This window comes from Zestomonas carbonaria (genome assembly GCF_904061905.1).
GTDB classification, from domain to species: Bacteria; Pseudomonadota; Gammaproteobacteria; order Pseudomonadales; family Pseudomonadaceae; genus Aquipseudomonas; species Aquipseudomonas carbonaria.
In genome coordinates this window covers 56,548-114,218 of the sequence record NZ_CAJFCI010000012.1, presented here as the reverse complement: position 1 = coordinate 114,218, position 57,671 = coordinate 56,548, and the positions used below count along the sequence as shown (strand labels likewise).

Here is a 57,671-nt window from a genome sequence, read left to right as displayed (position 1 = left end):
GCAGGCCCGGCTCGGCGCCGAATGTGCCTTCCGGGAAGAACAGCAGCGACTCGCCGTCAGCCAGCGCATTGGCCAGGGCGGCGGCGTCCTCGGCGCTGCGTTGCAGCTCGAAGCGCTCGACGAAGCGGGCGCCGATCCGGCGCAGGAACAGTCCGGCGATCCATTGCCCGGCCAGCTCGCGCTTGGCGACGAAGGCGAAGCGCGGCGGCAGCGCCGCGCAGAGGATCACCCCATCGACATAGCTGGCGTGGTTGGCGGCCAGCACGCATTGCCCGCAGGCCGCCATCCGCTCCAGCCCCTCGACGTGCGGCGAGACCCCGGCCAGGCGCACGAACAGCCGCGCCGCGCCATGCACGAAGGCGCGGCACGGGCCTTGCCATGGCAACAGCGCGGCACCCAGCCAGGTCAGCGGCGCCATCAGCCAGAACAATAGCCAGATGTAGCCGCCGTACAGCGCGGCCCGGACGCTTCGCCAGGCGCTCGCCACCTGTGCCCACGCGCCCCGCAGGCCCAGGCGCAGCAGTTGCCGCCACACCGCCTGGCGCCCACCGACCAGCTCGCCGCTCTCGTACAGCTCGCGACAGGCGGAACGGCGGATCTTGCCGCTGGAGGTCTTCAGCACGCTGTGCGGCGGCGCCAGGACGATGTCGTCGGGCGGCACCCCGGCGAGTTCGACGACGATCCGGTTGATCTCCTGTTGCAGGCGCTGGCGCACGCCGGCGTCGTGCTCGTGGGTCTCCGCCAGCACCACCAGGCGCTCGGTGCCGCTGTCCGCCACGCGGCTGCCGAACACCGCGACGCAGCCCTTGCGCAGGCCGGGCACGTTGCCCACCGCCGTTTCCACGTCGTAGGGGTAGATGTTGCGCCCCGCGCGAATGATCAGGTCCTTGGCGCGGCCGGTCAGGTACAGCTCGCCGTCGGCCAGGTAGCCCAGGTCGAGGGAGTCCATCCACTCGCCGCGCTGCACCCGGCGGGTTTCCTCGGGGTTGTGGAAGTAGCCGCGACTGGTGGAAGGCCCGCTGAACTGCAGGTGCCCCTCGCGGCGTTCGGGCAGCTCGCGACCATTGTCGTCGACGATGCGGATGCGATGGCCGGGCAGCGACCTGCCACAGGAGACGAAGCGCAGGGTGTCGGCACTCCCCTCCTCGGCGGGCAGGGCCAGGCCACGGGTCTGGAACGCCTCGCGCTGTACCAGATCGATCAGCGGCCCGCGCTCCAGGGGCGGGAAGGCCACGCCGAGGGTGCCTTCGGCCAGCCCGTAGACCGGCGTCGGCGCGCTGGCGGGCAGCCCGTAGCGGGAGAAGCGCGCGACGAAGCGCCGCAAGGTGTCGGGATTGACCGGCTCGGCGCCGTTCAGCGCCAGGCGCCAGTGGCTCAGGTCCAGGCCCTCGATGTCGCTGTCGGCGATCCGGCTCAGGCACAGCTCGTAGGCGAAGTTGGGCGCCGCCGACAGGGTGCCGCCGTAGTGGTGGATCGCCCACAGCCAGCGCGCCGGCCGCGCCAGGAAGCTCAGCGGCGACATCAGCACCAGCGTGTAGGCGTAGTACAGGCTGCCCAGCCAGGCGCCGATCAGGCCCATGTCGTGGTACATCGGCAGCCAACTGACGAACACGTCGCGGGAACTGACCCGCACGCCCTCGCCCATCGCCCGCAGGTTGGCGAGCAGGTTGGCGTGGCTGACCATCACGCCCTTGGGCTGGCCGGTGCTGCCCGAGGTGTATTGCAGGAAGGCGATGTCCTCCGCCTTGCGCCGGACCGGCGTGAACTCGCCGCCGCTGTCCGCCAGTTCGGCGACGCTGGCGACCTCGCGCAGGCTCGGCACCTGTGGCTTGAGCAGGCGCGCGAGCAGCTTCGCCTCGGCCACGGTGATCAGCGCCACCGCCTCGGCGTTGGCGAGGATCGCGGCCTGCCGGCGCAGGTGCTCCTCGACCTGCGACAGGCGCATCGGCGGGTAGATGGGCACCGGCACGCCACCGGCCAACAGGGTACCGACGAAGGCGAACAGGAAGTCGCGCCCGGTGGGCAGCATCAACGCCACCGCCTGGCCGGCGCGCAGGCCCCGGCGCTGGAGGCCGCACGCCACGCCCAGGGAGCCCTGGTGCAGGGCGGCATAACTGAGGTCGTCGCAGTGCTCGTGCTCGTCGAGCAGGCGCACGTGGATACGCTCGGGCTGGTTGTGCAGGTGCCAGTCGAGCACGTCCATCAGCGTCCCGGCCACGGCCGGCGTGCTCGGCGCCGCCGGGGCGCTTTCGGGAACGGCGGAACGCGGCGACGGCAGCGGCGCCAGGCAGCCCTGTTCGCGCAGGGCGTGGAGGAGGTCTTGCGGGGTTTCCGCCCGGGAGAACAGGTCCTCGGGGAAACGCACACCGAACGCCTGCTCGAGACGCGCCCAGAGCTCCACCCGGGCCAGGCTGTCCAGGCCCAGGTCGCGGTCGAGGTCGCTGTGCAAGCCGACCTTCAGCCCTTCGGCCGCATAGGGGCGCAGCTCGATCACGGTCTGCCGGACGATGTCGAGCAGCTTTTCCGCCACCCCGTCGTCGCGGGGACTGGCGGGGGTCTTGCGGGACAGACGGGGCATAGGCCGTCCCTCGTGACAGTGCGCTCACCATTATGCGCCAGTTGTCGGGGACGGGAAGTCCCTGGCCGGACGTAGCCCGGATGCAATCCGGGAAGTGGAAGTGGTGCGGGAGGAAAGGTCGTGCCGGATCGAAAGTCCGTCCCTCACCCCAGCCCTGCCTGCGCGGCCCGCTCCGAAGGGAGAGGGAGCAGGACGTGCAAGCCGGAAACACCGTACTCCGCCCACATTCATCAACCCTTCGAACACGCCAGCTAGTCTCTAGGGACCCCACCCCAACGGAGCCCACCATGCCAAGCAGTCTTGCCCCCGGAGTGACCCGCCGCGAAATCTGGGCCTGGGCGATGTATGACTTCGCCAACTCCGGCTACACCACGGTGGTGATCACCGCGGTGTTCAACGCCTATTTCGTCGCCGTGGTGGCCGAGGGCAAGGATTGGGGCACCCTGGCCTGGACCAGCGCCATCGCCCTCTCCTATGCGCTGATCATCCTCAGCGCGCCGCTGGTCGGTGCCTACGCCGATGCCTTCGCCTGCAAGAAGCGCCTGCTGCTGCTCTGCACCATCGGCTGCGTGGCCTTCACCGCCGCGCTGGCCTGGGCCGGGCCGGGGACGCTGGTCATCGCCGTGTTGTTCGTGGTGCTCTCCAACTTCTTCTTCGGCAGCGGCGAGAACCTGATCGCCGCCTTCCTCCCCGAGCTCGCCCGCGAGGACGCCCTCGGCAGGGTTTCCGGCTGGGGCTGGGGATTCGGCTACATCGGCGGGCTGGTCAGCCTCGGCGCCTGCCTGGCCTACGTCGCTTGGGCGCAGGGCCAGGGGCACGAGGCGGCGCAGTTCGTGCCGGTGTGCATGCTGATCACCGCCGCGCTGTTCGCCGCCGCCTGCGTGCCGACCTTCCTGTTCCTGCGCGAACGCGCCAAGCCGCAACTGGAGGCCGGCGCGGCGCCGCTGGCCGCCTCGGTGTGGCACCGCTTCGCCCGCACCCTGAGCGAGGCGCGGCGCTACCGCGACCTGCTGCGCTTCCTGCTCTGCACCCTGTGCTACCAGGCCGGCATCTCGGCGGTGATCACCCTGGCCGCCATCTATGCCGACCAGGCGATGGGCTTCACGACCCAGGACACCCTGCTGCTGATCTTCGCGGTGAACATCACCGCCTCGATCGGCGCGATCCTGTTCGGCTGGTTGCAGGACCGCCTCGGCCACCGCCCGACCCTGACCCTCACCCTGCTCGGCTGGATCGTCATGGTCGGCCTGGCCTGGGCCGCCGAGGGCCCGGCGATGTTCTGGGTGGCGGCCAACATCGCCGGGCTGTGCATGGGCGCCAGCCAGTCGGCCGGGCGCGCCATCGTCGGCCTGCTGGCGCCGCCGACCCGACTGGCCGAGTTCTTCGGGCTGTGGGGCCAGGCGGTGAAGCTGTCGGCGATCCTCGGCCCGATGACCTACGGGCTGACCAGTTGGCTGAGCGGCGGCGACCATCGCCTGGCGATGCTGATCACCGGCAGCTATTTCGTCGCCGGCCTGCTGATCCTCGCCAGCGTCGATCTCCAGCGGGGGCGGCGCGCAGCCCTTGTCGAGCTGGCCTGAGAACCTGTTCAACCCACCAGCAACGCCGCCAGCGCCTCGCGCAGGGGCTCCGGGATCGGCACCGGGCGGTTGCTCCGCCGGTCCACGAACACGTGGACGAAACGCCCGGCGGCGCAGGCTTCGTCCTCGCCGGCCTTGAAGATCGCCAGTTCGTACTGCACCGAGCTGTTGCCCAGCTTGCCGACCCGCAGGCCGACCTCGATGCGTTCGGGGAAGGCGATGGAGGCGAAGTAGTCGCAGGCCGAGCTGACCACGAAGCCGACCACCTGGCCATCGTGGATATCCAGGCCGCCGCGCTCGATCAGGTAGGTGTTCACCGCGCTGTCGAAGAAGCCGTAGTAGACGACGTTGTTGACGTGGCCGTAGAGGTCGTTGTCGTGCCAGCGGGTGGTGATCGGCTGGAAATGCCTGTAGTCGTGACGCAGGTGTTGGGGTTGGGTCATGGGGTGTCCTTGGTGGTTCTTTTTACCCTCTCCCATCAATGGGAGAGGGAGCCGTCCGTGCACAGCCGGTCAGGCGCGAGTCACCCCTCTCCCCCCTTTCTTTTATGAAGAGGGGGAGAGGGGGCGGGGGAGAGGGATAGTTGATCAATACGCCGCGCGATAGATCGCCAGCGCGTCGGCCTCGCTCACTTCACGCGGATTATTCACCAGCAGGCGCTGTTGCAGCATGGCGTCGGCGGCCAGTTGCGGCAGCATGGCTTCCGGCACGCCGGCGTCGCGCAGGCGGGTCGGCAAGCCGCTGCGCTCGCTGAAGTCGGCCAGGGCGAAGATCAGTTGCTCGGTGAGATTCATCGCATCGCCGGGGCGCAGCCTGTGGCCGAGCACCAGCGACGCCAGCTCGGCGTAAAGCGGCGCGGCCACCTCGGCATTGAAGCCCAGCACATGGGGCAGCACCAGGGCGTTGGAGAGCCCATGGGGGATGTGGAAATGCCCGCCGAGCGGATAGGCCAGCGCGTGCACCGCCGCCACCGGCGCGTTGGCGAACGCCTGGCCGGCCAGGCAGGCGCCGAGCAGCATGGCCTGGCGCGCCTCGCGGTTGCCGCCGTCGTGCACCGCCGCGTCGAGGTTGGCGGCGAGCAGGCGCAGCGCCTCGCGGGCCAGCAGGTCGGACAGCGGGTTCTTCTTCAGCTTGCTGGTGTAGGCCTCGATGGCGTGGACCATGGCGTCGATGCCGGTGGCGGCGGTCACCGCCGCCGGCAGGCCGAGGGTCAGCTCGGCGTCGAGCAGCGCCAGGTCGGGCAGCAGCAGCGTCGAGACCACGCCTAGCTTGGTGGTCTCGCCGGTGGTGACGATGGCGATCGGCGTCACCTCCGAGCCGGTGCCGGCGGTGGTCGGCACCTGGATCAGCGGCAGGCGCCGGCCCCTGGCGTTGCCGACGCCGTAGATATCGGCCAGCGCCTGGGCACAGTCGGGATGGGCGAGCAGCGCGACCAGCTTGGCGACGTCCATGGAGCTGCCGCCGCCGAAGCCGACGATCAGTTCGGCGCGCTGCGCCCTGGCCTGCTCGACCGCCGCCAGCACCACGGCTTCCGGTGGATCGGCGAGCACCTGGTCGTACACCGCGACCGCCACGCCCTCGGCGGCGAAGCCGGGCAGCACGCCGTCGAGCAGGCCGAGCCGGGTGATGCCGGGGTCGGTGACGATCAGCACCGAACGCGCCTCGCGCTCCCGGCACAGCGTGGCCAGGCGTGAAGCGGCGCCGCTTTCGCAGAGGATTTGCGCGGTGGTGGCGAAGCTGAAGGGTTGCATGGCGGGTTCCTCTTTCTTGTTGTGGTCGCCTGTTCACGTAGGAGTTGCCGGTTGCCCAACTACCCTCTCCCCAGCCCTCTCCCATAAATGGGAGAGGGGGCAGTCCGTGCATGGCCGGTCAGGCGCGAGTCACCCCTCGCCCGTTTACGGGAGAGGGGCCGGGGGAGAGGGTGCTTTTCAAAACGCAAAACTCTCCTCATCCATCGCCATCAGACACCCCGCCCCGCCCAGCAGCGCCTCACGATGCGCGCTGGCCCGTGGCAGCACGCGGCGCACGTAGAAGTCGGCGCTGTGCAGCTTGGCCTGGTAGAAGGCCGCTTCGCCGCTGCCGGCTTCCAGGGCGTCCTGGGCGCGGGCGGCGGCTTGCAGCCAGAGCCCGGCCAATAGCACATAGGCCGAATACTGGAGGAAATCCATCGACATGGCGCCGATTTCCTGCGGGTCGCGCTGGCTGGCGGCGATCACCTCGGTGCCCAGCTCGCGCCATTCGCCGAGGCGCGTCTGCACCGCCTGGGCCAGCCAGGCCAGGGCCGGGCGCCGGGCCGCGTGGTCGGCCAGGTCGCTGAACTCGGCGAGCAGCGCGCCCAGTTCGGCGCCGCCGTCGCCGAGCAGCTTGCGGCGGATCAGGTCGAGCGCCTGGATGCCGTTGGTGCCTTCGTAGATCTGCGTGATGCGGCTGTCGCGCATCAGTTGCTCCATGCCCCATTCGCGGATGTAGCCGTGCCCGCCGTAGACCTGCACGCCGAGGCTGGCGACTTCCTGGCCGAGGTCGGTGAGGAACGCCTTGACGATGGGGATCAGCAGCGCGGCGCGCTTGCCAGCGGCCTTGCGTGCCTCGGCGTCGGGGTGGCCGTGTTCGAGGTCGAGCTGGCGCGCGCAGTAGGCGGCGAGCATGCGGCCGCCTTCGCTGAGGGTCTTCTGGGTGAGCAGCATGCGCCGCACGTCGGGGTGGACGATGATCGGGTCGGCCGGCCTGTCCGGCGCCGCCGGGCCGGTCAGGGCACGGGATTGCAGGCGTTCGCGGGCATAGCCCAGGGCGCCCTGGAAGGCCGCCTCGGCGATCCCCAGGCCCTGCAGGCCGACCTGGAAGCGCGCGTCGTTCATCATGGTGAACATGCAGGCCAGGCCCTGGTTGGGCGCGCCGACCAGCCAGCCGGTAGCGCCGTCGAAGTTCATCACGCAGGTGGAGGCGCCCTTGATGCCCATCTTGTGCTCGATGGCGCCGCAGCTCAGCGCGTTGCGCTCGCCGAGGGAACCGTCCTCGCGGGCGATGAACTTCGGCACTAGGAGCAGGCTGATGCCCTTCACCCCGGCCGGCGCGTCGGGCAGGCGGGCGAGCACCAGGTGGACGATGTTGTCGGTCAGGTCCTGCTCGCCGCCGCTGATGAAGATCTTGCTGCCGCTGACCTTGTAGCTGCCGTCCGCCTGCGGCTCGGCGCGGGTGCGCAGCAGCGCCAGGTCGGTGCCGGCCTGCGGTTCGGTGAGGCACATGGTGCCGGTCCATTCGCCGCTGACCATGCGGGGCAGGTAGAGCCGCTTCAGCTCTTCGCTGCCGTGGGTGTGCAGGGCCAGCACGGCGCCCTCGGTGAGCCCGGAGTAGGCGCGGAAGGACAGCGAGGCACCCATCAGCATCTCGTGGAAGCAGGCCGCGACCAGTTGCGGGAAGCCCTGGCCATCGAATTCCACCGGCCCGGTCATGCTCGCCCAGCCGTTGTCGACGTACTGCCGGTAGGCGTCGCGGAAGCCGTCCGGGGTGGTCACCTCGCCGTCGCGGAACTGGCAGCCCTGTTCGTCGCTGTTGCGGTTGAGCGGCGCCACCACTTCGCCGGCGTAGCGCGCGGCCTCTTCCAGCACGCCGTCGATGGTCTCGCGGTCCAGCCCGTTGCCGAGCAGTTCGCAATGACCGCCGACATCGAACAGTTCATGGAGGACGAAGCGCATGTCGCGCAGCGGGGCCCGGTAGCTCATATGCCACCCTCCCGCACGTCGGCGAAGCGCTTGCCGCTGGCGGCCAGTTGGCGGATCAGCTCGGCCGGCCGCCAGTGTTCGCCGAACAGCTCCTGCAAGCGCTCCAGGCGTCCCAGGATGGCGGACACGCCCTCGCCGTCGGCCCAAGCCATCGGCCCATCCTTGTCGGCCGGGAAACCGTAACCGTTGAGGTAGACCAGGTCGATGTCGTGGCTGTTGGCGGCGATGCTCTCTTCGAGAATCTTCGCCCCTTCGTTGACCAGCGCCAGCAGGCTGCGCTCGACGATTTCCTCGGCGCCGATCTCGCGGCGGCGGAAGCCGAGTCCTTCGGCCACCCGCTGGACCAAGGCGTCCACTTCGGGATCGTGCTCGGCCTGGCGGCTGCCCTCGGCGTAGCGGTAGTAGCCCATGCGCGCCTTCTGGCCGAAGCGGCCGAACTCGCACAGGGCGTTGTCGACCTGCACCAGCGGGTCGTCCATGCCGACCCCGGCGAGCTGGCGGGCGCGCCATTCGAGGTCGATGCCGACCACGTCGTACATGCGGAACGGTCCCATGGCGAAACCGAAGCCTTGCAGCGCGGCATCCACCTGGTGGGGCCAGGCGCCTTCCAGCAGCATCTTGCGCGCCTCGGCGACGTAGGTGGCGAGCATGCGGTTGCCGATGAAGCCGTGGCAGTTGCCGGCCACCACGCAGACCTTGCCGATGCGCTGGCCCAGCTCGCGGGCGGCGTCGAGCACCTCCGGGGCGGTCCGCGCGCCGCGCACGATTTCCAGCAGTTTCATGATGTGCGCCGGACTGAAGAAGTGCAGGCCGAGCACCTGCTGCGGGCGCGAGGTGACCGCGGCGATGGCGTCGATATCCAGCGCCGAGGTGTTGCTGGCGAGGATCGCCGAGGACTTCAGGGTGGCATCCAGGGTGCGGAAGATCTGCTGCTTGAGTTCGAGGTTCTCGTACACCGCCTCGATCACCAGGTCGACGCCGGCCAGCGCCGCGTAGTCGTTCACCGGGGTGACCCGCGCCAGGCGCGCGGCCGATTCCGCCGCGTCGATCCGCCCCAGGTGCAGGTTGTGGGCGTTGGTCTTGGCGACCGCGTCCATGGCCTGTTCGAGCATCTGCGGGTTGTTGTCCAGCCAGAGCACCGGGATGCCGGCGTTGGCCAGGCTCATGACGATGCCACGGCCCATGGTGCCGGCGCCGATCACGGCGGCCTGTCGAACGGAGAAGCGGGATGCGGTCATTGTTGTTGTCCTCGCGCAAAAAACCGGCAGACACCTTAGAAGAAGTCGCTACTATTTTTGAAATTTAGTCTTGTGATACGTCGTATTGATCCGATGAATACATCCAACTTCGACCTCAACCTGCTGCGCGTGCTCGATGCCCTGCTGCGCGAACGCAACGTGTCGCGCGCCGCCGAACGCCTGGCACTCAGCCAGCCGGCGGTGAGCAACGCACTGGGGCGCCTGCGCGAGCTGTTCGACGACCCGCTGCTGGTGCGCGCCGGCCGCGCCATGCAGCCGACGCCACGGGCGCTGGCCCTGGAGGCGCCGATCCGCGCCGCGTTGCAACAGATCGAGCAGAGCCTGAGCGGCGGCCAGCAGTTCGAGCCGGCGAGCAGCCGGCTGCGCTTCAGCGTCGCCATGACCGACTACGTGGAGCTGGTCTGCATGCCGCGCCTGCTGGCCCGGCTGGCCGACGAGGCGCCGGGCGTCACCCTGGCGGTCAGCCAGCTCAGCCCGCAGTTGCCGGCCGAGGCGCTGGACAAGGGCGACCTCGACCTGGCCCTGGGCCGCTTCGAGAACGTCCCCGCGCGCTTCGCCCGGCGCCGCTGGACGAGCGAGACGCTGCGCCTGGTGAGCCGCCGCGACCACCCGCTGCTCGCGCGGACGCCGGACCTGGAGACCTTCCTGCGCCTGCGCCACCTGTGGGTCCATGGCGGGCAGACCAAGGGCATGGTCGACCAGTGGCTGGGCGCGCACGGCCTGGCCCGCTCCATCCACTACACCACGCCGAACTACCTGCAAGCCGCGCACATCGTCGCCATCACCGACCTCGCGGTGGTCCTGCCGACGCGGCTGGCCGAGCACTTCGCCGCCCTGCTGCCGCTGCAGTTGCAACCGCTGCCCTTCGATGTCGGCGCCTTCCACCTGGACATGGTCTACCCCGCCCAGCGCGAACGGGACGCCGCGCTGCAATGGCTGATCGAGCGGATCGCCGAGGTCGGGCGGTAGGGTACTCCGTGCGCACCGCTTGCCCAGGTCCCATGTGCGGCGTTCCGCCGGGAACGAAAGGTGTCGCCCCCGGGTTGGTGCGCGCAGCGCACCCTACGGGAGCCGTCAGCCGAGCGCTTCCACCGCTTCGCGCTTGGCGCTGGCCTTCGGCGAGCTGAACTCCAGGTAGCCGTCCTCCACCTTGCCGTAGCGCAGCAGGGCCAGGTCGAGCAGGTAGTTCTGGTAGAGCTTCCAGGGCGCGCGGTCGCCCTGGCTGGGCAGTTTGTCGGCGACGCGCTGGATATAGCCGGAGTTGAGGTTGAGGAACGGCGCCGGCCTGACCTCGCCGTCACGGCTGCGCGGGGTGCACTGGCGCATGCCGATGGCGTCCATGTGGTTGATCAGGCGGCAGAAGTATTCGCTGGACAGGTCGGCCTTGAGCGTCCAACTGGCGTTGGTGTAGCCGAGCACCACCGCGGCGTTGGGCAGGTCGCGCAGCATGATGCCGCGATAGCCCATGCTCTTCGCCGCGTCGAACGGCTGGCCGTCCACCGCCACCTCGATACCGCCGAACAGCAGCAGGTCGAGCCCGGTGGCGGTGACGATCACGTCCGCTTCGAGCACCTGGCCGGATTTCAGGCGGATGCCGGTCTCGGTGAAAGTATCGATGTGGTCGGTGACCACCGAGGCCCTGCCCTGGCGCAGCACACGGAACAGGTCGCCGTCGGGCACCGCGCAGACCCGTTCGTCCCACGGCTTGTAGCGCGGGCTGAAGTGGCGCATGTCGAAATCCTTGCCGAGCTGGTGCCGGGCCATGCCGAGCAGCGCCTTGCGCACCAGGTTGGGGAAGGTCTTGGCCATGTTGAAGAAGACCATCTGCATGGTCACGTTGCGCGCGCGACCGAGGCGGTACACCCACTTGTCCGGCAGGAAGCGGCGCAGGAAATTGGAGATCGCGTCCTTGTGCGGCAGGGTGATCACGTAGCTCGGCGAGCGCTGCAGCATGGTCACGTGGCGGGCCTTGTCGGTCAGCGCCGGGACCAGGGTGACGGCGGTGGCGCCGCTGCCGATCACCACCACCTTCTTGCCGGAATAGTCGAAGTCTTCCGGCCACAGTTGCGGGTGGATGACCTCGCCCCGGAAGTGCTCGCGACCGGGAAACTCGGGGGTATAGCCGGCCTCGTAGCGGTAGTAGCCGGTGCACAGCAGCAGGTGCCGGCAGCTCAGCCTGAGCGGATTCGGCTCGTCGTCGCGCTGCACCTCCAGGTTCCAGGTGGCGGTCGCCGAGTTCCAGTCGGCCTTGAGCACCTTGTGGCGGTAGCGGATATTGCGGTCGATGCCGTTTTCCCGCGCGGTTTCCTCGATGTAGCGGCGGATCGACGGACCGTCGGCGATGGCCTGCGGGTCGTTCCACGGCTTGAAGTTGTAGCCGAGGGTGAACATGTCCGAGTCGGAACGGATGCCCGGGTAGCGGAACAGATCCCAGGTGCCGCCCATGGCCTCGCGGCCTTCGAGGATCGCGAAGGTCTTGCCGGGGCAGTGCTTCGTCAGGTGATAGGCGGCACCGACGCCGGACAGGCCGGCGCCGATGATCAGTACGTCGAGATGTTCGGTAGGCATGGGGACTCCTTGGTCGAGGGGTCTCATGGATTCAAGACCCAATACCCGGTGCCCGCCAGATTCGTGGTCGGGAACAGGTTTGTCCCCGACCGTAGGATGGGTTGGGCCGCCCGGGCCTACCCCTGCGCCACCCAGTCCCGCACCTCGGCGTAGGGATAATCCTCCAGCGCCGCGAAGCCGGGAACCTGCCGCGCCTTGAGCCTGGTGAACAACGGCGTGGTGATGCCGCACAGGAAGCGGGTCAGGCATTCCGCGCTGGGCTCGGCGCCTTTCTGTTCCCGATGACGCTGCTCGAAAGCCCCGCACAGCGCCGCGACATCCCGCCCGGCCAGCGGCGGCAATGCCGGCACCGGCGGCAGGTGGGCGACCTGGCCGTGGCACACCGAGCAGTGCCCGCAGCGCTCGGGCGCCTGCTCGTCGCCGAAGTAGACGGCCAGGCGCCGGCTCAGGCACTGGTCGCTGGCGAACAGCGCGAGCATGGCCTGGATGCGGGCGATCTCGCTGGCCTCGTGGCGCTTGAAGTAGGCGTGCAGCTCGTCGGCCAGGGCATCCGGGTCGAAGCGGGTATCGAGCAGCGCGTAGACCTCGGTCATCTGCTTGCTTTCCAGCTCGATCCAGCCCTTTTCCTGGAGCCAGTCAAGCGCCTTGACCACCCGGCCGCGCTCGGCGTGATGCTGGCGGTACAGCGCGTCGAAATCCACCGTGCACCAGGTCCGCGCCCGCTGCGAGGTGGCGACGATGGCGGCGATGAACTCGCGCCGCTCGCCCTCGAAACGCGCCACCAGCTCCTCGGGGTCGATCAGGTACTTGAAGCGATATTCGGCGAAATAGGCATAGCGCGGAGCGATGATGCCGCGAAGTTCGAGCTGCACCAGCAACGTCTTCAGCGGTAGCTGGCGGATGTTGCTGTGGTCCGCCAGCGCAGTGAGCATCAGTTCCCACTGGCCGTCCCGGACGCCGCCAAGCAGTTCGTCGAGGACCGCGCGGATGCCATCCCGCTCGGGCGTGTCGCCGTAGACGAAGTTCTCCAGCACGTTGAGGCCGTCGCGGTTGGCCAGCACCAGGCAGTCGGACGGCAGGCCGTCGCGCCCGGCGCGGCCGATCTCCTGGCTGTAGTTCTCGACGGATTTCGGCAGGTCGAAGTGCACCACGTTGCGGATGTCGGCCTTGTCGATGCCCATGCCGAAGGCGATGGTGGCGACGATGCAGCTCAGCCGTCCGTCCATGAAGCTGCGCTGGATCGCCTCGCGCTGCTCGTGGGCCATGCCGGCGTGGTAGGCGCTGGCGGGGATGCCGTTGCGTTCGAGGTGTTCGGCGACCTGCTCGGCGGTCTTCTGCTGGGTGACGTAGACGATGCTCGGCTGGCCCGGCCTGGCGCCCAGCCAGTCCACCAGGCGGCGCTGCTTGTCGCGGCCGGCGACCGGCTCCACCAGCAGGTTGAGGTTGGGCCGGTAGAAGCCGGTGGTGATCACGTCGGTTTCGGCGATGGCGAACTTCACGCGCATGTCGGCGATCACCTCCGGGGTCGCCGTGGCGGTGAGCAGCAGCACCTGGGGAATGCCGAACTGGCGCTGGTAGTCGGGCAGCTTCAGGTAGTCGGGGCGGAAGTTGTGGCCCCACTCGGAGATGCAGTGGGCCTCGTCCACCACCAGCAGGGAGATCGGCACCTGGGCGATGAAGTTGCGGAAACGCTCGTTCTTCAGGCGCTCCACCGAGATCATCAGGATCTTCAACTCGCCGGCCCTGGCGCGCGCCATCACCTCGGCGCCCTCCTCGCGGCTCTGCGCCGAATCGATGCTGGCGGCGGCGATGCCGTGGCGGGCGAGGAAGGCCAGTTGGTCCTGCATCAGCGCCAGCAGCGGCGAGACCACCAGGGTCAGGTGCGGCAGGTGCAGGGCCGGCAACTGGTAGCACAGCGACTTGCCCGAGCCGGTGGGAAAGATCGCCGCCGCCGAGCGCCCGGCCAGCACGGCGCCGACCGCCGCCTCCTGGCCGGGGCGGAACTGTCGGTAGCCGAAGACGCGTTCGAGGGTCGTGTGCATGTCAGTCACTCCGTTGACTGTGGTGGGAGTCGTGACCATAGCGTGATGGGGGGCGGTTTCGCAGGAACTGGTGCGCAGTGGGGTGGATGGGTGATGGGTTGGTACCCATCCTACCAAGCGGCCTTGTGCAATGTCGGGGTGAATGGTGTTCGCAGGTGAGGGGCGGAGTCGATCCCACCAACAAACAACCTCCACTTCCCCAAACGAAAAAGCCGCCCGAAGGCGGCTTTTCCCTACACGACGCGCCTTACAGTTGCGGACCCGCATCACGAATGGCGTCGCTCACCTCGAACTTCTCGAAGTTGTCGATGAACTTCTTGGCCAGGGCCTTGGCCGCTTCGTCGTAGGCGTTCTTGTCGGCCCAGGTGTTGCGCGGGTTGAGCAGCTCGGTTTCGACGCCCGGCACCGACTTCGGCACGCTCAGGTTGATGATCGGCAGGTGCTCGGTCTCGCTACCGACCAGTGCGCCGCTCTGGATCGCCGCGATCACGCCACGGGTGGTCGGGATGCTGAAGCGCTTGCCGACGCCGTAGCCGCCGCCGGTCCAGCCGGTGTTGACTAGGTAGACCTTGGAGCCGAAGGACTTGATGCGCTTGATCAGCAGCTCGGCGTAGACACCGGCCGGACGCGGGAAGAACGGCGCACCGAAGCAGGTGGAGAAGGTCGACTTGATGCCGCCGCCGGAACCCATCTCGGTGGAACCGACCAGCGCGGTGTAGCCGGACAGGAAGTGGTAGGCGGCCTGTTCCTCGTTGAGGATCGACACCGGCGGCAGCACGCCGGTCAGGTCGCAGGTCAGGAAGATCACCGCGTTCGGCTCGCCGCCGAGGTTTTCCTCGGAGCGCTTCTCGACGAACTCCAGCGGGTAGGCGGCGCGGCTGTTCTGGGTCAGGCTGTCGTCGGCGTAGTCCGGCACGCGGTTCTCGTCGAGCACCACGTTCTCCAGCACGGCGCCGAAGCGGATGGCTTTCCAGATCACCGGCTCGTTCTTCTCGGACAGGTCGATGCACTTGGCGTAGCAACCGCCCTCGATGTTGAACACCACGCCCTCGCCCCAGCCGTGCTCGTCGTCGCCGATCAGGTAGCGCGACTCATCGGCGGACAGGGTGGTCTTGCCGGTGCCGGACAGGCCGAAGAACAGGGTCACGTCGCCGTCTTCGCCGATGTTCGCGGCGCAGTGCATCGGCAGCACGTCCTTCTCCGGGAGCAGGAAGTTCTGCACCGAGAACATGGCCTTCTTCATCTCGCCGGCGTAGCGCATGCCGGCGATCAGCACCTTGCGCTGGGCGAAGTTGATGATCACGCAGCCGTCGGAGTTGGTGCCGTCACGCTCCGGCACGCACTCGAAGTTGGCGACGTTGAGCACCTGCCACTCGCCCTTGCCGGCCGGGTTGTAGGTTTCCGGGTTGATGAACAACTGACGGCCGAACAGGTTCTGCCAGGCGGTCTGGGTGGTCATCTTGACCGGCAGGTAGTGTTCGGCGGCCGAACCTACATGGACGTGGGAAACGAAGTGGTCCTGGGCATTGTTGAACGCCTCGACGCGGTCCCACAGGGCATCGAACTTGTCCGCAGGGAACTTGCGGTTGATCGGGCCCCAGCCGATGGCTTCGGTGGTGCTCGGCTCATCGACGATGAAACGGTCGGCCGGCGAACGACCGGTGCGATGGCCGGTGCGCACCACCAGCGAGCCATTGGCCGCCAGTTCGCCCTCGCCGCGACGGATCGCTTCTTCGACCAGTTGGGCAGCGCTGATATCGGTGTACACGGCGGTATTGGCTTGCGTCATGTGAGTCCCCATCGGCTCAGGGCCGAGCTTCCGAACGGTATGTAGTAGAAGCTACGGCACTACTACAGCGAGAAAAAAGTGCGCGCGATTATGCCAGAAAGGCCGCCACAGGTGCAGCCTCCGATCCGCGCGCAGGGCGATCATCGCCCTTTATCCGACAACACGACGGCAATGGCCGCCATCCTGAACGAACGTCCGACATCGACGAGCGTCCCCGGTTCAGTGCCGGGTGTCCGAGGCCGGCTGCACGCCGCCACCGGCGAACAGTTGGGCGACGTCGGCGGCATCGAAGGCGTAGCGCTGGTTGCAGAACTGGCAGTCGATCACCACGCTGCCGCCCTGCTCTTCGAGCAGCTTCTCGACGTCTTCCTGGCCCAGGCTGATCAGCGCCCGCGCCGACCGGTCGCGCGAGCAACTGCAGCGGAAATGCAGGGCGCGCGGGTCGAACAGGCGCACCGCCTCTTCGTGGTACAGGCGGTACAGCAGGGTTTCGTTGTCCAGGCCGAGCAGTTCCTCGGCATTCAGAGTGTCCGCCAGGGTCACCACATGCTGCCAGCTCGCTTCGCGTTCTTCAGCGCCTTTCTGACGGTCGGCCGGCAGTTGCTGGAGCAACAGGCCGCGCGCGCGGCGGCCGTCGGCGTTCAGCCAGAAGCGCGTGGGCAACTGCTCGGAGGTGGCGAAATAGGCGGACAGGCAGCTTGCCAGGTTGTCGCCGTCGAGGGCGACGATGCCCTGGTAGCGCTGGCCCTGGGCCGGGTCGATGGTGATCGCCAGCACGCCCTCGGGCATCAGTTCGCGCAGGCTGCCGGCGTCGCCGATCTGCGCGGCGTGGTAGCGGGCGATGCCGCGCAATTCGCCGTCGCTGGAGCACTCGACCATCAGCAGCGGCACGGCGCCGGAGGAGCGCGCCTGGAGCACCAGCAGGCCGTCGAACTTCAGGGTGCCGAGCAGCAGCGCGGCGGCGGCCAGCAGTTCGCCGAGCAGTTGCGCCACCGGCTCCGGATACGGGTGCTTGGCCAGCACGTGCCGGTAGCTGGCGTCGAGCGCGACCATCTCGCCGCGCACGTCGAAGTCGTCGAACAGGAAACGTTGGGAAAAGTCAGACATGCCGGAATCGTCGAGGTTGGCCAGGGTCGGCGATTTTAGGCGCAAAGGCAGTGGCGACCAAGGGCCTCCTGTCTATCGCCGGCGCGGCCGTTGTCTATCGATCAGGGCTGGTGGGCCGGAGTCGGCGCCTCATCGGTGCGCACGGCGCACCCTACGAGAGCTTTTTCGTTCAGCCTCCAGCGCTCTCGTCGGCTTTCATGGTGAGCTGAAGCCCACCCTACGGGTCACTGGTCGTGGCTTTCGCGGAAGCCGAACAACTGGCGGCGCTGCTTCTTGGTCGGCCGGCCGTCGGTCTGCATGCCCAGGGCGCCGGCCTTGCGCATGGCGGCGGCCTGTTCGCGGCGTGCGATGCTGTCGGCGGTCTCCTGGTACAGCGTCTGCGCCTCCGGCGCGCCACGGCGCACGGCGGACAGCGCCTGGATCACCACGGTGCGTTCGTCGAAGCCGGTGCGGATGGTCAGCTCATCGCCGATCCTCGGTTCCTTGCTCGGCTTGCAGCGCTCGCCCCGGCAATGCACCTTGCCGCCCTCGATGGCCGCCTTGGCCAGCGCGCGGGTCTTGAAGAAGCGCGCCGCCCACAGCCATTTGTCCAGGCGCACCTTGTCGTCGTCTTTGTCGCTCATGCAAAGCTCCGCAATCGTCCGGCCCCCATCGCAACATGATTCACGGCCGTGGTAAACCTCCCGCGAGCGCTGGTGCAGTTGTCACGGCGCCCGACTAGAATGCCGACATCATTCCTCTCCAGCCCGTTCTGGTAAGCCCATTTTGAAGACCTTCGACCAGCTCTCGGTGATCGGCCTGCGTGAATGGATCAATCTGCCCGAGCTGGGAATGGTCGGCCTGCGCGCCAAGATCGACACCGGCGCCAGCACCTCGACCCTGCACGCCAGCGACATCCAGCCGTTCAAGCGCGATGGCGGGGATTGGGTGCGCTTCACCGCCCACCTCGGCACCCTGGTGCAGCGGCGTCATCGCTGCGAGGCGCCGCTGGTCACGGTGAAGACCATCCGCAGTTCCAACGGCCAGGCGCAGAGCCGCTACGTGATCCGCACCCTGCTGACCCTCGGCGACCGCACCTGGCCGGTGGAATTCACCCTGGCCTGTCGCAAGACCATGCGCTATCGCGTGCTGCTGGGCTCCAAGGCGCTGATCAAGGGCCAGTTGGTGGTCAACCCGGCGCTGACCTACGTCCAGGACAAACCCGTACTCATTTCTCCCCCCACCACAGGTGCCGCATGAAGATCGCCGTGCTGTCGCGCAACCCGCGTCTGTACTCCACCCGCCGTCTGGTCGAGGCCGGCCAGCAACGGGGCCACGAGATGGTGGTGATCGATACCCTGCGCGCCTACATGAACATCGCCAGCCACAATCCGCAGATCCACTATCGCGGCAAACCGCTGGAAGGCTTCGACGCGGTGATCCCTAGGATCGGCGCCTCGGTGACCTTCTACGGCTGCGCGGTGCTGCGCCAGTTCGAGATGATGGGGGTGTTCCCGCTCAACGAGTCGGTGGCGATCAGCCGCTCGCGGGACAAGCTGCGCTCGCTGCAACTGCTGTCGCGCAAGGGCATCGGCCTGCCGATCACCGGTTTCGCCCACTCGCCGGACGACGTGCCCGACCTGATCCAGATGGTCGGCGGCGCACCGCTGGTGATCAAGGTGCTGGAAGGCACCCAGGGCATCGGCGTGGTGCTCTGCGAGACGCAGAAGGCCGCCGAATCGGTGATCGAGGCGTTCATGGGCCTCAAGCAGGACATCATGGTCCAGGAATACATCAGGGAGACCGGCGGCGCCGACATCCGCTGCTTCGTGGTCGGCGACAAGGTGATCGCCTCGATGAAGCGCCAGGCCAAGCCCGGCGAGTTCCGCTCCAACCTGCATCGCGGCGGCACCGCCAGCCTGATCAAGATCACCCCGGAAGAACGCATGACCGCCATCCGCGCCGCCCGGGTGATGGGCCTGGCGGTGGCCGGGGTGGACATCCTCCGCTCGCACCACGGCCCTCTGGTGATGGAAGTGAACTCCTCGCCGGGCCTGGAAGGCATCGAGACCACCACCGGCAAGGACGTCGCCGGGATCATCATCCAGCATATGGAGAAGAATGCCTGTCCGGGGCAGACGCGGACCAAGGGGAAGGGGTAGAGCCGAGGAAAGCGCTGGAAGGCTGGAGGGCTGGACGGGGGAGCGGTGCAAAGTCCACCTCCGCCCCTCACCCTATCCCGAGGGGAGGGGACTGATCGGAGTTGGGGTTACGCACGTAGCCAGAACCACGGAAACTCCCCCTCTCTCCGGGCGGGGCGCGCAGCCAGGGTTGGGGTGAGGGCGGCCTCGATCCCCCCACACAACTCTCCCTGGACACCCGCCCGAACACCCTCCCCTAAACGTGCGCCACCGCCTGCCTGTGGCGGTCCATCCAGGCGATGAAGGTCGTCTCGTCCATCGGTTCGCTGAAGTAGAACCCCTGTCCCAGCGAACAGCCATGGCTGCGCAGGCGGTCCACCTGGCCGAGGTTCTCGACGCCCTCGGCGACGCATTCCAGGCCGAGGTTGCTGGCGATCACCAGAATGGACTCCACCAGCACCAGGCCGCGGGCCTCGCCGTCGAGATCGCAGACGAAGCTGCGGTCGATCTTCAGGCGGTCCAGCGGCAGGCGCTTGAGGTAGGTGAGCGACGAGTAGCCGGTGCCGAAGTCGTCGATGGCGAAGCGCACGCCGAGGGCCTTGAGCGCCTGCATGGCGGAGATGCACTGTTCGACCTCCTCGAGCAGCACGCCCTCGGTGATCTCCAGTTCCAGCGCGGTGGCCGGCAGGTGGTGGCGTTGCAGGCACTCGCTGACCCGCGCCACCAGGCCCGGCTGGCGCAGCTCGCGCGGGCTGAGGTTGACCGCCAGGACCAGTTGCGGCCAGCGCGAGTGCCAGCGCTCCAGCACGGCGCAGGCGTTCTCCAGCACCCAGGCGCCGAGTTCCTGGATCAGGCCGGTGTCCTCGGCCAGCGGGATGAACTGGGTCGGCGGAATCTCGCCGCGCTCCGGGTGCACCCAGCGCAGCAGCACTTCGGCGCCGGCGACGCGTCCGCTGGACAGCGCCAGTTGCGGCTGGAACACCAGGTGCAACTGGCCGCGCGCCATGGCCTGGCGCAGTTCGCTCTGCAACAGCAGGCGCTGGTCGATCACCGCCTGCATTTCCGGGGCGAAGAAGTGCAGCGCGTTGCGCCCGCCCTGCTTGGCGCGGTACATCGCGGTGTCCGCCTGCTTGAGCACGTCGGCCGCGCCCTGGGTGCCGAGCGGGTGCAGGGCGATGCCGATACTGGCGCTGACCGACAGCTCGTGCTGTTCGATGAGGTAGCTGCCGAACAGGCTGGCGAGCAGTTTCTCGCCCACCTCGGCGGCGTGCTCGCCGGCTTCCTCGGGTGTGTCGCCGAGCGCTTCGAGGAGCACCACGAACTCGTCGCCGCCGAGCCGCGCCAGGGTGTCCTCGGCGCGCAGGCAGCCGGCCAGGCGCGCGGTGACCTCGCGCAGCAAGGCGTCGCCGACCGGGTGGCCGAGGCTGTCGTTGACCGTCTTGAAGTGGTCGAGGTCAATGAACAGCAACGCGCCGAAACAGCCTTCGCGCTGCTCGCGGATCATCGCGTGCTGCAGGCGGTCGAGCAGCAGCCGGCGGTTGGGCAGGCCGGTGAGCTCGTCGCTGAACGCCAGGCGCTCGATCTCCCGCTGGTAGCGCTGGCGTTCGGAGATGTCGGTGACGCTCAGGCGCACCAGCGGCCGTTCGCCGCCCGGCAGGCGCACCAGGCGCACTTCGCAGGGGCGCAGGCGACCGGCGGCATCGCGCATCAGCCATTCGAACACCGGCGTCTCGCCCGCCAGCGCCGCCCGCGCGTAGGCCTGGGCGACCTGCAACGAAGGGCGGCCGTCGGGCTGCAGCGGCGGGCTGAAACTGGTCGGCATGCGGCCGATCAGCTCTTCGCGCGGCAGGCCGAACAACAGCGCGGCGTTTTCGTTGGCCTCGACGATACCCAGCCCGGTGTCGAACATCAGGATCGCCTCCGGCGCATTCTCCACCAGGGTGCGGTAGCGCGCCTCGGCCTCGCGCCGCGCGGTGATGTCCTCGACCAGCACCAGGCAGGCCTCCAGCCGCCCCTGGGTGTCGCGCACCGCGCGCAGGCTGAGGCGGGCGTAGACCAGGCTGCCGTCGGGGCGCAGGAAGCGCTTGTCCAGCTCGTAGTCGTCGCGCTCGCCGTCGCACACCGCCTGGAACAGCGGCTCCTCGATGAGGACGTCCTCGTCGTGGGTGATCGACGTCCAGGTCAGCCCGCGCAGTTCGTCGCGACCGCGGCCGAGCACCTGGCAGAGCTTGCTGTTGACCTCCAGCCACAGGCGCTGCGGGCCGATCATCGCCATGCCGATCAACGGCGCCTCGAAGAACAGCCGCAGCCATTCGTCCCGCTCGTGCAACTGCTGCTCGGCGCGCTTGCGCTCGGTGAGGTCCTGCAAGGCGCCGTAGATGCGGATCACCTCGTTGCCGTCGCGCTCCACCAGCCCGCGTGCGCGCACGTAGCGCTGGTTGCCGCGGGCGGTGGTCAGGCGCAGCTCGATGTCGAACGGATCGCTGCGCTCCAGCGCCTGGCGCACGGCCTGTTCGGCCAGGTGGCGGCTGTCGGCGTCGAGGTAGGCGAAGGCCTGCTCCAGGCTCGGCGTGGCTCCCGAGGGATCCAGTTCGAACAGGCGGAAGCAGCCTTCGCTCCAGAACATGCTGAGGTCGGTCGGGTCGAGCACCCAGCCGCCGATATCGGCGATCGCCTCGGTCTGTGCCAGCAGGTGGGTCTGGCGCAGCAGCTCCTCGCGGCGCCGGGCCAGTTCGACGATCTGCTGCTCGCGGGCGCTGACGTCGTGCTGCAGGCCGACGAAATGGCTGATGCCCTGGGCGTCGCGCATCGGCGCCAGGGTGATCTCGTTCCAGAACAGGCTGCCGTTCTTGCGGTAGTTGCGCAGCACCACCTGGCAGGCCTCGCCGCGCCGCAGGGCGACACGCAGGCGCTGCAACTCGCTCTGGTGGCGGTCGTCCCCCTGCAGGAAGCGGCAGTTGCGGTTGAGGATCTCTTCGCGCGAATAGCCGCTCATCCGCTCGAACGCCGGGTTGCAGTAGATCAGCGGCAGGTCCGGCTGGCGCGCATCGGCGATGCACACGCCCATCGGGCTGGCGTCGATCGCCAGTTGGGTCAGTGCCAGTTGCTGCTGCATCTCCGCGCGCCGGCTCAGGGCCAGGCGCAGGTCGCTGAGGCTGCGCCCCACCAGCAGGGTGGCGAACAACAGCAGCAACAGGCTCAGGTGCAGTTCGTCGAGCTCCTCGCCGAGACGGGATTCACCGCCGCCGCTGCCGATCGGCAACGACAGCACCAGCAGGCCCAGGCTGCTCAGCAGCGCGCCGCACAATGCGCCGGGCAGCCCCCAGGAGAGGGCCAGGCCGAGCAGCACCAGCCCCATCAGCGGCAGGGCGAACAGCAGCGGCAGCAGGTCCATCGCCCAGGGCAGCCCGACCGCCAGCGCCAGCAGCAGCGGCCATGGCGGCACGCAGCGCAGCGGTTCGGCGAGCGGCGGCAGGCTGCAACCGGGCGGCGAGGCCACCCAGCCGCGCTGGCGCAGGGTCAGGGTGGCGTAGGTCAGCAAGGGGATGGCGAACACCATGCCGGTCATGCAGTCGGCCAGCCACTGGCCGAGGCTGGCCGCGGCCCAGGATGCCGGCTCCAGCTCGCCGCTCAGTGCCAGGCTGCCCTGCAGGCCCATCGACGACAGGGTCACCGGCACCAGCACGCCGAGCAGGATGAAACGCAGCAGGTGGCCGAGGTCCGGCAGAGCCGCGTCGAAGCCCGGCCGATGCAGCAACAGCCAGGCACAGCCGATGGCCAGGGTTTCCGGCAGCGCATGGAGCGGCGCCCACTGCCATTGCAGTCCTCCCCAGAGAGGCGCGCTGAGCAAGGCGTTCAGGTAGACCGCCAGCAATACGCGCGGCCCCCACCAGAGCACGAACACCAGGCCGAGAGGTAACGGCAGGTACCAGAAGGAGATGCCATCGCTCAGGCGAGTGCTGAGGGATAGCCAGGAGGCAAGGTGGAGCAGCGCCAGTGGGAGCCACCAAGTCCATGTGGGCTTTCGATCGGAAACGGCGTGCATGCTGACCTCGTGTCATTCCGCCGAGACAGCATAGTTGAACATGTTTCTAACGGCGCGCTCGTGGCGAACGCGACGAAATGACACGGGGGTGGATCGGCATTCGGTGCCATCCCGCACTCCGCCCCTCACCCCTGCCCTGGCTGCGCGCCCCGCTCCGAAGGGAGAGGGGGTCTACGGAGCTGGCTTTCGGCTCTGTCGTACAAACGCAGAGGTAGGGTGGGATTCAGCCCGCCAGGCGGCGGTTCGGAGCGTTCTCGGAGCATGTGCCCTCCCACAGTCCACCCCCGTAGGAGCGGGCCATGCCCGCGATTGGCGGTTGCGCCCGGACTCAGCTTCGTGGGCAGCGGCCTAGCGCACGCTCAACACGAAGCCGATCCGGCTGAGCCACTCGGCTTCCTGCTCGAAGTCGGCCTGGGTCAGCGGGTTGGCCTGCAGCCAGCCGTCCGGGAACACCACGTCGAGGCTTTTCGGGCCGGCCTGCAACTGCACGCGGGGCATTTCCTGGGTGCCGCGGATGTGGTGGAAGAGGATCGCGAAACGCAGCAGCACGCACAGGCGGATCAGTTGCACGCCCTCGTCGCCGAACTCTTCGAAGCGGTCCTTGGGAATGTTGCGGCGGTGACCGCGCACCAGCAGGGCCAGCATCTGCTGGTCCTGACGCGAGAAGCCGGACAGGTCCGAGTGCTCGATCAGGTAGGCGCCGTGCTTGTGGTAGTGGTAGTGGGCGATGTCCTGGCCGATCTCGTGGACCTTGGCCGCCCAGCTCAGCAGCTCGCGGTGCCAGTCGTCATCCAGTCCCCAGGCGTCGGCCACCTGCTCCAGCGCGGACAGCGCCTTGGCCTCGACCCGCGCCGCCTGCTCGGGGTCGGCGTGATAGCGCTCCATCAGCGCGCTGAGGGTGCGTTCGCGGACGTCCTCGTGATGGTGGCGGCCGAGCAGATCGTAGAGCACGCCCTCGCGCAGGGCGCCTTCGCAGTGGTCCATGCGTTGCAGTTCGAGGGCGTCGAAGACCGCCTCCATGATCGCCAGGCCGGCCGGGAAAATCGTCCGCCGGTCGGGCTTGATGCCGTCCATGTCGAGCTTCTCGACGTCGCCCAGCTTGAGGGTCTTGCGCTTCAGCCAGGCGATGCCTTCCGGGGTGATCTCACCGTTGCCGATACCGCCACCCTTGCTGGCCAGGCCAACCGCGCGGATGGTGCCGGAGGCGCCGACCGCTTCCTGCCAGCCGAGCCGGCGCAGGCTCTGCTCGATGCCCATCAGCTCCAGGCGCGCCGCGGTGTAGGCCTGGGCGTAGCGTGCCGGGGTAATCTTGCCATCCTTGAAATAGCGCTGGGTGTAGCTGACGCAGCCCATCTGCAGGCTCTCGCGCAGCAGCGGCTCGAAGCGCTGGCCGACGATGAACTCGGTGCTGCCGCCGCCGATGTCGACCACCAGCCGCTTGCCGGGGGCGGCGGCCAGGGTGTGCGAGACGCCGAGGTGGATCAACCGCGCCTCCTCGCGCCCGGAGATCACTTCCACCGGGTGGCCGAGCACCGCCTCGGCGCGGCGGATGAACTCGCTGCGGTTGCGCGCTTCGCGCAGCGCGTTGGTGCCCACCACCCGCACCGCGCCCTGCGGCAGGCCGGAGGTCAGTTGGGCGAAACGGCGCAGGCAGTCGAGGCCGCGCTGCATCGCTTCTTCGCTGAGCAGGCGCTCTTCGTCGATGCCCGCGGCCAATTGCACTTTCTCTCCGAGCCGCTCAAGGACGCGGATCTCACCATGGTCGGCCTTGGCCAGCACCATGTGGAAACTGTTCGAACCGAGATCGATGGCTGCGATGACGGGGAAGTTCTTGATGGCGCTTTGCGGCATGGTCTGGGTCTCGATGCGGAACCGCGACATCCTGCCATGATAGGCCAGCAACGCCAACGCGAAGCGTGGCACGGGCGTACTGAATGGCAGCAGGTATCTGCGCATGGGAGCGGGAGACCGGGCACGGGAAGGAGCTCCGGGAGATTCTGCCGACGCCCGCATGACAGTCTCGTGGCAACACTTGCCAGCGGCCTCGTTGGGCCCTATATGCATGGGAGCCATAGCCAGACTCAATCGCCTGCGCCTTTCGGGCTCCGCCAAGCCGGGCTATGATGGCGGCCACTTTTTTGCTTCCGGACCCCAACGGAGAGAATTCATGAGCGAACTCATCACCAACGTCAGCGATTCCAGCTTCGACCAGGAAGTGCTTCAGGCCAGTGGCCCGGTGCTGGTCGACTATTGGGCCGAGTGGTGCGGCCCGTGCAAGATGATCGCCCCGGTGCTGGACGAGATCGCCCAGACCTACCAAGGCAAGCTGAAGGTCTGCAAGCTGAACATCGACGAGAACCAGGAAACCCCGCCGAAGTACGGCGTGCGCGGCATCCCGACCCTGATGCTGTTCAAGGGCGGCAACGTCGAGGCCACCAAGGTCGGCGCGCTGTCCAAGTCGCAACTGGCGGCGTTCCTCGACGCGAACATCTGAGGACCGGCCCGGCGCCATGCGGCACTGAAAATGGCTTCGGGCTCGTCCGGTTCCGGCTTGCGAGTCTTCGCACTGGTTCCACGATCGTCGAAAGGCCCTGCGAAATGCAGGGCCTTTTTCGTGGAACGAGGCTAGACGCGCCCCGGTGGCGGTGCTAAATTCGGCCTCGCAACGGTTTCTCCGCTGCCCTCCATAAGCCGTCGTCGACGCATTCCCAATTAGAACTAGTTCGCGATCCTGTCGCTTTCTTCCCGCGACGCGGCCTGCCGAGCCCCTGGCTCATCCCTCCTTCTCTTCATCATTTACGTCATTCCTATGAATCTGACCGAACTCAAGCAAAAGCCGATTACCGAACTGCTGGAAATGGCCGAACAGATGGGCATCGAGAACATGGCCCGTTCGCGCAAGCAGGATGTGATCTTCGCCCTGCTCAAGAAGCACTCGAAAAGCGGCGAGGAAATCTCCGGTGACGGCGTGCTGGAGATCCTCCAGGACGGCTTCGGCTTCCTGCGCTCCGCAGACTCCTCCTACCTGGCCGGCCCGGACGACATCTACGTCTCGCCCAGCCAGATCCGCCGCTTCAACCTGCGTACCGGCGACACCATCATCGGCAAGATCCGCCCGCCGAAAGAAGGCGAGCGCTACTTCGCCCTGCTCAAGGTCGACTCGATCAACTTCGACCGCCCGGAAAACGCCAAGAACAAGGTGCTGTTCGAGAACCTCACGCCCCTGTTCCCCAACGAGCGCCTGAAGATGGAAGCCGGCAACGGCTCCACCGAGGACATCACCGGCAGGGTGATCGACCTCTGCGCGCCGATCGGCAAGGGCCAGCGCGGCCTGATCGTGGCGCCGCCGAAGGCCGGCAAGACCATCATGCTGCAGAACATCGCGGCGAACATCACCCGCAACAGCCCCGACTGCTACCTGATCGTCCTGCTGATCGACGAGCGTCCGGAAGAAGTGACCGAGATGCAGCGCACCGTGCGCGGCGAAGTGGTCGCCTCCACCTTCGACGAGCCGCCGACCCGCCACGTGCAGGTCGCCGAGATGGTCATCGAGAAGGCCAAGCGCCTGGTCGAGCACAAGAAGGACGTGGTCATCCTGCTCGACTCCATCACCCGCCTGGCGCGTGCCTACAACACCGTGATCCCGAGCTCCGGCAAGGTGCTCACCGGCGGTGTCGACGCCCACGCCCTGGAGAAGCCCAAGCGCTTCTTCGGCGCCGCGCGCAACATCGAGGAAGGCGGCTCGCTGACCATCCTCGCCACCGCGCTGATCGAGACCGGCTCGAAGATGGACGAGGTGATCTACGAGGAATTCAAGGGCACCGGCAACATGGAGCTGATCCTCGACCGCCGCATCTCCGAAAAACGCGTGTTCCCGGCCATCAACATCAACCGCTCCGGCACCCGCCGCGAAGAGTTGCTGACCGCCGAGGACGAGCTGCAGCGCATGTGGATCCTGCGCAAGCTGCTGCACCCGATGGACGAGATCGCCGCCATCGAGTTCCTCATCGACAAGCTGAAAGACACCAAGACCAACGACGAATTCTTCATGTCGATGAAGCGTAAGTGATCGACAGGCGGCGAGCCGCCCGGGGCTGAAGGCTGAAGGCTGAACGACGGGCTTTCCTTCGTTCGGCCTCCAGCCTCCAGCCTCCAGCGAACAGTGCGAGAGGCCATGCAATACCGCGATCTGAGAGACTTCATCCACTCCCTCGAACAACGTGGCGAGCTGAAACGCATCCAGACGCCGGTATCGCCGGTGCTGGAGATGACCGAAATCTGCGACCGCACCCTGCGCAAGGGTGGTCCGGCGCTGTTGTTCGAAAAACCCGCCGGCTTCGACATCCCGGTGCTCGGCAACCTGTTCGGCACGCCCGGGCGCGTGGCGCTGGGCATGGGCGCGGAAGAGGTTTCCGAACTGCGCGAGATCGGCAAGCTGCTGGCCTTCCTCAAGGAACCCGAGCCGCCGAAGGGGCTCAAGGACGCCTGGAGCAAGCTGCCGATCTTCAAGAAGGTCATCAGCATGGCGCCCAAGGTGCTCAAGGACGCGCCCTGCCAGGAAGTGATCGAGGAAGGCGACGACGTCGACCTGGGCAGGCTGCCGGTGCAGACCTGCTGGCCGGGCGACGTCGGCCCGCTGATCACCTGGGGCCTGACCATCACCAAGGGCCCCAACAAGGAACGCCAGAACCTCGGCATCTACCGCCAGCAGGTGATCGGCCGCAACAAGGTGATCATGCGCTGGCTCAGCCACCGTGGCGGCGCCCTGGATTTCCGCGAGTGGTGCCAGAAGTACCCGGACCGGCCCTATCCGGTCTGCGTGGCCCTCGGCGCCGACCCGGCGACCATCCTCGGCGCGGTCACCCCGGTGCCCGACACCCTCTCCGAATACGCCTTCGCCGGCCTGCTGCGCGGCCACAGGACCGAGCTGGTCAAGGCCGTCGGCAGCGAGTTGCAGGTGCCGGCCAGTGCCGAGATCGTCCTCGAAGGCGTGATCCACCCCGGCGAGATGGCCGACGAAGGCCCCTACGGCGACCACACAGGCTACTACAACGAGGTCGACCGCTTCCCGGTATTCACCGTCGAGCGCATCACCCGCCGCCGCGATCCCATCTACCACAGCACCTACACCGGGCGGCCGCCGGACGAGCCGGCGATCCTCGGCGTGGCGCTCAACGAAGTCTTCGTGCCGATCCTGCAGAAGCAGTTCCCCGAGATCACCGACTTCTACCTGCCGCCCGAAGGCTGCTCCTACCGCATGGCGGTAGTGACCATGAAGAAGCAGTACCCCGGCCACGCCAAGCGCGTGATGCTCGGTGTCTGGTCGTTTTTGCGACAGTTCATGTACACCAAGTTCGTCATAGTCACCGACGACGACATCAATGCACGGGACTGGAACGACGTGATCTGGGCCATCACCACACGCATGGACCCCAAGCGCGACACGGTGCTGATCGACAACACGCCGATCGACTACCTCGACTTCGCCTCGCCGATCTCCGGGCTAGGCTCGAAGATGGGCCTCGACGCCACCCACAAGTGGCCGGGCGAGACCAGCCGCGAGTGGGGCCGCGCCATCGTCAAGGACGAGGCGGTGACCCGTCGCGTCGACGAAATCTGGGCCAGCCTGGGGATCGACTGATGCTTACGGCCCTCCGCAGGAGCGAGCCTGCTCGCGACCCCGCGTGGCTACCCCTTCGCGAGCAAGCTCGCGCCTACAGGGAGGCGAAGCCATGCGTGTGACCCTGCAACCCTCCGGCTCCGTGCTCGACATCCTGCCCGGCGAACGCATCCTCGACGGCGCCCGCCGGCTCGGCTACGACTGCCCGCAAAGCTGCCGCAACGGCAATTGCCATATCTGCGCGGCGCTGCTGGTCGAGGGCCGGGTGCAGCAGGGCGGCGCCGAGCTGGACCACGGCGAGCTGTTCACCTGCCTGGCCGAGCCACTGGAAGACTGCGTGCTGCACTGGGACGGCGTGCTGGCGCCCGGCGAGCTGCCGGTGCGTACCCTGGCCTGCCAACTGGTCGATTGCACGGAGGTCGGCGGCGACGTCTGGCGCGTGCGCCTGCGTGCCCCGGCCGGCAAACCGCCGCGCTACCACGCCGGCCAGTACCTGATGATCGAGCGCGACGACGGCGAATGGGCAGCCTTCTCGCTGGCCTCGGCGCCGCACCAGGGGCGCGACCTGGAACTGCACATCCTCGGCCGCGAATCGAGCGCCCAGAAGCTGCTGGCGCAATTGCAGCGCACGCGCATGGCCCGCGTGCAGCTCCCGCTCGGCGACACCCACCTGGCCGAGCTGCCGGACGGCCCACTGGTGCTGATCGCCGCCGGTACCGGCATGGCGCAGATGCACAGCCTGATCGAGCATTGCCGTTCGGCCGGTTTCAAGCACCCGGTGCACCTGTACTGGGGCGTGCGTCATCCGGAGGACTTCTACCACCTGGAGCACTGGCCCGACTGGCAACGCACGGACAACCTGTACCTGCACCGGGTGGTCAGCGAGCTGTGCGGCTGGGAAGGACGCTGCGGCATGCTGCACCAGGCCGTGTGCGAAGACTTCGCCGACCTGAAGGCCCTGCACGTCTACGCCAGCGGCTCGCCGGCGATGGTCTACGGCACCCTCGACGCGCTGGTCGAAGCCGGCATGGACGCCCACCAGATGCGCGCCGACGTGTTCGCCTACGCGCCGCGTTAGAAAACAGCCGGAAAAAGCGCCGGAGGCTGGAAGGCCGAACGGTAGGGTGAGCCGTGTGCACCGTTTACCCTGGAGACAGGCAAGGTGTTCACCGGAAACGTAGGAACAGGCTCCCATCGGTGCGCGTGGCGCACCCTACAAGAGCCTCTTCGTCCAGCCTCCAGCGATCTTATCGACTTTATCCGGCGGTTCCCACGCGGGAACCGATCCGGGAGGGCTTGTCGCTTGCAGCTTGAAGCTTGCCGCTGCCTTCAGCGCACCTGCACCACCACCTTGCCGACCGCCTTGCGCTGGCCGAGGTGGTTGATCGCATCGGCGGCGCGCTCCAGCGGGTAGGTCTGCGAGACCAGCGGCTTGAGCTTGCCCTCGGCGTGCCATTTGAACAGTTGCTGGAAGTTGGCCAGGTTGTCCTGCGGCTGGCGCGCGGCGAAGGCGCCCCAGAACACGCCGACCAGCGAGGCGCCCTTGAGCAGCGTCAGGTTGGCCGGCAGCGAGGGAATGGTGCCGCTGGCGAAGCCGACCACCAGCAGGCGGCCGTTCCAGGCGATGCTGCGGAAGGCCAGCTCCAGCAGGTCGCCGCCGACCGGGTCGTAGACCACGTCGACGCCTTTATCGCCGGTGATCTCCTTGAGGCGGTCGCGCAGGTTCTCTTCGCTGTAGTTGATCAGTTCGTCGGCTCCGGAGGCCTTGGCCACCGCCAGCTTCTCGGCGCTGCTCGCCGCGGCGATCACCCGGGCGCCCATCGCCTTGCCGATCTCCACCGCCGCCAGGCCGACGCCGCCGGAAGCGCCGAGCACCAGCAGGGTCTCGCCCGGTTGCAGGTTGGCGCGCTGCTTGAGGGCGTGCATCGAGGTGCCGTAGGTCATGCCGAAGGCGGCGGCGGAAGTGAAGTCGAGATCGGCGGGAATCGGCATCACCTTGTCGCCGCCCACCGCGACCTGCTCGGCGAAGCTGCCCCAGCCGGTCAGCGCCATCACCCGATCGCCCAGCTTCACGTGGCCGACCTTCTCGCCGACCGCGACCACCACGCCGGCCGCCTCGCCACCCGGGGAGAACGGGAACGGCGGCTTGAACTGGTACTTGCCCTCGATGATCAGCGTGTCGGGGAAGTTCACCCCGGCGGCATGCACGTCGAGGAGCACTTCGAACTTTTTCGGCTCGGGGCTGGGGACTTCCTCCAGCACCAGGGTTTCGGCGGGGCCGAAGGCTTTGCACAGCACGGCTTTCATGGGGGGATTCCCTCTGTTTGTAGTGGCTTCTGAGTGTAGAGAGGGGACGGGGTGGGTCAACGAGCATGGCCTGTCCTGATGGCGCTGCATAAGCGCCGGGCTTGGGGCGCGGCGCGGCGCCGGCTATGCTAGGCCGCCCAACCTTGCCGAGGAGCCGCCCTTGAAAGCCTGGATCACCCTGTTGCTGGCCCTGAGCCTGCCGCTCTCCGCGCTGGCCAAAGAAGAAAGCAAGGAAGATGCGGCGGGCCAGGTGGCCTACATCAGCCTGGCGCCGGCGCTGGTCGGCAACTTCGGCTCCGGACCGCGGCTGAAGTACTTCAAGGCCGATATCGCCCTGCGCGTCACCGGCAGCGAGGCCAAGACCAAGGTCGAGCACCACGAGCCGCTGGTCCGCAACCAGTTGGTGATGCTGTTCTCGCAGCAGACCGAAACCAGCCTGGGCAGCCCGGAGGCCAAGGAGCAGTTGCGCCAGGAAGCGCTCAAGCAGGTCCAGCAGGTGCTGACCGAAGAGGAAGGCAAGCCGCTGGTGGACGACCTGCTGTTCAACAACCTGATCATCCAGTAGCGAGCGCACGCCGCGCGATCCGGGAGGCGGAGCCGCCAGTTTCCACGCGTCACCCAGCCAGGCGACCACGCCAGCTTTCGGTAGTCTTGTAGAACGCCCGGTCCACCCCCATATTGGGGCGACCGACGCGTGAAGGAACATCATCTTGAGCGAGCTTCTGCAACGCCGCCTGGCCCTGCTCGGCGCCTCCGAACACCTGCCCCTGCTCGGCCAGAACCTGCACGGCATCGAACGCGAATGCCTGCGCGTCGACGCCGACGGCCAACTGGCGCTGACCCCGCACCCGCGTGCGCTCGGCTCGACGCTGACCCACCCGCAGATCACCACCGATTACTCGGAGTCGCTGCTGGAGTTCATCACCCCGACCGAGCCCGACCCGGCGGACACCCTCGCCGATCTCGAACGCATCCATCGCTTCACCTACGCCAAGCTCGCCGGCGAGCGGCTGTGGAGCGCGTCGATGCCCTGCCCGCTGCCGGACGAGGACACCATCCCCATCGCCGACTACGGCAGTTCCAACATCGGCCGGCTCAAGTACGTCTACCGCAAGGGCCTGGCGCTGCGCTACGGCAAGACCATGCAGTGCATCGCCGGCATCCACTACAACTTCTCCCTGGCCGAAGCGCTCTGGCCGCTGCTGCAACGCGCCGAAGGCGACCCGCGCAGCGCGCGCGACTTCCAGTCGGAAAGCTACATCGGCCTGATCCGCAACTTCCGCCGCTATAGCTGGCTGCTGATGTACCTGTTCGGCGCCTCGCCGGCGCTGGACGCCGGCTTCATGCGCGGCCGCCCGCACCAGCTCAAGCACCTGGACGAAAACACCCTCTACCTGCCCTGGGCCACCAGCCTGCGGATGAGCGACCTGGGCTACCAGAGCAGCGCACAGAGCGGCCTGACGCCCTGCTACAACGACCTGCCCAGCTACACCGACAGCCTGCGCCAGGCGGTGTCCACGCCCTACCCGCCCTACGCCGAGTTCGGCACCAAGAAAGACGGCGAGTGGCAGCAGCTCAACACCAACGTCATCCAGATCGAGAACGAGTACTACTCGAGCATCCGCCCGAAACGCGTCACCTACAGCGGCGAGCGGCCGATCCAGGCGCTGATGGCGCGCGGCGTGCAGTACATCGAAGTGCGCTGCCTGGACATCAACCCCTTCCTGCCGCTGGGCATCGACCTCGCCGAGGCGCGCTTCCTCGACCTGTTCCTGCTCTACTGCGCGCTGGAAGACAGCCCGCTGCTGGCCGACGGCGAATGCCGCACCTGCACCGACAACTTCCTCAAGACGGTCAAGGAAGGCCGCCGCCCCGGCCTGCACCTGCAACGCCGTGGCGAGCAGGTCGCCCTGCGCGACTGGGGCCAGCAACTGATCGACGCCTTCGCGCCGATCGCCGAACTGCTCGACCGCCAGCACGGCGGCGACGGCCATGCCCAGGCCCTGGCGGCGCAACGCGCCAAGCTCGAAGACCCGTCGCTCACGCCCTCCGCGCAGGTGCTCGCCGAGATGCAGGCGCACGGCGAAAGCTTCGCCCAGTTCGCCCTGCGCCAGAGCCAGGCCCACGAGGAATACTTCCGCGCCACGCCGCTGAACGGCGGCCAGCAGGCCGCCTTCGAAGCCATGGCCGCGCAATCGCTGGCCGAGCAGGCGGAACTGGAAGCGCAACCACGCGGCGACTTCGACGCCTTCGTCGCCGCCTACCAGGCGAGCATCATCGGCCTGGCGGTCTGAGCGTCGAGGCCGTCACAAAACGAACAAGTGGAGCGAAAGGCGGGATCGGCGGCACGGTCCGCCCTTTCCGGCGCCGCTAGGATGAAAGGCATCCCTTCATTCGAGCCCGCGCCACATGGAGCCCAGCGAAGACGACCGGCAATGGAGCCTGGAAAGCCTCGAGAAGGCCTACCAGCAAGGCTACATGGCCGGACTCACCGGCCAGCCCCGCGACCGCCAGCCCTACACCGCCGAAGTCCCCGCCGCCGCCTGGGAAGCCGGCTGGGACGATGGCCACGAGCAATACCGGCTGGCACAGAAGAGCGCCTGAGCCCTCCCCCTCGTGGTTTCTCGTAGGGTGGGCGACAGCCCACCAAGCAGAGGCTCGGGGCAGGCTCAGGCCATATGCCCCGCTAGATAGTCCGCCCCTCTCCCTAACCCTCTCCCGGAGGGAGAGGGGACTGGTCGGAGTTGTGTTTGAACTCAGGAGTTGAGGCCTGGCTCCGTATAGCTCCCTCTGGGAGAGGGCTGGGGTGAGGGACGGAGCCAAGCAACGAACGCCGAAGCCCAAGCCCCCTCGTCCAGCCTCAAGCCTCCAGCGCTCTTCTCGGCTTTTACTTGCAGCTTGCCGCTTGAAGCTCGTAGCTGCCCTATAGCGCCTTCTCGAAAATCTTCGAATTCCGCTGGTAGTTGTACAGCGAGGCGCGGGCCGCTGGCAGGCGGTCCACGCCGCTGGGGACGAAGCCGCGTTCGCGGAACCAGTGGGCGGTGCGTGTGGTGAGCACGAACAGGGTCTTCAGGCCCTGGGCGCGGGCGCGTTCTTCGATGCGTTCGAGCAGTTCGTCGCCGCGGCCGCCGTGGCGATAATCCGGGTTCACCGCCAGGCAGGCCAGTTCGCCGCAGTCCGAGTCGGCGATCGGGTAGAGCGCCGCGCAGGCGATGATCAGGCCATCGCGCTCGACGATGCTGAACTGCTCGATCTCGCGCTCCAGCACGTCGCGCGAGCGGCGCACCAGGATGCCTTGTTCTTCCAGCGGGGTGATCAGGTCGATCAGGCCGCCAACGTCCTCGATGGTCGCTTCGCGCAGCGATTCGAACAGTTCCTGGGTGACCAGGGTGCCGCCGCCGTCGCGGGTGAACAGTTCGGTGAGCAGCGAGCCGTCCTCGGCGTAGCTGACGATGTGGCTGCGCGCCACGCCGCCGCGACAGGCCTCGGCGGCCGCGTCGAGCAGTTCGGCCTGGTAGCTGCTGCCGAGCCGCGCCATGTGCGCCGGCACTTGTTGAGGGCGCAGTTCGCGCACCAGTTTGCCGCTCTCGTCGAGCAGGCCGGCCTCGGCGCCGAACAGCAGCAGCTTCTCGGCGCCCAGGTCGATGGCGGCGCGGGTCGCCACATCCTCGCAGGCGAGGTTGAAGATTTCCCCGGTGGGCGAGTAGCCGAGCGGCGACAGCAGCACGATGGTGCGCTCGTCGAGCAGGCGGCCGATGCCCTTGCGGTCGATGCGCCGCACTTCGCCGGTGTGGTGGTAATCGATGCCGTCGACCACGCCGATCGGCCGCGCAGTGACGAAGTTGCCGCTGGCCACGCGCAGCCGCGAGCCGTGCATCGGCGAGGCGGCCATGTCCATCGACAGGCGCGCCTCGATGGCGATGCGCAGTTGGCCGACCGCGTCGATCACGCATTCCAGGGTCGGGCCGTCGGTGATCCGCAGGTCGCGGTGGAAGTGCGGGGTCAGCCCGCAGGCGGCGAGGCGTGCCTCGATCTGCGGGCGCGAGCCGTGTACCAGTACCAGGCGCACACCGAGGCTGTGCAGCAGCACCAGGTCGTGGACGATGTTGCCGAAATTCGGATGGGCGACGCCTTCGCCGGGCAGCATGACCACGAAGGTACAGTCCCGGTGGGCGTTGATGTAGGGCGATGCGTGGCGGAGCCAGTTGACGGATTCGGGCATGGAAAAACCTAGGAGACAAATCCAATGGATGCCTTTCGCTGTTGCAGGGAGCGATGGCGCACTTTCAGGGTGGATTTCCTATCGTCGTCGCAGGCCCATCAAGCCCTCTCTTTCCGGGGGTTCAGGCAGTAATGCCGAATCAGTTGGCGCAGCAGTTCCACAGTGGGCTGCAAGCGTGACAGTTCCAGGTACTCGTCCGGCTGGTGCGCGCAGGCGATGTCGCCGGGGCCGAGCACGATGGTCTCGCAGCCGAGCTGCTGAAGATAAGGCGCTTCGGTGCCGAATGCCACCGACTCTGCGGTATGTCCGGTCACGCGCTCGGCCAGGCGCACCAGTTCGCTGTCGGCCGGCTGCTCGAACGGCGGCACGGCGGGGAACAGCGGCGCGTAGTCGATCTTCACCTGGTGCCGCTCGGCGACCGGCCGCAGCTTGCCGCGAATCGCCGCGCGCAACTGCTCCGGGTCCATGCCCGGCAGCGGGCGCAGGTCGAACTCCAGGGCGCACTGGCCGCAGATGCGGTTGGGGTTGTCGCCGCCGTGGATGCAGCCGAGGTTGAGGGTCGGCTGCGGCACGCCGAACTGCGGGTTGTTGAATTCCGCCTGCCACTGCGCGCGCAGCACCTTGAGCTCGCCGATGGCGTCGTGCATCGCCTCCAGCGCGCTGTGGCCGAGGCTGGGGTCGGAGGAATGGCCGCTCTGCCCGAGGATGTCGATGCGCTCCATCATCACCCCCTTGTGCAGGCGGATCGGCTTGAGGCCGGTCGGCTCGCCGATCACCGCCGCGCGTCCCAGCGACCGGCCGGCGTCGGCCAGGGCGCGGGCGCCGGCCATCGAGCTTTCCTCGTCGCAGGTGGCGAGGATCAGCAGCGGCTGCTTGAACGGCTGGTCGAGCAGCGGCAGCAAGGCTTCGATGATCAGCGGGAAGAAGCCTTTCATGTCGCACACGCCGAGGCCGACCCAGCGGTCGCCGCTCTCCGTCAGCCGCAGCGGGTCGCTGCGCCACAGCGCCGGGTCGTAGGGCACCGTGTCGCTGTGCCCGGCCAGCACCAGGCCACCGGGGCCGCTACCGAGGCTGGCCAGCAGGTTGAACTTGCCGGGCGAGATCTCCTGGGTCTCGCAACTCAGGCCGAGATCGCCCAGCCAGCCGGCGAGCAGTTCGATCACCGCGCGGTTGGACTGGTCCAGCGCGGGCTGGGTGCAGCTCACCGAGGGGGCGGCGATCAGCGCGGCGAATTGCTCTTTCAGGGATGGCAGGGGCATCGGCGTTCTCCAACGGACGAGTTTCATCATAGAGGCAATGCATGCCCGGACGCACCCGCCGGGCTCCTGTAGACTTGCTCGTTCCCGCGGCCGTTCCGCGCTGCCCCCGAATTCCGTTGCCCGTCATGAACAAAGAAACCGAGATCAAACTGCGCGCCAGCCGCGCCACCCTCGCCGCCCTGCGCGACCATCCGCTGCTGAAGAAGCGCAACAAGTCCGGCTGGCAGCAGCGCGAGCTGTACAACCAGTACTACGACACCGCCGGGCGCGACCTGGCCGGCGCCAAGGTCGCCCTGCGCGTGCGCCGCGACGGCGAGACCTACATCCAGACCCTGAAGAGCCGGGGCCAGAGCGTCGCCGGGCTGTCCGAGCGCAACGAGTGGGAGTGGTACCTGGAGACGCCCGAGCTGGACCTCGGCAAGCTCGGCGACGACTGCTGGCCGGCCGCCCTGGCCGATCTCGACAAAAGCCTGATCCAGCCGGCGTTCACCACCGACTTCGTCCGCGAATACACGGAGATCGCCTGGGGTCGCGGCAAGGCCAAGGTGGTGATCGAGGCCGCCCTGGACCTCGGCAAGGTGCTCGCCGGCGAGCACGAGGAAGAGATCTGCGAACTGGAGCTGGAGCTTCGCCAGGGCGACCCCGAGGCCCTGCTGGAGCTGGCCGAGGCGCTGACCGCCGACCTGCCGCTGATGCCCTGCGACATCAGCAAGGCCGAGCGCGGCTACCGGCTGTTCGACGCGGACAGCTACCAGGTACGCCTGGCCGTGCCGGAACTCTCCGCCGAACAGCCGCTGGACGACGCCTTCGCCGCGCTCGCCTGGCACCTGCTGGGCAGCAGCCAGCGCCTGGCCGAGCAGTACCGCTTCAACGGCCACTGGCGACTGCTGGCCGACTGGCTGGCCCAGTTGATCGACCTGCGCGCCCTGCTCGGCAGCCTCGGCCAGGCCGCGCCGCGCGCCACCAGCCACGACCTGCGCGCCGCCCTCGACGCGCTGCTGGAGGACTGGCGCCCGCGCATCCTCGCCGGCCAGCACGACGAAGCCGCGCGCCAGGCCGCCGCCGGCCAGTTCGCCGAGGAGCTGGACGCCACCCGCTGGGGCCACTTCTCGCTGAGCGCCTCGAACTGGCTGCTGCGCCGCACCTGGACCAGCCAGCGCAGCCATCGCGGCGAACGCCAGGGCGCGGCTGCGCTGGGCAACTGGCTGACCCACCAGTTGAGCGACGAAGCCGGCGCGCTGAACCTGGCCCGCTACCAGCAGCAGCCGGCAGACCTGGGCGAGCAACTGCCGCGCCTGGAGCGCATGCTGGTCTGGCTGCGCCTGGCCCGCCCGGCGCTGGAACTGCCGGAGGTCGACCGCCTGTACGGCGAACTGGCCAAGCTGGCCGAACTGGCGACCACCGCGCCGGATGCCGAGCACCTGGCCGCCCGCACCGCCCAGGCCCATACTGTGGCAACGCTCAAGGCCTGGAAGGCGCTGACGAAGTAAGCTGCAAGCTGCAAGCTGCAAGCTGCAAGCTGCAAGCTGCAAAGTCAGGGTGGAGGTCAATCCTCTCGCCCCATCAAGCTTTTTCTTGCAGCTTGCCGCTTGAGACTGGTAGCTGCGACCAACGGGAGCCCCGATGTCCGCCTTCACCGCCACCGCCGACCGCCTCCTCGACCTCGCCGACCTGCTCAAGGAGCTGGTCGCCCAGGGCCGTATCGGCCAGGACGACGCCGAGCAGTGCCTGGCGATCCGGCGCAGCGCGGTGAACAACCAGCAACACCCGCTGGAATTCCTCGCCAGCCAGCAGCTCGACGACCTCTCCCGGCCCGGCCGCGCCCTCGACCTGGAGACCCTCACCGTCTGGCTGGCGGAGTGGTCCGGGCAGCCCTACCTGCGCATCGACCCGCTGAAGATCGACGTCGCCGCGGTCACGCCGCTGATGTCCTACGCCTTCGCCCAGCGCCACAAGATCCTCGCCGTGGCGGTCGACCGCGAGGCGGTGACCATCGCCAGCGCGCAGCCTTTCGTGCAGCGCTGGGAGGCGGACCTGGCCCACGTGCTGCAGCGGCCGATCAAGCGCGTGGTGGCCAACCCGGCGGACATCCACCGCTTCACCGTGGAGTTCTACCGGCTGGCCAAGTCGGTCAGCGGCGCCTCGGCCAACGACATGAAGGTCAGCGGCGTCGGCAACTTCGAACAACTGCTCAACCTCGGCGCCCAGGACCAGGAGCCGGACGCCAACGACGCGCACATCGTCAACATCGTCGACTGGCTGTTCCAGTACGCCTACCAGCAGCGCGCCAGCGACATCCACATCGAGCCACGCCGCGAGATGGGCACGGTGCGTTTCCGCATCGACGGCGTGCTGCACAACGTCTACCAGTTCCCGCCGCAGGTCACCATGGCGGTGGTCAGCCGGCTGAAGAGCCTCGGGCGGATGAACGTCGCCGAGAAGCGCAAGCCGCAGGACGGCCGGATCAAGACCAAGACCCCGGACGGCGGCGAGGTGGAGCTGCGCCTGTCGACCCTGCCCACCGCCTTCGGCGAGAAGATGGTGATGCGGATCTTCGACCCCGAGGTGCTGCTCAAGAGCTTCGACCAGCTCGGCTTCTCCGCCGACGACCTGCGCCGCTGGCAGACCATGACCCGCCAGCCCAACGGCATCATCCTGGTCACCGGGCCGACCGGCTCGGGCAAGACCACCACGCTGTACACCACGCTCAAGCAACTGGCCACCAGCGAGGTGAACGTCTGCACCATCGAGGACCCGATCGAGATGATCGAGGGCGCCTTCAACCAGATGCAGGTGCAGCACAACATCGACCTGACCTTCGCCAGCGGCGTGCGCGCGCTGATGCGCCAGGACCCGGACATCATCATGGTCGGCGAGATCCGCGACCTGGAGACCGCCGAGATGGCCATCCAGGCGGCGCTCACCGGCCACCTGGTGCTCTCCACCCTGCACACCAACGACGCGCCTTCGGCGATCACCCGCCTGCTCGAACTCGGCGTGCCCTACTACCTGCTGCGCGCCACCCTGCTCGGCGTCATGGCCCAGCGCCTGGTGCGCACCCTGTGCCCGCACTGCAAGGCGCCGGTGCAGCTCGACGAAGGCGACTGGCAGGCGCTGACCAAGCCCTGGAGCGCACCGCTGCCGACCCACGCGCACCGCGCCGTCGGCTGCCTGGAATGCCGCGACACCGGCTACCGGGGCCGCGCTGGGGTGTACGAGATCATGCTGCTCAACGACACCGTCAAGCCACTGATCAACGCCGACACCGACCTCGTCGCCCTGCGCCGCGCGGCGTTCAAGGACGGCATGCGCAGCCTGCGCCTGTCCGGCGCCCAGAAGGTCGCCGCCGGGCTGACCACCATCGAGGAAGTGCTGCGGGTCACGCCACAGAGCGAGCAGAAGTAGGGGGTTCGGGGTTCGGGGAAAAGGGAAAGACCGCCCCTCACCCCAGCCCTCTCCCGGAGGGAGAGGGGGCAGTTCGTGCGCGAACGAACGTACGAGGTCAAGGGCTGGCATGGCAAAACCTCCTCTCCCCCTGAGAGAGGGGACGGCTTCGTGCTTGAGCGCACGCACGGGGGCAGGAGCTGGCACGGCAAAACTCCCTCTCCCGGAGGGAGAGGGCTGGGGTGAGGGAAGGCGGTCCAACCCATCGCAAGGGATCACCCTTCACCACTGAGGCCCTTACATCGGCGGCCACCGGGCCTGTGGTAAGGTGCCGGAGAACGTTTTCCGGGCTGGACCTGCGATGTACGCGATCCGTCTTTCCCTGCTCTGCGGCGTCCTGCTGGCCCTGGTTGCCGGCGACGTTCTCGCGGTCATCCTGCCAGCGCCGGTCGAGACGCCGCTGCGCCTGCTGCTCGACGACCTGGCGAATCGCTGCGCGCCGCTGCCGGCCAGCCTGGACGCCAGCGCCCGCGCGCAACTGGACACCTTCTACCGGCAACGCGACGACCAGCCAGCCTGGCGCGATGCCGCGCACCTCGATGCCCTGCGCGAACAGCTCGACCAGCTCGCCGACGACGGCCTGGCTCCCACCGACTACCCGCTACCCTCCAGCCTCGACCCCACCCCGGGCTGCGCCGACCTGCTGGCCAGCCACACCTACCTGCGCGCCTTGCAGCACCTGCATGGCGGCCGCCTGAACCAGGCCCGGCTGGAACCGCTGTGGCGCCCGGACGATGCGCCGCGTCCCGATCCGCGACTACTGGTGCTGTCGATCGCCCTGCGCGACCTCGACGAGCCGGCCCGCGCCTTCGCCGCCGCCCGCCCGGCCCTGCCCCAGTACCAGACGCTGCGCACGCTGTACGCCAGCCTGCGCCAGCGGCCGCTGGCGAACTGGGGCACGCTGCCCGACGGCCCGCTGCTGCGTCCCGGCCGCAACGACCCGCGAGTGCCGACGCTGCGCCAGCGCCTGGCCGCCGAAGGCTACCTGCAGGGCGAGCCGGCCAGCCGCCAGGACACCCGCTTCGATCCCGAGCTGGTCGCCGCGCTGGAGGAGTTCCAGCGCAGCCACGCGCTCAAGCCCGACGGCATCCTCGGCCCGGCCAGCCTGGCCGAGCTGAACGTCGATGCGCTGACCCGCCGCGACCAGTTGCGGGTCAACCTGGAACGCCTGCGCTGGCTGGCCGGGGACCTGGCCACCGCACGCCTGGCGATCAACGTCGCCGCCGCCGAGCTGCTGGTGTTCGAGAACGGCCGCGAGGTCTGGCGCACCCGCACCCAGGTCGGCCGGCCGACCCGGCAGACCCCGCTGCTCGCCTCGCAGATCGACCGCCTGACCCTCAACCCGCGCTGGATCGTGCCGCCGACCATCCTCCGCGAGGACAAGCTGCCGGAGATCCGTCGCGACCCCGGCTACCTCGACCGCCACCAGATGAGCGTCCAGGACCGCGCCGGCAACCGCCTCGACCCGGCGCAGGTGGACTGGGACAACCCCGGGCCGATCCGCCTCAGCCAGGCCGCCGGCCCGCAGAACCCGCTGGGCCGCCTGGCGCTGCGCTTCCCCAATCCCTTCGCGGTGTACCTGCACGACACCCCCAGCCAGTTGCTGTTCGAGAAATCACCGCGTTTCTTCAGCTCCGGCTGCGTACGCGTCGAGGCGGTGAACAGCCTGCTCGCCTATTTCCTGAGCCCCGAGGAGCTGGCCGACGTCGAGCTGCGCCTCGCCAGCGGACGCACCCAGGAATACCGGGTGCGTCCGAAGGTGCCGCTGCTGATCGGCTACTGGACCGTGGAAGTCGACACCCAGGGCCGGCCGCGCTACGCGCCGGACATCTACGGCCACGACCCGTTGCTGCTCAAGGCGCTGCTCGGCATCAGGCCGTAGGGTGGACTGGTGGGCCGAAGCCCACCCTACTCCGCAGATGCGCGGGCCACCGCCACTGTGCTTAGATGCGCCCTGGCCATAAGGCCATCAACCACAAGGAGAGCGTTGTCATGGAAATCGGTGGCGTATTGCTGCTGTTCGTCGGCCTGGCCCTGGCCATCGTGTTCATGGGCTTCAAGGTGGTACCGCAGGGCTATGAATGGACGGTGGAGCGCTTCGGCCGCTACACCACCACGCTCAAGCCGGGCCTGAACATCATCGTGCCGGTGATGGACCGCATCGGCCGCAAGCTCAACGTCATGGAGAGCGTGCTGGACATCCCGCCGCAGGAAGCGATCAGCGCCGACAACGCCATCGTGCAGATCGACGCGGTGTGCTTCTTCCAGGTGATCAACACCGCCCAGGCGGCCTACGAGGTCAACCAGCTCGAGCACGCCATCCGCAACCTGGTGATGACCAACATCCGTACCGTGCTCGGCTCCATGGAGCTCGACCATATGCTCAGCCAGCGCGACGCGATCAACGAGCGGCTGCTCAAGACCGTCGACGAGGCCACCGCGCCCTGGGGCATCAAGGTCACCCGCATCGAGATCAAGGACATCAGCCCGCCGGCCGACCTGGTCGAGGCGATGGCCAGCCAGATGAAGGCCGAACGCCTCAAGCGCGCGCAGATTCTCGAAGCCGAAGGCTCGCGCTCGGCGGCCATCCTCACCGCCGAGGGCCACAAGCAGGCCGACATCCTCAAGGCCGAGGGCCAGCGCCAGGCCGCCTTCCTCGAGGCCGAGGCCCGCGAGCGGGCGGCCCAGGCGGAAGCCGAGGCGACGCGGATGGTTTCCGAGGCGATCGCCGCCGGCAACGTGCAGGCGATCAACTACTTCGTCGCCCAGAAATACGTCGACGCCCTCGGCCAACTGGCCGCCGCCGACAACAGCAAGGTGGTGCTGATGCCGCTGGAGGCCAGCCAGGTGATCGGCGCGGTGGGCGGTATCGGCGAGATCGTCCGCGCCACCTTCGACAAGAAGAACTGAGCCATGTGGGACTACCTGCAACACCTCTCCTACTGGGACTGGCTGGCCTTCGGCACCCTGCTGCTGATCCTCGAGGTGTTCGGTGCCGGCGGCTACCTGCTGTGGCTCGGCGTGGCCGCCGCCTGCGTCGGCGTGCTGACCTTCCTGTTCCCGGCGCTGCCGTGGACCTGGCAACTGCCGCTGTTCGGCGTGCTCTCGGTGCTCAGCGCGGTGCTCTGGTGGCAACGCCAGCGCCATGCGGCGAAACCTTCGGAGCAGCCGGGGCTGAACCGGCGCGGCCAGGAACTGCTCGGCCGCCAGTTCGTGCTGCACGAGGCGATCGACGGCGGGCGCGGCAAGATCAAGGCCGGCGACACCCTGTGGCTGGTCAGCGGCCCGGACCTGCCGGCCGGCACGCCGGTGCGGGTGGTCGGCCAGGATGGCGTGCTGCTCAAGGTCGAGGCCGTCTGAGCGGCCGGCTCAGAAGCCGCTCTCGCGGATCACCACCGCGGCCAGCCGGGTCAGCCCCTCGCCCAGCAGGCTGCGCCGCTCGCCTTCGATCTGCAGGCGGCCACGGGTCTCGCGCAGGGTCGGCGGCGGCTCGTCCAGCCTGACCCGCACGTGGAACAGCGGCGGGCTGGGCGTCAGGGTCTTTTCCTGGGCGGTGACGCCCAGCGGACCGCCGAAGCGCGACGCCAGCATGGCGTGCTCCAGTTGCGCAACGCGGGTACTGCCGATCGCCACCACGTTGCCGGACAGGCGCTGCAACCCGCCTTCGGGATAGAAGCTCACCGGGCTGCCCTCGCGCAGGCGGTGCACCTGGCCCTGTTCGACATAGGCGTCGATCTGCCAGCCCTGCGGGTCGACCAGCACGCCCAGCAGCACCTGGCTGCCGATCCACTGCCCCGCCTGCCATTCCGGATTGACGTCGAGCCAGCGGCCGGCGAACGGCGCGCGCAGGTGCAGGCGGGCCATTTCCGTGCGCGCGGCGCGGGCCTGTTCGAACTCCACGAGCAGGCGCCGGGCGGTGACCGCCTGTTCGCCCAGCCCGGCGGGATCGGCCAGCAGGCCGGACAGCCGCGCCTGGTAGCCACGGATGCCGGCCTCGGTGCCGCGCATGCGGGCGGCGATGTCCGGCTCGTCCATGATCGCCAGGGTGGTGCCCGCCGGCACGTCGCCCTGGGCCTGCACCTGCTGGAGCAGGGCCGGATATGGCGTGTACAGGCGCAGTTGCTGCTCCGCCCTGGCCACCCCGAAGGCGGTTATCTGGCTGCGCCAGGGCAGCGCCAGCAGGAGCAGCAGGACGACGAAGACGCCGAGGATCGCCTGGCGACGGCCCGGGCGGACCCGCGCACGCGCGCCCCACCAGTATTTCAGCTCGCGAACGACCGGCAGCAGGATGAACCAGGCGACCTCCACACAGAACAGCAGGATGCCGAGCAACTTGAAGAACAGCAGGTAGACCGCCACAGCGATACCGAGGAACAGCACCAGCCGGTACAGCCAGGTGGCGAACGCGAAGCCGATCAGCATGGCCCGGCGCGATGCCGGGAAGGGTTCCGGCCAGTCTTCGTCCAGGCCGAGCAGCGTGCGGCGCAGGAACACCCGCGCCAGCGCCGAGGAGCGCTCGTGCAGGTTGGGGAAGTCGAGCAGGTCGGAGAGGATGAAATAGCCGTCGAAGCGCATGAACGGGCTGGCGTTCAGCGCCACGGACAGCACCCAACTGGTGGTCGCCAGGTAGAGCAGAGCGTTGCGCAGCGCGCTCGGTTCGCTGAGTGCCCAGCCGAGGGTCGCCAGCCCGGCCAGCGCCAGTTCGGTGAGGATCCCCGCCGAGGCGATCGCCAGGCGCTGGCGCGAGCTGCGCAGCTTCCAGCTCTCGCCGGTGTCGGTGTAGAGCATCGGCCAGAGCACGATGAACGCCACGCCCATGTGCGCCACGCGCAGGCCCAGGCGGGTGGCGACCAGGGCGTGGCCGAGCTCGTGCAGGGCCTTGGCGACGATCAGCGCCAGCGCGAAGCTGAACAACCCTTCCAGGGAAAAGGACTCGACCACGTCATGGGTGAAGGTGTCCCACTGGTGCAGCACCAGCACGATGCCGAGCACGCCGAGCAGGATCACCAGCCAGCCGGTCGCCGGTCGGAACAGCCAGTCGAGGTGGCGGGCCAGGCGTTTCAGGTGCCGTTGCGGGCGCACCAGCGGGATGCGCACGAACAGGTAGTTGTGCAGCCACCAGCGCCAGGACAGCCATTTGCGCCCTTCCCCGCTGGCCTGCATGCGTTCCACCGCCGCCGCGTCCGGCTGGACCAGTTGGTGCCGTTCGAGGAACTGGCGGAAGCCCAGGACCTGTTCCACGTCCGGGTCGAGGGCGGTCTGCGCGGCGATCTGTTCGCAGATCTGCCGTGGGCTCTGGCCCCAGCGCAGCAGGCATTCCAGTTCGAACCAGCCGATGCGGTAGAAGCGGTTGGTCACCGTGTCCTGGATCACCCAGGCCGGCTCGCCGCTGGCGCCGGGGGCGACCTCGTCGAGACGCAGGTCCTGGCGCAGCGGCGGGGTGGGCAGGTCGGCCGCCTGTTCCATCACCACCCCGTCCAGGCACGCAGCGTCGACAGCGGCCGGCGCAGCAGGTAGTAGCCGAGCACCACCCGCCCGCCGTACAGCTTCGCCGTGCCTTGCAGGCCCAGGCGCGCCTGCTCGGGCTGGCCCTCGATGCTGGCCAGCAGTTGGTAGGAGGCGACCCCTTCGTCACTGGGCCTGGCCTGGTAGCTGGTCTCCAGCACCTCGCCGTGCAGCGGCACCAGCGGATGGGCGGTGAGGAACAGGGTCACCTGCGCCCCCGGCTCCAGGCCGATGGCGTCGGCGACCGGCAACTGGATGCGCATGGCCGGCTGCGTCGGGTCGGCGACCAGCAGGATGCGCTCGCCGGTCACCACCGGTTTGCCGATCCAGTCGTTGGGGTCGCTGAACACCGCCACCCCGGCCCGTGGCGCGGTGACCAGGGCGCGCTTGAGCTGCGCCTGCACCGCCGCCAGCTCGGCGCGGCGCTGCTGGGCACGGCTGCTGAGCAGGGTCAGCTCGTTCTTGCTCTGCGGGTTGTCGAAGGCACGCTGGCTGGCGGCGACCAGCTCGGCGTCGGCCACCGCCACTTCCTTGCCGAGCACTTCGGCGCGGCTGCGCAGGCTGGTTTCGTCCAGGGCGAACAGCGGCGTGCCGACCTCCACCGGTTGGTTGGGGCGCACCAGCATGCGCTCGATCACGCCGTCGATGGGCGAACTGATCACCTGCGCCCGGTGCGAGACGATTTCCGCCGGCGCCAGGGCGGTCTGCCGCACCGGCAGGAACAGCAGCGCCGCGCAGGCGCCGAGGACCACCAGCACCTGGCGCCGGCTCGGCCGCCAGCCGACCACCCGACGCCGGCCGGCGAGCGCCGCCCAGCAGTACGCCCAGGTCTGCCAGAGCCCCTTGAGGGCGGCGGCCTGGGGCTCCGTGGGCGGGGCGTCGAGGAGGAACAGCAACAGCCCCAGCGGCTGGTCGTCGCGGTCGGCGATGGGCACGCAGAACACCCCGGCCGGCCACCATTCGGCCCAGCCGTCGTCGATTTCCGGCGGCGGTTGCAGTTCCTCGCGGGCCAGCCAGCGCGGCGCGTCGTCGGGCAGCCGGGCCGACAGCCAGGGGCAGGTGCGGCGCAGCCAGATCAGGTAGGGCGAGTCCTCGGCCGGCTTGGCCAGGCCGGAGATGGCCAGCAGCTCGAAGCGCTTGTCGCGGCGCGCCAGCACCACGGCCTGGCGGTAGTGCAACAGCGGATAGAGGTCGTTGGCCATCGCGAACGCGAGGGCATTCAGCGAGTCGGCCGCCAGCGCCTTGTCGCGCAGCGCCAGCAGGTCGAGCAGCAACGGCAGGCTGGGCAAGCGTTCATTCACTGACATCGGGAATCCGCGCGATGCCGCTCATGCCGGTGGTCAGCTCGGTATGTTCGGCATCCAGGCGCGCCTCCAGTTCGACGGTCTGCGCCACCGCGTCGACCCTGGCGTTGATGGCGCTGATGCGTGCCGGGTAGGTGTTGCCGGTCTCGTTGATGTAGACCTCCAGCGGCATGTCCGGCTTCAGCCGGGGCAGCAGGTTGGAGGGCACGTTGAGGCGCACCTTGAGCGCCCCGTCGCTGACTAGGTCGAACAGCGGGGCACCGGCGCTGACGGTCTGGTACGGCTTGACGTAGACCTTGGCCACCCGCCCCTGGAACGGCGCCGCGACCTCGCAGTAGCCGGCCTGGGTCTGGGCCATGGCCTGCGCGCCCTCGGCCTTCTGCACCTCGGTGGAGGCCATGGCGACTTCCAGGTCGCCCACCGCGTCCAGCCGGCGCAGGTTGCGCTTGGCTTCCAGGTTCTGCCGGGCCATGGCCAGTTCGGCCCTGGCCACCTTGGCGCGGGCCTGGGCCTCGCGACAGTTGAACTGGGCCAGCAACGCGCCCTTGGTCACCCGCTGGCCGAGGGAGACGCGCAGGTCCGCCAGGGTGCCGTTCATCTCGCTGGACAGCACGGTTTCCAGTTCCGCCGCCAGCAGCACGCGAATCGCCGAGGGATCGTCCAGCGCCGCGCCGCTTTCCTGGGCCGGCACCGCCTGGGTGGCGAGGGGCAGGCCGATCAGCAGCGCGAGCACGCTACGGTTAAGGCTGCACGAGGGCATGGCCACCCTCCACGGCGCGGCTGCCGATCAGCAGGCTCTGCGCTTCCTGCGCGTTCATGGTGCGTTCGATCTCCCGGGCCAGGGTCTTGACGTCGTGCTGGTCGATGGACTCGGGCATCACGTCGAGCCCGACCGAGTTGTAGAGCCGCCCCCAGGCCGCCTGGGCCCGCGAATAGGCCGCCTCGCGCTGGTAGCGCGACAGCAGGTAGCGGCCTTCGGCGCGGATAACCTCCAGCTCGGAGCCGATGGAGGTGCTCTTGGCGGCCTGCGCGTAGTCGAGCAGGTTGCGGTCGACGCGCAGGCTCTCGTCGGCGAACTCCACTTCCTGGCGGGCCAGTTCGTAGCGCAGGGCGCCGACCCGGACCTGGGTGAGGATCGCCATGGACAGCGCCACGCGGCGCATGTCGTTGGTCTCGCCCTGGGTCTGCTCGGCGTCGTTCAGCGCCGGCAACTGCAGAAGGCGCAGGAGGTTGAGGGACACCTGCAGGCCGGTCTCCGACCAGTGATTGTTGTACAGGTACTTGTTGGAATCGTACTGGTAGCTCCAGTTCAGGCTGACGTTCGGCCAGAGCTGGGCCTTGGCGATCTTCAGGTCGTTCTGGTCGACCCGCTTGCGGTACCACTCCTCCATGATTTCCGGGCGGTTCTGCAGGGACAGCAGCTCCAGCTTCTCGATGTCGCGCGCCGCCCGGGGCAGCGAGGCTTCCTGGGTGTCCGCCAGGACCAGCCGGGAGCCCGGCGGCAGCGAGATCAGCGCCGACAGCTCGGCCTGGGCGAACTCCAGGTCCTGGCGACGCACCGTCAGCATGTAGATGGAGTCGAGCAGCGCGCGCTGGTAGGCGAGGATTTCCTGGCGCGGCAGCAGCCCCCGGTCCTCGGCCTGGCGCGCCGCGTCGAGGGCCTGCGCGGTGCGCGCCAGCAGGCGATCCACTTCGGGCATCAGGCGCTGCGCGCCCACCGCGCGCCAGTAGGCGTCGCGGACGTCCTGCAGGACGTTCTGGGCGACCTTGCGGCGGCGCTCCTCGGCCATCAGCATCTGGTCGGCCTTCTGCTGGGTGCGGTAGTAGGCGACGCCGAAGTCCAGCAGGCTCCAGCTCAGCCCCAGGCCGTAGAGGTCGCGGTAGCGTTCCTCGGAGGTGGACGCCCGCAGGCTTTGCTGGCGGTCGACGATGCCGATCGAGGTGCCGCCGGAGTCGTTGTTGCGCCCCGCGTAGCCCGCCGTGGCCACCAGGCGCGGCAGCATCTCGTGGCTGGAAACGTCCTTCAGGTCCGCCGCCAGGGCGCTTTCCATCAGCTTGAGGCGATAGTCGAGGTTGTACTTGAGGGCCCGCGCCGCCGCCTCGTAGAAAGTGATGGGCGAACTCACCGGCTCCTGCTCCCCGTACATGCGCGCCTGGTCCTGGATGATCCGCTGGCGGTTCTCGTCCTCGGTGTAGACCTTGGGCTCCAGGGAGGAACAGGCGCCGAGCAGCAGTCCGGACGCGACGACCAGGCTCAGCGGCTTGATGACATGCTTCGGCATAGACGGTCCTTGCATCAGATGCCGGGCCCGGCGGATTCGTCGGGCGGCGGCGCATGGTGGTGGATGGGATGCAGTCGCTGGGCGGCGGCCTGCAACTGGCTGCTGAAGTCGCTGGCCATGCGGCCGCGCGGTTCGCTCGGCGGCGGCGACGCCTGTGCCACGCCGTCCATGGAGACGGCATGCAGGGACGGCTCGCTGAGCAGGCCGTCCGCGCTCAGCTCGATGCGGCCGTGGCGGCCCATGATCCAGTCCATGTCCAGGTCGCTTTCGAGGCTGCTGCGCCGCACCACGTCGGAGATGAACTGGCCGGGCACCAGGCCCAGGCCGGCGCCGAGGGATTCGCTGCGCAGCCAGGGAGCACGCACCAGCTCGATGTCGCTGCCGTCGCTCTGCCGGCTGCGGAGTTCGTCGATACGGCTCTCGCGCTCCACCACCGGGCCGACGAACACCGCCGGGTCGACGTCGGGCAGCGGGAGGCCACCGATCTGCGGATCGTCCCTGCCGTAGGGGATGAAGGGACCGTCCTTCGGCGCCGGGATGAAGGGCGCCTCGATGTCGAGGTGGATGACCAGCTCGGCCTCGTCGGTGCCGCCGGCCAGGTCGCTGATGCGGTAGGTGAAGACATCCTGCAGCACCTGGCCCAGGCCGGCGGCCGCCAGCACCTCCGGATTGGTCAGGTCGATGGTGTAGGTGTAGCTGCCGTCGGCGTGGATCACCAGGGTGCCGTAGCGGCCGGCGAGCGGCTGGCCGATCACGCCGACCGTGCCGCTGCCGCTCTCGGGACCGGTGCGGATGCCGACCACGCTCAGGCTGTCGCCGTTGTCGATGTCCGAGTCGTTGGGCAGCACGTTGCCGCTGGTGTGCGGCGCCCGGACCTGGTCGCTGGCGACGTTGCTGTCGTTCTGCGCCACCGGCGCATCGTTGGCGCCCCGGATGAGGATGTTCAGGCGCGCCTCGGAGGTGGCCCCGGCGGTGTCGCGCATACGGTAGACGAACACTTCGCTGAGGGTTTCCCCGGCGGTGCGCAGCGCCTGGACCTGCGGGTTGGCGTTGTCCAGCTCGTAGCTGTAGCTGCCGTCGGCATTCAGCACCAGCCAGCCGTATACGCCCGCCAGCCGCTGCCCGGCATCGACGCCCTGGCCGCTGCTGTTGCGCACGGAAAGCACCTGCCTGGTTTCGCCGTTGGCGACGCTGTCCACGTCGGTGTCGTTGTCCAGCACGTTGCCGGTCGGGTTGACGCCCGGCGTGCCGTTGGCGACCCCGCCGGCCTCGACGGCCACGGCGTTGTCGTCGACCGCGACCGGGTTGTCGTTGCGGCCTTCGATGGTGATCACCAGTTGCGCCTGGGCGGTGCCGCCCCAGATGTCGGTCACGGTGTAGGTGAACACCTCGGTGAGCGTCTGCCCGGCGGTACGCAGCGCCTGGACTTCCGGCAGGGCGTTGTCGAGCAGGTAGCTCCAGGAACCGTCGGCGTTCATCGTCAGGTCGCCGTAGAGCCCACGGATCGGCGTGCCCGGAGCGCCGGCGACGTCGCCCTTGTGGACCAGCACCACGGTCAGTTCGTCGCCTTCCACGTCGCTGTCGTTGGCCAGCACATTGCCAGTCGGGTCGACGCCCGGCGTGCCATTGTCCAGGCCGCCGGCCTCCACCGCGATGCCGGTGTCGTTGACCAGGTCCGGCGGGTTGTTCTGGCCGCGCACGAAGATGGTCAGCTCCGCCGTGTCGACCAGTTGGCCACGGTCGAAGATCTGGTAGGTGAAGGTGTCGATGCCGATGTCGAAGGGGCCGAGCGCCAGGACTTCCGGGCTGTCGTTGGCGACGGAATAGACGAAGCTGCCGTCGGAGCCGATGATCAGCCGGCCATAGCGGCCGACGATCACCGTCCCGTCGCTCCGGCTGGTGTTCATGCCGACCGCGATCATGACCCCGCCGGCAGCGCGCTCGCCGTGGCGGATGCCGTTGACCAGGTCGACGTCCTCGCTGTCCACGTCGGTGTCGTTGGGCAGCACGTTGCCGACGGGATCGACGCCGACCGAGCCGGGCCCGGCGGCGACGGCGAAGGCGACGTCGTTGACCGCCACCGGCGCGTCCCAGGCGCCCCGGATGAGCACGGTCAGTTGCGCGGTGTCGCTGCCGCCCAGGGCATCGCGCATGCGGTAGGTGAATTCCTCGACCAGGGTGTCGCCGACCTTGAGCGCCTGCACCGCGGCGAGCAGGTTGTCGACCACGTACTGGTAGCTGCCATCGGCGGAAACCCGCAGGCTGCCGTACAGGCCGGCGATGACGGTCTCGCCGTTGACGGCGGTGAAGCCTCCGCCCGCCGCCTCGTTGCCGAGGCGGATACCATCGACCTGCTTGCTGTCGTTGGCGTCCACGTCCGTGTCGTTGTCCAGCAGGTTGCCGGTCGGGTCCACGCCGGGGGTGCTGTTGAGGGTGCCGCCGGCCTCGATGGCCACGGCGTTGTCGTCGACCGCGACCGGGTTGTCGTTGCGGCCCTGGATGGTGATGGTCAGGAGCGCCGAGCTGATCGCGCCGTTCAGGTCGCGGACGGTGTAGCTGAAGCTTTCCCGCAAGGTGTCGGCGCCGGTGCGCAGGGCCTGGACCAGCGGGTGGTCGTTGTTCACCACGTAGGTGTAGTTGCCGTTGGCATCGAGGGTCAGGTTGCCGTAGGTGCCGGCGAACACCACGCCGGCGAGGCCGACTCTCGGTCCCTGCCTGACCGAGACGACCTGCAGGCTGTCGCCCGCGTCGACGTCGGTGTCGTTGCCCAGCACGTTGCCGGTGGCGTCGCTGCCGGGCAGGTCGTTGGCGACCCCGCCGGCTTCGATGGCGAGGCCGCTGTCGTCGTTGGCGACCGGGTTGTCGTTGGCGCCCTGGATGGTGATGGTCAGGGTGGCGCGGTCCTCGGCGCCGGCGGTGTCGCGTAGCGTGTAGCTGAACAGGTCGTTGAGGGTTTCGCCGGGGAGCAGCGCCTGCACTTCCGCCATGGCATTGTCCAGGCGGTAGCCATAGCTGCCGTCGGCGTTCAGCAGGAGCCAGCCATAGGCGCCGCGCAGTTCAATGCCGAGCACGCCGTCGGTGCCGGTTCCGGCCTCGCTGCCGGTGCGCACCGAGGAGACTTCCCTGGTCTCGCCGTTGGCGACGCTGTCCACGTCGCTGTCGTTGTCCAGCACGTTGCCGACCGGGTCGACTCCGTGCTGGCCGTTGTTCACCCCGCCGGACTCGATGGCGATGGCCTCGTCGTCGGCGGCCACCGGGTTGTCGTTCTGGCCCCGGATGGTGACGATGATTTCCGCCGAGCCGATGTCGTTCTCGTTCTGGCGATCGTCGACGGTGAACACGAAGCGTTCGATGAGCTGGTCGTCGAGCTGGCGCAGCGCCTGGACCGCCGAGTCGTCGTTGTCGATGACGTAGGTGAAGCTGCCGTCGGGGTGGATGGTCAGGGTGCCGTACTGGCCGTCCAGCGAGGTGCCGCCATCGACCACCTCCACGTCGCTGCCGGTTCCGGTGCGGATCAGGGTGACGGTGAGCGGGTCGCCTTCCGGATCGAACGCGGCGCTCAGCGCATTGCCCGTGGCGTCGCTGCCGGGCGTGCCGTTGTTCACGCCACCGGCCTCGATGGCTTCCACTTCCTGGTCCTGCGCCACCGGCGGGTCGTTGACGCCGCGCACGATGATGAGCAACTGGGCGCGGTCGGTGAGCCCGGCCGTGTCGGCGATTTCGTAGGTGAAATACACCGTCAGGGTCGCCCCCTCGTTCAAGCCTTGCACCAGGGCGTTGTCGCTGTTGACGTCGAAGAAGAATGAGCCGTCCGCGCCGATGGTCAGGGTACCGAAGCTGCCGCCGGTACCGTCGATGATGGTGCCATCCGACAGTACCGCGTATAGCCCTTCGATCGCCGTGCCGTTATCGGAAGTGGTGCCGCCGGCGACATCGGTCAGGGTAGCGGGCGCACCCAGCTCGGGGGAGGAATGGATGCCGGTGACCACGAGGTTGCTGCTGGGCCGGTCGAGCCGGTCGACGTCCAGGTCGACGCCGTTGCCTCCGGGCTGGTTGATATCGCCAGGTCGGCTGGGGAAGAGGATGACGTTGCCACGCGGGTTGCTTTCCTGCGAGTTCGGAACGCCCGGCGCGGCAGCCTGGGCGGCGGCCTGGTCGTCGCTGGCCACCGGGTTGTCGTTGGCGCCGTGGATGGTGATCCGCAGTTCGGCAACGTCGTTGAGGCCGCCGGCGTCGGTCACCACGTAGCTGAAGTACTCGAAGAGCGTATCGCCGGCGACCAGGCGCTGCACCGCGGTACTGTCGTTGTTGACCTCGTAGCGATAGGTACCGTCGGCCTGGATGAACAGGCTGCCATGGGTGCCGTCGATACGGGTTTCGCCGGTGGCGGCAACGGCGGTGAAGGCGCCGGGGGCTGACTCGCGCAAGGTGCGGATACCGGTCACCGTCCTGGTTTCGCCATAGTCGATGGGATCGCCCGGACCGCCGTCCACGTCGGTGTCGTTGTCCAGCACGTTGCCGGTGGCATCCTGCCCGGGAGTACCGTTGTTCACTCCACCGGCCTCGATGGCCTCGCCCTCGTCGTCGACGCCCACCGGGTTGTCGTTGGCCCCCCGGATGATGACGGTCAGGGTGGAGATGGCGGTCGCGCCAGCCAAGTCGCGGATGGTGTAGGTGAACACGTCGCTCAGGGTGTCGGACGCGGTCCGCAGCGCCTCGACCTCGGGGTTGTCGTTATCGACCAGGTAGAGGTACGTGCCCAGCGAGGTAATGATCAACTGGCCATACAGTCCGGGAAGACTGACCAGCCCCGGGACGGAAACTTCGTGCTCCAGGCCGCTGCCTTCCGAGCGGATGTGCACGACCCGCAGGACATCGGCATTGGTGGCGATGTCGACATCGGTGTCGTTGTCGACCACGCTGCCAGCCGGATTGACGCCCGGTCGACCATTGTCCAGGCCACCAGCCTCGGTGGCGAGGGCCGTGTCGGGGTTGGCCACGGGCAGATCGTTGACCGGGTTGACGACGATGCGCACCGTGTCGATATCGGTCAGGGCATCATCGACGGTCTCGCCCGGGATGCCGTCGCCGTCGGCATCGCCGAAGCCGCCCAGGTCGTTGGTGATGACGGTCAGGGTGTCGATGCCGTTGAAGTTGAGGTCGCCCAGGTAGGTGAGGTTGGCCAGCACCAGATTGATGTCGCCCACGCTGCCAGCCAGGGTGACCTCGCTGGTACCGTCGCCGATGACCACGATCAACACGCCCGGCGGGAAGGACGAGAAGTCGAGTATGCCGTGCTGGACCCGCAGGGTGACCTCGATGGGGCGATTGCCCACATCGATGTCCGAAACCGAGATGCCGCCGATGTTCAGCACCTCGTCTTCCTGCGCGACCTGGTCGCCGGGGACCTGGTTGACCGGCGCGTCGTTGCGCTCGACGTAGCCGGCATTCGCCTGGGCCTCGACGCCCTCGCCGAGGGTGACGTCGATCCGCCCGAGCGGCGTGGCGGCGTCGGTATCGATGCGCACGCGCAACTCGCCCAGGGGCTGCGGATAGATCACCGCGTTCGGGGTGTCGATGCGGAAGATGCCGTCCGGCAGCACGCCGAAGTGGTACGCGCCGTTGGCATCGGTTATAGCGGTGAAGGTGCGGTTGTCGGCGGTGGTGGCGAGGTTGCCGTCGGCGCCGGCCCAGGTCAGGGTCACGGTCTGCCCGGCCAGCCCCGGGCCGTCCGGGGTGGCACTGGCGGTCGCCGACTGGGTGTCGTTCCACAAGGTGCCGCGAATCACGCCGACCCCGGCGCCCTCCTGGAGGATGTAGCTGTTCGGCCCGACGTTGCTGCCGGTCCGCTCGCCGTTCGCCGTACCGTCGACGCCGACCGACGAACCGCCCCAACCGGTGAAGCTTTCCGGCAGGCTGCTCCAGGTCAGGGTCGCGTTGGCGGCGCTGCTGGCGATGGTCGAGTTGTTGGGCAGGTCCACCTGGTAGATGGCCCTGACCGTGGTGCCGACATCCAGCCTGGCGAAGTTCAGCACCACCCCGCTGGCGGTGACGCTGGCCGTGACGCCCGGCGGCAGGTTGCCGGCGTTGTAGACGGTATCGCCGATCTGCACGCTGACCAACTGGTAGTTGCTGCCGCTGGGGAAGCTGTCGCTGAGCTGCACGTCGTAGGCGGCCAGCCCGCCGTTCTGGGTGAAGTCGACCCGCACCGTGGCGCTGCCGAGGGTGCCGGAGGCGTTGGGATTGAAGTCGACGATGCGCTTGTCCAGCCCGCTGAAACTCGGCTCGACGATGCGCTCGACCAGTGTCGGGCTCCTGCCGCGGTCGATACCGTTGACGCTCTCGACCACGGTGACGCCCAACTGGGTGGCGGCCTGGTTGGCGGCCACGTTGAGCACCCGCACGTTGAACTCGAGGACCACACCCTCCAGGTCCGCATCCGCGCCGTCATGGTTGGTCAGGTCGCCCAGGCTGATGGTGACCACCTGCCGACCACCGACAATGGCCACCGAGATGTGCGCCGGGTTGAGTATCGCGGTGGGGCTGATCCCCGACAGGTCCGGCCTGATCGACTGGGCGATCTCGCTGTTCTCGTTGCCGGTGACGAACAGCGGCCCGCCGCCGATCACCAGGTTGCCCAGGCTGCTTTCCAGGCCACCCTGGTTGGCGACCAGGGCAATGCGGATGGCGTTGGCGAGCTGGGTCGGGTCGATGAGCTCCAGGCCGGCGTCCAGTTCGATGCGAATCTGGTGGTTGAGGTTGTCGCCCTGGGGCACCAGGACCGCCGCGCGGTAGCGGATGATCTCGCCGATGGTGACGTTCTCCACCTCGCCGGTGGTGGGGTTGGCCGCCGGTGTGTCGGGCATGCCGCCGACCCGCGACAACAGGATGCCGCGCGCCACCGGCACGATCAGCGTCGAGCTGCGCTGGTAGTCGTTGAGCACGCCGCTGTTCAGCGCCCCATCGACGCCGGTGCGCTCTCCGCCCTGGGTGCCGTCGAGGCTGGTCCACTGGACGGTGGCGACGTTGTCGAAGTTCGCCTCGGCCGCCGCCGTGGCATTGACCACGCCGGACAGCCGCAGAATGATGCTGCCCCCCTTGGCGATGTCGATGTTGGCGCCACCCACGCTGACCAGCCGGCCTCCGCCCACCGCGAAGTCCGGGCCGCCATTGTTGGTCGCCCCGCCCTGGTAGAGCACTTCGAGCAACTGCACGTTGTTCAGCTCGGTCGGCAGGATATCGACCAGGCTCAGGTCGAAGGCCGCGTAGTCGTTGCTGCCATTGCCGTTGCTGATGGTGATGATGAACTCGACCACGTCGCCTTCGTCATAGCCGCCGACACCGGGGGTGGAAGTCAGTGTCTGGCTGATCTGCAAGGTCGGCTCGCGCACGGTCACGGCCGGCTGGCCACCACTCAGGCCCACCAGCCGGTCCACCGGCGCGGTGCCGTTGGGGGTATCGCCGTCCGGGTCCTGGTATTGCAGGTTGGCGCTGTTCTGCAGCACCTGGTTGGCCTGGTTGCCCTGCACGTTGCTGACCACCAGGCGCACGCGGATGACGAAGCTGTTGTTGCCGGTGTTGTTGTCGGCGGTGCCGGTGGAGGCGCTGAAGGTGAAGCGCGCGTCGACCCCGTCGGCGCCGAGCGTGCCGCCCACCCCGGTCATCCCGCTGATCACCACGCTGCCGGCGAAATTGCTGGCCAGCGAGCCACCGCTGGCGGCGGAGCTGATGATCAACTGGTAGCCCAGGCCGCCATTGAAGGTGGTGTCCAGGCGCATGCCGGGCGGGATCAGGTCGTCGATCCGCAGGTTCTGGGTGACGCCTTCGGGCAGGGTCACCACGATGTCGTAGAGCATGCTTTCGCCGACCACCAGGTTGCTGCCGGTGGTGTGGCCGGCGCTGGAGTCCGAGTCGTCCAGCGAGCCGCCGGCGAACACCTTGCTGATCACCGGCGCGGCCACCTGCTGGCTGGCGTCGTCGGTGAGGTCGGTGGGGGTGAAATCCTGGCCGTTGTCGACGCTGGCGTAGTTGCTCAGGGTCGCCATGCTCTGCAGGGTCCTGCCGGCCAGGATGGCGTTGTTCACCACCACGTCGTAGGTGATGACCACCAGGTTGCCGCCGCTGGCGTCGGCCGCCGTGCCGACCCGCCCGGCGAGCAACGCCGCGTTGCCGTCGCGGTCGATGAAGCGGATCTCGTTGCCGACCACGCTGTAGTCCACCCCGGCGACCAGCAGGGTGCCGTCGCCCCGGTAGATCTGCAGGTTGGCGCTGGCCAGGCTGCCGCCGACGAAGCCCAGGCCGGGCGGCAGGGTGATGCTGGTGACCACGTCGTAGGCACCACCGCCACCGGTGTTCTCGATGGCGGTGGCGAGGCGCAGCAGGTCGCCGCCGTCGATGCCGTTGGCGCTCCCCTCGATGGCGTTCAGGTCGGTGATCGACCCAGCGAACGGCTTGCCGGTGGTACCGGGCGCCAGCCAACTGCCGGTGGTGCCGGTGACCGTGCCGGGATGGTTGCTGGAAACCACGCCGTGGCGGATGTTCAGGTGCGGCTCGGCGACCGAGACGATCACCGCCACGTCGGAGGACACCAGCACCAGATGGTCGATGGAGGTGGTCTGGGTGGATTGCGCCAGCACGTCCAGCGAGCGCTGGTCGGCGAACGGCTGGTCGCCGACGCGCATGGTGAACACCACCTCGATGCGCGAGCCTTCGACCGAGTTGATCACGTAGTCGCCGAAATCGAAGATCAGCGAGTTGCCGGGACCGACGCTGACGATGGGCAGCGGCCCGCCATTGGTGTTGCCGGCCCCCAGGGTCCATTGGCCGACACCGGTGCCCTGGTCCCAGGTGAAACCGGCCACGTCGAGCAACGGCAGCGGCAGGTAGGCAACGAGCTGGAAGTTCTCGTAGTCGCCGGTCAC

Annotated in this window: 36 protein-coding genes (2 of these 36 only partly in view); 16 read left to right on the top strand and 20 right to left on the bottom strand. The window is 68.4% G+C overall.

Translation table 11 applies throughout. From position 1 onward, the window contains the following. A protein-coding gene (locus PSEWESI4_RS00695) for an AMP-binding protein (RefSeq protein WP_187669267.1) crosses the window boundary here: on the bottom strand, positions 1-2,578 show its 5' portion. Its footprint begins 251 nt before the window's first position; only the first 2,578 of its 2,829 coding nucleotides appear in the window; it begins with the start codon at positions 2,576-2,578; the stop codon falls past the left edge of the window. Positions 2,579-2,865: 287 nt separating this feature from the next. Between PSEWESI4_RS00695 and PSEWESI4_RS00690 the strand changes: the two genes are divergently transcribed. After that, positions 2,866-4,158: an MFS transporter gene (locus tag PSEWESI4_RS00690; RefSeq protein ID WP_187669266.1), complete on the top strand. Its 1,293-nt coding sequence runs from the start codon at positions 2,866-2,868 to the stop codon at positions 4,156-4,158. Positions 4,159-4,166: 8 nt separating this feature from the next. On the opposite strand, the gene PSEWESI4_RS00685 is transcribed toward PSEWESI4_RS00690, so the two are convergent. The 4 genes from PSEWESI4_RS00685 to PSEWESI4_RS00670 all read right to left on the bottom strand — a co-directional run bounded on the left by PSEWESI4_RS00685 (position 4,167) and on the right by PSEWESI4_RS00670 (position 9,115). Beyond that, positions 4,167-4,601 carry an acyl-CoA thioesterase gene (locus PSEWESI4_RS00685; protein WP_187669265.1) on the bottom strand — a complete coding sequence of 145 codons (435 nt, stop codon included), beginning with the start codon at positions 4,599-4,601 and terminating at the stop codon, positions 4,167-4,169. Between the two features lie 144 nt (positions 4,602-4,745). Beyond that, the gene (locus tag PSEWESI4_RS00680) at positions 4,746-5,909 is read right to left on the bottom strand and encodes an iron-containing alcohol dehydrogenase (RefSeq protein WP_187669264.1); all 1,164 of its coding nucleotides are present in this window, start codon (positions 5,907-5,909) and stop codon (positions 4,746-4,748) included. Between the two features lie 177 nt (positions 5,910-6,086). Beyond that, on the bottom strand, positions 6,087-7,877 hold the full coding sequence (locus PSEWESI4_RS00675) for an acyl-CoA dehydrogenase C-terminal domain-containing protein (RefSeq protein ID WP_187669263.1): 1,791 nt from the start codon (positions 7,875-7,877) through the stop codon (positions 6,087-6,089). After that, positions 7,874-9,115 carry a 3-hydroxyacyl-CoA dehydrogenase gene (locus PSEWESI4_RS00670; RefSeq protein ID WP_187669262.1) on the bottom strand — a complete coding sequence of 414 codons (1,242 nt, stop codon included), beginning with the start codon at positions 9,113-9,115 and terminating at the stop codon, positions 7,874-7,876. Before PSEWESI4_RS00670 ends, PSEWESI4_RS00675 begins: the two co-directional genes overlap by 4 nt. 93 nt (positions 9,116-9,208) lie before the next feature. On the opposite strand from PSEWESI4_RS00670, the gene PSEWESI4_RS00665 reads away from it, so the two are divergent. Continuing rightward, positions 9,209-10,105 carry a LysR family transcriptional regulator gene (locus tag PSEWESI4_RS00665; RefSeq protein WP_187669261.1) on the top strand — a complete coding sequence of 299 codons (897 nt, stop codon included), beginning with the start codon at positions 9,209-9,211 and terminating at the stop codon, positions 10,103-10,105. 105 nt (positions 10,106-10,210) lie between these two features. Here the strand turns inward: PSEWESI4_RS00665 and PSEWESI4_RS00660 are convergent, their stop codons facing one another. The 5 genes from PSEWESI4_RS00660 to PSEWESI4_RS00640 all read right to left on the bottom strand — a co-directional run bounded on the left by PSEWESI4_RS00660 (position 10,211) and on the right by PSEWESI4_RS00640 (position 17,265). Further along, the gene (locus PSEWESI4_RS00660; RefSeq protein ID WP_187669260.1) at positions 10,211-11,704 is read right to left on the bottom strand and encodes a flavin-containing monooxygenase; all 1,494 of its coding nucleotides are present in this window, start codon (positions 11,702-11,704) and stop codon (positions 10,211-10,213) included. A gap of 116 nt (positions 11,705-11,820) precedes the next feature. Next, complete coding sequence (locus PSEWESI4_RS00655) at positions 11,821-13,746, bottom strand: RecQ family ATP-dependent DNA helicase (protein WP_187669259.1); 1,926 nt, start codon at positions 13,744-13,746, stop codon at positions 11,821-11,823. Positions 13,747-13,993: 247 nt separating this feature from the next. Next, complete coding sequence (locus tag PSEWESI4_RS00650) at positions 13,994-15,535, bottom strand: phosphoenolpyruvate carboxykinase (protein WP_187669258.1); 1,542 nt, start codon at positions 15,533-15,535, stop codon at positions 13,994-13,996. A 219-nt stretch (positions 15,536-15,754) separates the two neighbouring features. Beyond that, positions 15,755-16,642, bottom strand: coding sequence for an Hsp33 family molecular chaperone HslO (gene hslO / locus PSEWESI4_RS00645; RefSeq protein ID WP_187669257.1), 888 nt, complete (start codon positions 16,640-16,642; stop codon positions 15,755-15,757). 224 nt (positions 16,643-16,866) lie between these two features. Further along, positions 16,867-17,265: an RNA-binding S4 domain-containing protein gene (locus PSEWESI4_RS00640; protein WP_187669256.1), complete on the bottom strand. Its 399-nt coding sequence runs from the start codon at positions 17,263-17,265 to the stop codon at positions 16,867-16,869. Between the two features lie 142 nt (positions 17,266-17,407). On the opposite strand from PSEWESI4_RS00640, the gene rimB reads away from it, so the two are divergent. Both rimB and rimK read left to right on the top strand, forming a co-directional pair. Then, positions 17,408-17,881: a retropepsin-like aspartic endopeptidase RimB gene (rimB, locus tag PSEWESI4_RS00635; protein ID WP_187669255.1), complete on the top strand. Its 474-nt coding sequence runs from the start codon at positions 17,408-17,410 to the stop codon at positions 17,879-17,881. Beyond that, a complete protein-coding gene (rimK, locus tag PSEWESI4_RS00630) occupies positions 17,878-18,783 on the top strand; it encodes a 30S ribosomal protein S6--L-glutamate ligase (RefSeq protein WP_187669254.1) in 906 nt (301 codons plus the stop codon). The genes rimB and rimK overlap by 4 nt, the downstream gene beginning before the upstream one ends. Before the next feature lie 235 nt (positions 18,784-19,018). On the opposite strand, the gene PSEWESI4_RS00625 is transcribed toward rimK, so the two are convergent. Further along, complete coding sequence (locus PSEWESI4_RS00625; protein WP_187669253.1) at positions 19,019-22,807, bottom strand: bifunctional diguanylate cyclase/phosphodiesterase; 3,789 nt, start codon at positions 22,805-22,807, stop codon at positions 19,019-19,021. A 348-nt stretch (positions 22,808-23,155) separates the two neighbouring features. Further along, a complete protein-coding gene (gene ppx / locus PSEWESI4_RS00620) occupies positions 23,156-24,658 on the bottom strand; it encodes an exopolyphosphatase (protein ID WP_210768821.1) in 1,503 nt (500 codons plus the stop codon). A 316-nt stretch (positions 24,659-24,974) separates the two neighbouring features. On the opposite strand from ppx, the gene trxA reads away from it, so the two are divergent. The 4 genes from trxA to PSEWESI4_RS00600 all read left to right on the top strand — a co-directional run bounded on the left by trxA (position 24,975) and on the right by PSEWESI4_RS00600 (position 29,505). Then, complete coding sequence (trxA, locus tag PSEWESI4_RS00615) at positions 24,975-25,301, top strand: thioredoxin TrxA (RefSeq protein WP_187669252.1); 327 nt, start codon at positions 24,975-24,977, stop codon at positions 25,299-25,301. 315 nt (positions 25,302-25,616) lie between these two features. Next, entirely contained in the window at positions 25,617-26,876 is a 1,260-nt protein-coding gene (gene rho, locus PSEWESI4_RS00610) for a transcription termination factor Rho (RefSeq protein ID WP_187669251.1), read from the top strand. A 105-nt stretch (positions 26,877-26,981) separates the two neighbouring features. Then, positions 26,982-28,448 (top strand): 4-hydroxy-3-polyprenylbenzoate decarboxylase, encoded by a 1,467-nt coding sequence (gene ubiD, locus PSEWESI4_RS00605; RefSeq protein WP_187669250.1) that lies wholly within the window; start codon positions 26,982-26,984, stop codon positions 28,446-28,448. A 91-nt stretch (positions 28,449-28,539) separates the two neighbouring features. Beyond that, on the top strand, positions 28,540-29,505 hold the full coding sequence (locus tag PSEWESI4_RS00600; protein WP_187669249.1) for a CDP-6-deoxy-delta-3,4-glucoseen reductase: 966 nt from the start codon (positions 28,540-28,542) through the stop codon (positions 29,503-29,505). A 251-nt stretch (positions 29,506-29,756) separates the two neighbouring features. Here PSEWESI4_RS00600 and PSEWESI4_RS00595 read toward each other — a convergent pair whose 3' ends face one another. Next, positions 29,757-30,734 carry an NADPH:quinone oxidoreductase family protein gene (locus PSEWESI4_RS00595; protein ID WP_187669248.1) on the bottom strand — a complete coding sequence of 326 codons (978 nt, stop codon included), beginning with the start codon at positions 30,732-30,734 and terminating at the stop codon, positions 29,757-29,759. 160 nt (positions 30,735-30,894) lie between these two features. Between PSEWESI4_RS00595 and PSEWESI4_RS00590 the strand changes: the two genes are divergently transcribed. From PSEWESI4_RS00590 to rmf, 3 genes are all read left to right on the top strand, one after another. Further along, positions 30,895-31,299 (top strand): flagellar basal body-associated protein FliL, encoded by a 405-nt coding sequence (locus PSEWESI4_RS00590; protein WP_187669247.1) that lies wholly within the window; start codon positions 30,895-30,897, stop codon positions 31,297-31,299. A 145-nt stretch (positions 31,300-31,444) separates the two neighbouring features. Next, positions 31,445-33,028, top strand: coding sequence for a glutamate--cysteine ligase (gene gshA / locus PSEWESI4_RS00585; RefSeq protein ID WP_187669246.1), 1,584 nt, complete (start codon positions 31,445-31,447; stop codon positions 33,026-33,028). Positions 33,029-33,143: 115 nt separating this feature from the next. Next, positions 33,144-33,338 carry a ribosome modulation factor gene (gene rmf / locus PSEWESI4_RS00580; RefSeq protein ID WP_187669245.1) on the top strand — a complete coding sequence of 65 codons (195 nt, stop codon included), beginning with the start codon at positions 33,144-33,146 and terminating at the stop codon, positions 33,336-33,338. Positions 33,339-33,657: 319 nt separating this feature from the next. Here rmf and argA read toward each other — a convergent pair whose 3' ends face one another. Continuing rightward, a complete protein-coding gene (gene argA, locus PSEWESI4_RS00575) occupies positions 33,658-34,956 on the bottom strand; it encodes an amino-acid N-acetyltransferase (RefSeq protein WP_187669244.1) in 1,299 nt (432 codons plus the stop codon). Positions 34,957-35,054: 98 nt separating this feature from the next. After that, positions 35,055-36,215 carry an acetylornithine deacetylase gene (gene argE, locus PSEWESI4_RS00570; RefSeq protein ID WP_187669243.1) on the bottom strand — a complete coding sequence of 387 codons (1,161 nt, stop codon included), beginning with the start codon at positions 36,213-36,215 and terminating at the stop codon, positions 35,055-35,057. A gap of 125 nt (positions 36,216-36,340) precedes the next feature. On the opposite strand from argE, the gene PSEWESI4_RS00565 reads away from it, so the two are divergent. The 5 genes from PSEWESI4_RS00565 (at position 36,341) to PSEWESI4_RS00545 (ending at position 43,019) form a co-directional block, all read left to right on the top strand. After that, a complete protein-coding gene (locus PSEWESI4_RS00565) occupies positions 36,341-37,705 on the top strand; it encodes a CYTH domain-containing protein (RefSeq protein ID WP_187669242.1) in 1,365 nt (454 codons plus the stop codon). Positions 37,706-37,838: 133 nt separating this feature from the next. Further along, positions 37,839-39,620 carry a GspE/PulE family protein gene (locus PSEWESI4_RS00560; protein WP_187669241.1) on the top strand — a complete coding sequence of 594 codons (1,782 nt, stop codon included), beginning with the start codon at positions 37,839-37,841 and terminating at the stop codon, positions 39,618-39,620. Positions 39,621-39,960: 340 nt separating this feature from the next. Continuing rightward, positions 39,961-41,541 carry a L,D-transpeptidase family protein gene (locus PSEWESI4_RS00555; protein ID WP_187669240.1) on the top strand — a complete coding sequence of 527 codons (1,581 nt, stop codon included), beginning with the start codon at positions 39,961-39,963 and terminating at the stop codon, positions 41,539-41,541. A 110-nt stretch (positions 41,542-41,651) separates the two neighbouring features. Then, positions 41,652-42,569, top strand: coding sequence for an SPFH domain-containing protein (locus PSEWESI4_RS00550; RefSeq protein WP_187669239.1), 918 nt, complete (start codon positions 41,652-41,654; stop codon positions 42,567-42,569). Positions 42,570-42,572: 3 nt separating this feature from the next. Next, a complete protein-coding gene (locus PSEWESI4_RS00545; RefSeq protein WP_187669238.1) occupies positions 42,573-43,019 on the top strand; it encodes an NfeD family protein in 447 nt (148 codons plus the stop codon). 9 nt (positions 43,020-43,028) lie between these two features. On the opposite strand, the gene PSEWESI4_RS00540 is transcribed toward PSEWESI4_RS00545, so the two are convergent. The 5 genes in view from PSEWESI4_RS00540 to PSEWESI4_RS00520 are tightly spaced (at most 14 nt apart) and all read right to left on the bottom strand, a layout consistent with a single transcriptional unit that may run on beyond the window. After that, positions 43,029-45,125 carry a site-2 protease family protein gene (locus PSEWESI4_RS00540; RefSeq protein WP_187669237.1) on the bottom strand — a complete coding sequence of 699 codons (2,097 nt, stop codon included), beginning with the start codon at positions 45,123-45,125 and terminating at the stop codon, positions 43,029-43,031. Next, entirely contained in the window at positions 45,125-46,471 is a 1,347-nt protein-coding gene (locus tag PSEWESI4_RS00535) for an efflux RND transporter periplasmic adaptor subunit (RefSeq protein ID WP_187669236.1), read from the bottom strand. Before PSEWESI4_RS00535 ends, PSEWESI4_RS00540 begins: the two co-directional genes overlap by 1 nt. Continuing rightward, a complete protein-coding gene (locus PSEWESI4_RS00530; protein WP_187669235.1) occupies positions 46,458-47,228 on the bottom strand; it encodes an efflux RND transporter periplasmic adaptor subunit in 771 nt (256 codons plus the stop codon). The genes PSEWESI4_RS00535 and PSEWESI4_RS00530 overlap by 14 nt, the downstream gene beginning before the upstream one ends. Then, positions 47,209-48,750 carry a TolC family protein gene (locus PSEWESI4_RS00525; RefSeq protein WP_187669234.1) on the bottom strand — a complete coding sequence of 514 codons (1,542 nt, stop codon included), beginning with the start codon at positions 48,748-48,750 and terminating at the stop codon, positions 47,209-47,211. The genes PSEWESI4_RS00530 and PSEWESI4_RS00525 overlap by 20 nt, the downstream gene beginning before the upstream one ends. Before the next feature lie 14 nt (positions 48,751-48,764). Beyond that, positions 48,765-57,671, bottom strand: the 3' portion of a protein-coding gene (locus tag PSEWESI4_RS00520) for a VCBS domain-containing protein (protein ID WP_187669233.1). Its footprint extends 2,439 nt past the window's final position; the window shows 8,907 of its 11,346 coding nt (coding positions 2,440-11,346); its start codon lies off the right edge, out of view; its stop codon occupies positions 48,765-48,767.

Coding starts and splice junctions, on each gene's coding strand:
- PSEWESI4_RS00690 (WP_187669266.1), top strand. CDS start 2,866: ATGCCAAGCAGTCTTGCCCCCGGAGTGACCCGCCGCGAAATCTGGGCC.
- PSEWESI4_RS00685 (WP_187669265.1), bottom strand. CDS start 4,601: ATGACCCAACCCCAACACCTGCGTCACGACTACAGGCATTTCCAGCCG.
- PSEWESI4_RS00680 (WP_187669264.1), bottom strand. CDS start 5,909: ATGCAACCCTTCAGCTTCGCCACCACCGCGCAAATCCTCTGCGAAAGC.
- PSEWESI4_RS00675 (WP_187669263.1), bottom strand. CDS start 7,877: ATGAGCTACCGGGCCCCGCTGCGCGACATGCGCTTCGTCCTCCATGAA.
- PSEWESI4_RS00670 (WP_187669262.1), bottom strand. CDS start 9,115: ATGACCGCATCCCGCTTCTCCGTTCGACAGGCCGCCGTGATCGGCGCC.
- PSEWESI4_RS00665 (WP_187669261.1), top strand. CDS start 9,209: ATGAATACATCCAACTTCGACCTCAACCTGCTGCGCGTGCTCGATGCC.
- PSEWESI4_RS00660 (WP_187669260.1), bottom strand. CDS start 11,704: ATGCCTACCGAACATCTCGACGTACTGATCATCGGCGCCGGCCTGTCC.
- PSEWESI4_RS00655 (WP_187669259.1), bottom strand. CDS start 13,746: ATGCACACGACCCTCGAACGCGTCTTCGGCTACCGACAGTTCCGCCCC.
- PSEWESI4_RS00650 (WP_187669258.1), bottom strand. CDS start 15,535: ATGACGCAAGCCAATACCGCCGTGTACACCGATATCAGCGCTGCCCAA.
- hslO (WP_187669257.1), bottom strand. CDS start 16,642: ATGTCTGACTTTTCCCAACGTTTCCTGTTCGACGACTTCGACGTGCGC.
- PSEWESI4_RS00640 (WP_187669256.1), bottom strand. CDS start 17,265: ATGAGCGACAAAGACGACGACAAGGTGCGCCTGGACAAATGGCTGTGG.
- rimK (WP_187669254.1), top strand. CDS start 17,878: ATGAAGATCGCCGTGCTGTCGCGCAACCCGCGTCTGTACTCCACCCGC.
- PSEWESI4_RS00625 (WP_187669253.1), bottom strand. CDS start 22,807: ATGCACGCCGTTTCCGATCGAAAGCCCACATGGACTTGGTGGCTCCCA.
- ppx (WP_210768821.1), bottom strand. CDS start 24,658: ATGCCGCAAAGCGCCATCAAGAACTTCCCCGTCATCGCAGCCATCGAT.
- trxA (WP_187669252.1), top strand. CDS start 24,975: ATGAGCGAACTCATCACCAACGTCAGCGATTCCAGCTTCGACCAGGAA.
- rho (WP_187669251.1), top strand. CDS start 25,617: ATGAATCTGACCGAACTCAAGCAAAAGCCGATTACCGAACTGCTGGAA.
- ubiD (WP_187669250.1), top strand. CDS start 26,982: ATGCAATACCGCGATCTGAGAGACTTCATCCACTCCCTCGAACAACGT.
- PSEWESI4_RS00600 (WP_187669249.1), top strand. CDS start 28,540: ATGCGTGTGACCCTGCAACCCTCCGGCTCCGTGCTCGACATCCTGCCC.
- PSEWESI4_RS00595 (WP_187669248.1), bottom strand. CDS start 30,734: ATGAAAGCCGTGCTGTGCAAAGCCTTCGGCCCCGCCGAAACCCTGGTG.
- rmf (WP_187669245.1), top strand. CDS start 33,144: ATGGAGCCCAGCGAAGACGACCGGCAATGGAGCCTGGAAAGCCTCGAG.
- argA (WP_187669244.1), bottom strand. CDS start 34,956: ATGCCCGAATCCGTCAACTGGCTCCGCCACGCATCGCCCTACATCAAC.
- argE (WP_187669243.1), bottom strand. CDS start 36,215: ATGCCCCTGCCATCCCTGAAAGAGCAATTCGCCGCGCTGATCGCCGCC.
- PSEWESI4_RS00565 (WP_187669242.1), top strand. CDS start 36,341: ATGAACAAAGAAACCGAGATCAAACTGCGCGCCAGCCGCGCCACCCTC.
- PSEWESI4_RS00560 (WP_187669241.1), top strand. CDS start 37,839: ATGTCCGCCTTCACCGCCACCGCCGACCGCCTCCTCGACCTCGCCGAC.
- PSEWESI4_RS00555 (WP_187669240.1), top strand. CDS start 39,961: ATGTACGCGATCCGTCTTTCCCTGCTCTGCGGCGTCCTGCTGGCCCTG.
- PSEWESI4_RS00550 (WP_187669239.1), top strand. CDS start 41,652: ATGGAAATCGGTGGCGTATTGCTGCTGTTCGTCGGCCTGGCCCTGGCC.
- PSEWESI4_RS00545 (WP_187669238.1), top strand. CDS start 42,573: ATGTGGGACTACCTGCAACACCTCTCCTACTGGGACTGGCTGGCCTTC.
- PSEWESI4_RS00540 (WP_187669237.1), bottom strand. CDS start 45,125: ATGGAACAGGCGGCCGACCTGCCCACCCCGCCGCTGCGCCAGGACCTG.
- PSEWESI4_RS00535 (WP_187669236.1), bottom strand. CDS start 46,471: ATGTCAGTGAATGAACGCTTGCCCAGCCTGCCGTTGCTGCTCGACCTG.
- PSEWESI4_RS00530 (WP_187669235.1), bottom strand. CDS start 47,228: ATGCCCTCGTGCAGCCTTAACCGTAGCGTGCTCGCGCTGCTGATCGGC.
- PSEWESI4_RS00525 (WP_187669234.1), bottom strand. CDS start 48,750: ATGCCGAAGCATGTCATCAAGCCGCTGAGCCTGGTCGTCGCGTCCGGA.